Below are 57,671 nucleotides of genomic sequence, written 5' to 3' on the forward strand. Positions count from 1 at the left end.
CTTATTCATAGCGAATAGGAAACCTCCTTGCTTTGTTGGTGGGTTGCAGCTCAACTATAGCACAGGCTTTTCCTATTCGCTATCTTTTTTTATCCGCTAGTGTAACACATCTATTGTAATCCTACATTTAAATAGACGACTTTTTTGAAAAACATGTTGCTTTTTTTATTGTGAAATGTTAAAATAAGTATTACTGGTTATCTGTAGAAGGAGGTGTCACCGTGCCAAACATTAAATCTGCAAAAAAACGCGTCAAGGTTAATGCAGCCAGGGCTCTGCGTAATAAGGCTTTAAAATCAGCTCTCCACACAGCTATTAAGAAAGCTAACACCGCCATAGCAACAGGTGCAGAGAACAAGGACGAAATCGTTAAAGCCGCAATTAGGACCATAGATAAAGCTGTATCGAAGGGTATTCTCCATAAGAATGCAGCGGCGAGAAAGAAGTCCCGCCTCGTTCTCAGCAGCAAGTGATGTGAATTAAATTTAATATACGAAATATAAACCCGTTGGGTCTGAAGCTCCGTTTTACGGGGCTTTTCGTATATTTTGAATAGGAAACATATATTGACAATTTTGCATGCTTCGTTTATTATAGTGATAATGAAGTCACGCGGAGGTGGGCACTCATGAAAATAAAAAGAATAATCGGAACAATCGTCGCAGCCGCTACAATTCTACTCGCTGTATCAGGCGCAGTAGCTTATCTTTTATATAAAATTTCACGCGATAAGGCATATAATGAAAAGTGGGAAGATTACGTTGAATGCGGGATCTGAACATATTGGCTTAAAATAAAATCTCCTTATTGTATTTCAGTAAATACAATAAGGAGATTTTTGGCATATTAAGAGTTAATTAATTATTCCTTATTATCTTCAACTTCCGGTTTTGGCTCTTCAGCTTTCTTTTGCCGGACTTCTTTTAACAACGATATCAGCAAAACTAAGATGTAGGCAGAGGCTGTAATATATACTGCGTCGGAAGGGCCAAATACGCTGCCGCGCTTATTGTTAATCAGATGTGCAATAACCGGGGGAAGCGAAGAGAGCAGCCCGAATAATGTGCAGGGCAGCCCATAAGCGAATACTCCCTGAAGCTCGCGCCCGTTTGGCACACCGCCGATAAGTCTCGCATTATAATAAAGAAACAATATGGCAAAAACCATCTGCATGACCTCATACAGATATTCGGAAATATTGGCTATCTGGGTCAAACTCATGAACGTCGTGATGAGGTTGACAACGCCCCATACAACAGGAAGAAGTGCTAAAATACGCAGGTCTGCATGCTTTTTCCTAAAGATGCTGTCCGCGAGCGTGAAGAAGAATATGGCTGCAAGAAATCCCGCAAGCCCTGTAATAAAGCCGCCGGCACCGGTCTCCCTGCGAAAAGTCTGAAGTATGGAATGAGCGGAAGAAATGCAAATGGCTATGGCGAACAGGACTGAACAGACGGCAGTTGCCCAGTTTCTCGTGCACTCGTAATTCATCTTTTTCGTACGCTTTGAAAACGCTGGCAGAATTAAAAGGACAGTTGAAATGAGCAAAACGGAGTTTTGAACGTTAACAAATTTGGCATTATCATAATAGAAATGTGTCTCTGGGTCAATCTCATATAAAATGAGATAAACGGCGAGCGGTATCGTGACAAGCGCACCTATAATAAAAATCAGCGATGAAAATGTCAGCATATTCTTCAATTTTTTCGTCACATCATTCAGCCCCTTATTGTGTACGCTTTTAACTTCCGATAAAAAGTGTATAAAAAATTTAAAATTATACTTAGCGTATATAATTTTGCATATTCTATTAATTGTTCAATAAAATTAATTATATAGAATTGGAAAAGAATTTGCAAGCATATGGCAACTAAAAAGCATGGCAGGAGATTTCCTGCCATGCTTTTGCTATTTTATCTCTGATCGAGCGGAGTATACTCAAGCGGCTGAGAAATTGCCTTATATGCCGGACGCATAATACGGTTTGCGGTTGTTATTTCCTCTATGCGATGAGCGCACCAACCCGGAATTCGTGCCACTGCAAACAGTGGGGTGAAGAGCTCGGGTGGCATGCCGAGCATTTTATACACCATACCGGAATAGAGGTCCACATTAGCGCAGATATACTTGTTGTTGTTTTTAACCTTGGCAAATGCGGCAGGCGCCAGACGTTCAACAGACTCGATAAGTTTGAATTCATCAAGCATGCCTTTCTTTTCCGCCAGCTTCCGGGCATTTTCTTTAAGGATAACTGCGCGCGGATCAGAAATAGTGTAAACGGCGTGTCCCATTCCATATATGAGGCCTGAGCGGTCGCCGGCTTCTTTTTTGAGCAGTTTCTCAAGAAAGGCGCTTACCTCCTCATCATCTTCCCAGTCGCTGACGCCTTTCTTTATATATTCCATCATTTCCATGACTTTTAAGTTGGCGCCGCCGTGGCGCGGGCCTTTGAGGCTGCCGATTGCCGCGCTGATTGCGGAATATGTATCTGTTCCAGTTGAAGACAGACAACGGCAGGAGAATGTTGAGTTGTTACCACCGCCGTGTTCTGCATGGAGAATGAGGCAGATATCGAGGAGTTTAGCTTCCTCATCAGTGAATTGCTTGTCAGGCCTCATTGTGGCGAGAATACTTTCAGCGGTTGAATGTGCAGGCTCGAGAGGGTGAAAGAACATTGTATCGTGATCAAAGTTTTTGCGCTTAACCTGATATGCGTGGACCATGAGGGTCGGCATTTTGGCTATCAGTTTGATTGACTGGCTGAGAACATTTTCAATTGAGGTGTCTTCAGGGTTGTCGTCATAAGAATAGAGTGCAAGCACAGCGCGGCCCATTTTATTCATAATGTTAGGCGACGGCGCTTTCATTAAGACGTCTTCAGTAAAATACGGCGGCAGTTCGCGCAGTTCGCCTAAAATTGCGTTGAAAGCTTCTAACTGATCTTTGTTTGGGAGTCTGCCGAACAAAAGCAGCCATATTACTTCCTCAAAACCAAACCTGTTGTCCTTTTGGCATCCTTTCACGATCTCTTTTACGTTGATTCCGCGGTAAATGAGCTCACCTTCGATTGGCATTTTTTCACCCTCATTAATAAGGTAGCCATGCACGTTGCAGATTCGTGTAAGACCAGCCAAAACTCCGGTACCGTCTGAGTTTCTAAGGCCGCGCTTTACATGATAAGTATCAAAAAGCTCAGGGCTAATTTGGTTATATTTTTTAAATTCATCGCATAGCCTTTTTAACGAGCCGGCAGGTATGTTTGCATGATATCCATTCATTAAAGCTGCACTCCTTTCGTTTTAAATTTAAATGAATTTTTTAAATTTCAATAAGAAATGTAATTTTAATTTTTAGGTGTTAATAATACAATTTTAATATTTTTAGATATTATAGTCAAGCAAAAGGGAAAGAAAAATGAAAGATTTTATTATCCCGGTTGCAATTTTTCTTTTATTAATGCTTCTAATACCGATGATTTCATTAATAAATGCTAAAAAAGTGAACAACCATGTTAATACATATGCATCAGCCTCACAAACTATAAGTATAAAGTCGGACAATTTTACATTTAAAATTAAAGATGGCAAAACCGGAAATTACGAAACAGTAAAGGGCTTTGACTTTATTTGCGGTGTTGTAGCCGGTGAAATGCCTGCTTCGTATAATGTTGAAGCATTGAAGGCCCAAGCTGTTGCGGCTCTGACATACTGCCTATATCAAAATGAGAACGGCACTATTGTGACAGGGCTGAGTATTGCTTATCTTACGCCGGAGGAGCAGAAAAAACGCTGGAGCTCGAACTATGAAAACAATAAGAAAAAGATAGAGCATGCGGTAAGCGAAGTTTACGGAAAAGTTCTGACCTATGACGGGAAAATTATAGATGCCGTATTCTTTAATATGTCTTCGGGCATAACCGAAAACTGTAAAGATGTTTTCGGGAAGGAACTGCCGTACCTTGTCGAGGTTTCAAGCCCCGGTGACACGTTGCAGGAGGATTTTATATCCCACACTGCGCTTACCCTTGATGAATTTAAGGCAAAGGTGAAGGGCTTCGACAAGGACGCGGATTTCAGCGGCAACCCGGCGGATTACCTTAAGATTGAAAAACGCTCCGGCGCAGGGGGTGTTATCTCGGCACGCCTGTGCGGGAAAGAGGTTTCAGGCAGGGATATACGCTCAATTTTTGGCCTGCGCTCGGCTAATTTTACGCTGTCATATAAGGATGGCACTTTCGATTTTGAAGTCAAAGGCAATGGTCACGGTGTAGGCATGAGTCAGCGCGGCGCGCAGTATATGGCCCAGCAGGGTAAAAACTGGCGCGAGATTCTTAAGTGGTACTACAAAGGTGCCGAGATAAGCGATTATTCCGAAAATTTACTTTAAGAAGCAAAAATACAATCATATTTAAGTGATTATTGGCATCATTTGATTATATGTATATATAATTAAAGCCATAATTGCATTTTTTTTGCATAATAAGATGCATTTCCGGTCAAAATATTTTCCGGAGGTGCACAGAATGAGCAATTTTAAAGTTGGAAATTCTAAGTTCACAAGATTTGTAAATGGTAAGGGCTTTTACATAGCCCTTGCAATATGTCTGGTGGCTATTGGAACTGCAGCTTATATAGCAGTCAATAATTCAATTGGAGTTCTTGACAATGTAAAATCCGGGAATAAAGCCTCTTCGCAGAATATAACTTCAAGTATTCCGAACTGGGATGATAACAATTCAGCACAGCAAACAGAAAAGACAGTAGTCGGTGTGCCGGCTTCCACATCATCGTCCAGTTCGTCTTCCTCTTCTGCTTCTTCAGCGACAGAGCGAAGCAGCAAAACTACAAAACTTGTATATACCATGCCTGTCAATGGGTCAGTTGCAACACCATTCAGCGGCGATAAGCTGACCTATGACAAAACTATGGGTGACTGGCGCACCCATAACGGAGTTGACTTGGCGGCAGCAGAGGGCACTCCAGTAAAAGCGTGTGCCTCGGGTAAAGTTGTCGAAGTAAAAACAGATGACTTGTTCGGGCAGGAAATCGTTATCGACCATGGCAATGGCATTAAGTCGATTTATGCCAATCTGACCAGCCAAGTCAATGTCAAAAAAGGGCAGGCTGTCAATGTCGGCGATGTAATCGGCGCTGTCGGTGAAACCGCCGAGGCTGAGATAGCAATAACACCGCACCTGCACTTTGAAATACAGAAGAACGGAAAGAATGTCGATCCGCTTGCCATAATCAGTGGCCAGGCCTGATGGAGCGGCAGACTTTCTGATTTATCAATTGGACTTAATTAATGAGAGCCGTATATTGTGCGTTTATTATTCGGCGGGACTGGGGTGGGCGTCTCATGGTGCCATGCGGGTCAGCCCGCACCGTGTCAGCGGTAAAATGGCATCGGAGCGCAAAAAAAGGTTGTCTTGTTCGGGCAGCCTTTTTTTGTGCTAAAAAAGTTCATAATAAATTAACAAATTTGCTGAATTTGTTTAAAAGATTTAATTTAAGATAAACTATATACAGCAGGAATATATTGATAGTTGATGAATATTTATAATATTCTTGCATTTGCAGGATAAAAGTATTATAATTAATCTGTTATTTTGGTATACGGCTTAATAAAGACTAATTTAGTTTCAATTTCATAAAAAATCAGTAACATTTTAACGGGAGTGATGCCAAAAGTTTAATTCAAACTTGTCGGTATCAGTTAAAATGGCATTTATCTTGTACTTGTTTATCATATATAGATAATAATGAAAGAAGAGGGCTGCAGTGGAAACACAGGAGTTTTATATATCATACGATGAAGAATTACAACAAAAACAGAATCAGGCAAATGTTTCATATACATATAATGTATTGAAACGATTTTTCGATATATTGCTGTCAGTAATAGGTCTTATTATTTTATCCCCAGTATTCTTGATTATCAGTATAATAATCAAACTGACTTCACCGGGACCGGTTTTATACAAGCATAAGAGAGTCGGCTATATGGGTGAAGAGATTGAAATTTATAAATTCAGGTCAATGGTAGTTGACTCTGACAACTTTGAGAAGTACTTCACCAAGGAACAGATGAAGCACTTTAAAGAGAATTTCAAGCTTGAAAATGACCCCAGAATCACCAAAATAGGCAAATTCCTAAGAAAATCAAGCCTTGACGAACTGCCGCAGTTGATAAATATTATTAAAGGCCAGATGAGCATTGTCGGCCCGAGGCCGATTGTAAAAGACGAGGTTAAAAAATACGGAATCTATGCGGATACCTATTTTTCAGTAAAACCTGGTCTTACCGGTCTTTGGCAGGTCTGCGGCAGAAGCAACACGACATATGAAGAACGTGTGCAGCTTGATGTGAAATATGTTCAGAACCGAAGCCTTTTAAATGATTTGAAGATTATATTAAAAACATTCGGCGCCGTAGTGACAAGTAAGGGCGCCTGCTAATCACTGCTGATAAAGGCACATCCGAGGAATTCGGATGTGCCTATTTTTTTGCGAAAGAAACGGCTTTGAGAGGATAATATATCAAGATGTGGATAAAATATCCCTAAGAGCATTAGGGAGGAAATAGAATGTTCAGAATCAAACGCAGAAGAACACTGATTAGGCTGATTACATTCGGCAGCGCAGCTTTTATCGTTGCTGTCGGACTGGCGGTTACCGGACTATGGATGTCATACAAACTTAAAATGGATATTGAATATTCTTATCAAAGGTCGCTCAGCGACCTTGCAGACCAGATGAAGAACCTCGAAATGGACCTGCAGAAAGCGCAGTATGCCGGTACAACGACCCAGCTTGCCGTACTCTCCGGGAAAATACGCTCTGAGGCACTGGCGGCTAAGACCGACCTTTCACAGATTTCTATAACGGATGTAAATTTTGATAAAACGCAAAAGTTTATTGCCCAGTTAGCCGATTATGCGAACTCGCTCTCAAGGTCAATTACAGAGCAAAATAAGCTTACAGATAAAGACCGGGAAATGCTCTCAATGCTGCTCAGCACTTCCCATAAGTTGTCTGAAGAGCTTGACAACTTAGTCAGCGACGTACAATATGGCAAACTCACGTTATACAAATCAAATTATGCTATCGGGAATTTGGCAGAGACAAAAACAAAACCGGCCTCGTCGATAGAGCTTGGGTTCCAGAACATAGAGGAAAACATGTCCGGTGTGCCGGCGATGATTTATGACGGCCCTTTTTCTGACAATGTACTGAAAAAGGTGCCGGAGTTTACGAAAGGAAAACCGGCTGTTAGCCGCAAAGACGCAAAAAACGTTGCGGCGTCTTTCCTGAACCTTTCCCCAAATGCTTTAAAGGATGACGGTGAAACTGGAGGAAATCTCCCGACCTATAACTTCAAAACCTCGACCAAAAACATCTATGTATCCAAAAATGGGGGAATGGTAGTACGAGTTATTGACAGTCGTCAGCCAAAAGAATCAAAATTGAGCAATGAACAGGCTGTAAACAAAGCGAACCAGTTTGTATCAGACAAGAAACTTGGCAATTTCAAGGTGACATACAGTCTGACCGATAACAATATCTGCGTAGTCAACTTCGCTTTTTTGCAGGACAATGTCATTTGCTATCCTGACCTTATAAAAGTCGGCATTGCGCTTGATAACGGGGAAATTTTATCCTATGATGCCACAGGATTTATAATGAATCATAAAAACCGTACTTTCCCCGCAATATCCGTCTCTAAAGAACGTGCGCAGTCAATGCTCAACCCTTCCCTAAAAGTCAGCAGCGTTTCACTCGCTCTTATTCCGCGGGACGGTGTAAAAGAGGTGCTGTGTTACGAATTTAAATGCAAAGGCAAGGCGGATAACAAGGTTTCTGGCGACGTAATTGATTATTTCAACGTGACAAATGGGATTGAAGAACAGATTTTAATTCTCAAGCAAACTCCTGGAGGCGTCCTCGCCATGTAGAAAAATTACGCTATGTTCTAATAAACCACTGCGGCATTGCCGCGGTGGTTTATTTTATTTTTATTGCGCTGATATAATCCGATATGTTAATATAGCTGTAATACAAGTAAAGAAGGTATCGGTAATTTTTCGCACGTTAAATAAATTTAAAATGTGAGGTTTTGAAAATGAAAACTATAATTATTTACTCAACGAAGTATGGCTGTGCCGGAGAGTTGGCTTATCTTATTCAGAAAGAGTTGAAGGGTGAATGTAAGATTGTCAACGTTATGAAAAGCAGTGTACCGCCGCTTAATGATTACGATACGGTGATTTTGGGCGGTTCACTTTATATTGGAAGAATCCAAAAACAGCTTAAAAAGTATGTGAACGAACATCTTGACACCCTTCTCACAAAGAAAGTCGGACTGTTTTTGAGCGCGGGCGACCCTAAAGCTGCGGAAAATGAGGTTGTGAGGAAAAACGTTTTTCCAAAGGCCCATGCCTATAAGTTTGATAAAATGGGCTTTTTCGACAGGTTTATTGTGAAAAGGGTAGCGGGCCTTTCAGAAAATGTTACCGAGTATTATGAGAACAGAATAAAAGCCTTTGCAGAAGCCCTCACTCGTTGACAATAGGTAAAAAATAAATATAATAAAAAGTTAGGCTTCAGATTACTTGTGTCAGAGGAGTGGATATATGGATGAAGACTGGGAAAATTTCTGTGAAAGCGGAAAATATGCTCCCAATCATCAAAAAATGGCTTTATTCAGATAAAGATATATTTTTGAGGGAAGCGGTTTCCAATGCAAGCGACGCAATTTTTAAATTTGAGAGATTGGTCGTCTTCGGGGAAGCCCAAAAAGCAGAAAATGAAAAGATGCATATAGATGTTTCGGTTAATAAAGAAAAAGGTACTCTCAAAATCAGTGATACCGGTATCGGTATGACAGAAGATGAGGTAGTTAAATATATAGCGCAGGTTGCGTTTTCCGGCGCCGTTGACTTTATAGAGAAGTATAAGGATATAGCGGATAAAAACAATATAATCGGGCATTTCGGCCTTGGTTTCTATTCTGTATTCATGGTTTCCGACTATGTTGAATTAGACACTCTGTCTTACAAAAAGGATGCGAAACCCGTCAAGTGGATTTGCGACGGCGGGTCTGATTATCAGATAGGTGAAGGTGAACGCACTGAGCGCGGAACAACCCTCACCCTTCATATTTCAAAGGACAGCGAGGAGTTCCTTGACACGGCAAGAATAAGAGAAATACTGCGCAAATACTGCTCATTTATATCATACGAGATAACGCTTACCGACGAATGTCAAGAAAAGAAAGAGGGCGAAAAGCCCGAAATTATCAATAATATCTCTCCGCTGTGGCTAAAAAATCCGAAAGACTGCACTGATGATGAATACAAAAAATTCTACAAAGATGTTTTCCACGATTATATGGATCCGCTTTTCTGGATTCACCTCAACGTCGACTATCCATTCCAGCTCAAAGGAATAATCTATTTCCCAAGGCTGCGCGAAAATCTTGACCTTATGGAAATGGGTCAGATTAAGCTCTATTACAATCAGGTTTTCGTCGCCGACAACATCAAGGAGATACTGCCGGAATTCCTCGTGGTGCTAAAAGGTGTTATCGACTGCCCGGATATCCCGATAAACGTTTCGAGAAGCTTTCTGCAGAACGACGGCTCTGTTGCCAAGATATCGAACCTCATATCGAAGAAGGTTTCGGATAAGCTCCATTCGATTTTTAAGGAGAACAGGGAAGAGTATCAGAAATACTGGGACGATATCAACCTGCTTATCAAGTTCGGCTGCATTAAAGACAGCAAGTTCTTTGACCGCATGAAAGATACTATCCTGTTCAAGACGACTGATGGGAAATATCTGACGCTTTCTGAATACCTTGAAGGGCAGAAGGATAAAGATAAAAAGACAGTCTATTATACCGACAACAAGGCTCAGCAGTCGGTTAATATTGATATGTTCAAGAGAAACGGTATAGAAGTTGTTGAGTTTAGGGGCCCAATAGACCAGCGTTTTGCGCAGGAACTTGAAATGAGAGAGGAAGGGCTTAAATTCTCCAGCGTTGTCTCGGAACTCCCTGATGACCTTGTCAGCGGCAAAGCAGCGAACGAGGATGATGTAAAGGTTCTGTCTGAGATATTTAGAAAGGCCCTCGGCAAGGACAAGCTTGAGGTCAAAGCTGAGTATTTCAAAAACGAAAACACCCCGGCTATCCTTACATTGTCAGAGCAGTCAAAGCGTTTTGCAGATATGGTGAGGCTGTACGGGCAAGACTTCGCATACAAGCCTGATGACGAATATGTGATAACTCTGAATCCAGATCACCCGCTGATAAAAAAGGTTATGGATATGCGCTTTGACGAGAGTAAGAAGGAATGCATGAATATGCTTTGCCAGCAGATTTACGACATTGCGCTTATGTCTCACAGAGACTTCAGTAAAGAAGAAAAAGAGAAGTTTATTGAACGGAATTATAAACTTCTCGAAATGATTTAACAACTTCTAATCGGTAACGGTAATAAACAAGAATTATATGAAATAAGAGCTGCCGGACGGATGAAGTCCGGCAGCTCTTTGCACTTTAATTGGGTGTTCAATATTTAAGATTTGACAGAGTTTATTAGCATTTTGTTTTTAAACTGTTTTCTGTATTTGTCTGGAGTTATGCCTTCTTGTTTGCTGAAACAGGTAATAAATTGAGGAACCGAATTAAATCCGCAAGCCTTGGCTATTGAAGAGGTGCTGTAAGATGTTGTTTGAAGCAGCTTTTTAGCAAACCGAATTCGCCTTTTGATGATATACTGCTGTGGCGATATACCAGTAACTTCTTTAAATTTATGCCTGAACCTGTGATAGCTGAGTCCTGACATCTTCGCGGCGTCTTCTATAGAAATACCGTTTTGGCTCTGAGCATTTAGGAAATTCAAGATGAAGAAGAAGTTATCTTCTTCTATATTCTTTTTCAGGTCATGAGGCATATCCTGCCGCAAAATAAGAATAATTAATTCATTGAAAAGCAGATTCAGCATTTTTCTGCGCTGATATCTTTTGCCGTTAAGTTCGGACAAAATAATTTTCAGCAGCATTTTGACCGTATGTGTTCCGCAATTTTTAAACACAACGGGTTGGGGATATGAATGATGAATCGGATTGTTATAGCCTGCTATGAAATATTCACTGCTGCCATCGGATTCTACACGGAACTGCACGTTCGGCGGGATTATTACTATATCATTTTGCTCTATTTTTTGACATTTATCGTCAAAATAAATACGTCCGCTTCCATCAATTACATATATCAATTCGAAACTGGAACAGGTTCTAAGCACTTCTTGACGAATTTGGCCGCTGGAATACCTTGTAAAATATAACAGTTCGCAATAAGTCAATTGCAACTACCTCTTATCTTTAGATGATAGGCTTGAATAATTGGAATTTTGTTAATGAAAAATAACCAGTTGTTTTTTTATCAATGCTATTTTACTAAATTTATTGTGATTAGACAATAAATTTAATAAAAACTTTGTAATGTTATTCACAAAATAATTATTGGGCTGTCAAAAATTTGTCAATTTTAATAAAAGCCAGTGATGATTATTAAAAATAAGAATGTTTAACTTAAGATTGGATAGCATAACAAATACCGGTAGGTGATAAAAAGGTTAAAAACAATAAAGTCAGAACGTACTTAATTCATACTATTTGATAAAAACAAGGCTGGAACTAAGAAAGATGCTGCCTCTCTTCAAAAGGATGGTTAATAATATGAATATAGTTCTAATGTGCGGACATGAAACCGGAGATGAGACAATAAACACGCTTTTCAGTGCGATAAGATTTGTTCATTCCTGCGCTATTCACATTGGTGAAGAGACTTTTTCGATTATCCCGCCGAAAGCGAAGAATCCAGACTTTGTTATAATTGACAACAAAAAAATCAAAAATATCCACACTAAAAGCGGAATAGCCCTTTTCAGAAAAGAAATAGAGCCAAAACACGAGATTGTAATTCCTCCGTCTTTTTTTGCAATTATAGACTCGGACAACACAAAGGCAGCCGATTTGCTTAGTTCACAGGGCAATCAGACTATTACCTGCGGGCTTTCGCAAAAGGATACGATTACATTTTCAAGCCTTGAAAATGATAGGGCAGTGGTGAGCCTGCAAAGAGGACTTGTAGCATTGGATGGCTCAGAGATTCTGCCAGTGGAAATTCCGGTAACTTTTAATACAACTCACAGTGAATATGCCATCCTGGCGTCAACGGCGGTGCTTTTGCTGTCGGGGGCAGCGATACCGGAAAGCGGCCTTGAATTTATGTAAATTATAAACAGACATTCTAATTATTTCACTTAATAAAAGCAATAATCGTGATAAAACTATTAATGCAAACGCAGAAAAAATTAAAATTCAAGGAGAGATTTATATGGCCAACAATAATAATCAGGCACTTGTACCTCAGGCTCGTGAAGCTCTCAACCGATTTAAGATGGAAGCTGCCAACGAAGTTGGTGTTCCTCTGAAGCAGGGCTACAACGGTGATTTAACTGCTCGTCAGGCTGGTTCTATCGGTGGACAGATGGTTAAGAAGATGATTGAACAGGTTGAAAACAGCATGAAATAAAGAATTCAGGGATAAGCGGCTTCCAATATGGAAGTACCCTGTCCGTCCGGATTTTGCCGGGCGGAACGCTATATAAATGATAGGCGCTGCAAACCTTTGGCTTGCAGCGCCTATATATTTTTTAGATCCGAAAAAGATTGCGGAATGATGACAGTATAAGAAGAAGCCTGTATAATTTGTGTTTTTCAAGATATAAAAAGATGAAGAGTTTCGACAATTTAATATAGGAAAGATCCAGCTTAGCCAATGCTTCTGAAATAGTATTACAATTCAGGGTGCTGACAATCTTTTTGTATTTGTCCTTAAATGAGATTTCAGTCGACGATACATAATAATTTATGATATTTATAGACTCTATGCAGATTTTATTATCGAGCCTGTGATAAAAATTAAGGTCAAAGCCGTTATTTTTAATAAGGTCACGCAGATAATCATACTTTCTGAGCTTAGCGTTAAGAAATTCCGGGAAATACCGTTTTGTCAGCGAGCTGTCGTTGTCGCAGTAAAAATACAGGCATTTTGAAATATGAGTAATCCGTTCCGCATGGAGCAGGAAGTTTAAATTAAACAGGTTATCCTCATTATAATATAATTTCTGGTCAAGAAGACGCAGATTGTGTTCTTTGATAACGGAGGTTTTATAGATGCACAGCCAGAGATATGAGCTGTAGTCAGCGAAGGGAAACAGGTTCTTGTAGTTTTGGACTTCACTGTCGCTGTAACCGAAAAAATAGGGCAGTATCAGCCCTCTGATTTCATTTTTGCTGTAAGTCCTGTCGCCGTTCAGGTCCGACTTTATTTCCTTGTTTCCGTTTTTCGTACAAAAGATATAATCACAGAAAGCCATATCAGACCCTGTCTTTACGGCAGCATCGTAAAGGGTCGCGAGCATGCCCGGATCAAGGCGGTCGTCGGCGTCTGCAAACCCGATAAATTCTCCCCGCGCTTCGGCTATCCCCGCGTTTCTCGCCTCACTGGCCCCTGAATTTGCTTTGTGGATAACCCGAACCCTTTCGTCGGTTTTATATGAATCGCAAATTTCAGCGCTGCCGTCCGTTGAACCGTCGTCAACAAGGATAAGCTCTATTTCTCTTAACGTTTGGGATAGGATCGAACTGATACATGATTTTAACTGCTCCCCTGCATTATATACAGGAACGATAACACTGACCTTTATATTCATTTGCACAAACAACCCTTCCGCTAAGCATTGTATCCAGCTCATTCACATCTATTTGCAGACTTAAAGTAAGGGCGGGTATTGATATCACTATATGAATTATGATACAATATATCAATGTTAAATTAAAGCAGTAATTGAATAATTGACAAATAATGCCAATCATAATATACTTAATTTTTGTATTTTGCCTTTACTAAGGCTTAAAACGGAGGTTCATTTGAAACTTCTTACTATAACTGTTCCAAGCTATAATGTTGAAAAAACACTTGCTGCAACGCTTGATTCTCTTTGTGTTGAAGAAATTTTGCCGAAACTTGACATAATCGTAGTAGATGACGGTTCTTCGGACTCGACTCCCGAGATAGCACAGAAATATGCAAAAGCTTACCCTGAGAGTGTTAGGGTAATAAGCCAGCCAAACGGCGGCCATGGTTCTGCTGTCAACACCGGGATTAAGAACGCGCAGGGAAAATACTTTAAAGTAGTCGACGGCGACGACCGGCTTGACAAAGACGGTTTTATAGCACTTGTCAACTGTCTGGAAAAAACGGACGCAGACCTTGTTGCTTCAAATTACAAAAAAGTGCTGCCGGATGGTTCAGATGCCGGAACTATGGAGTTTACAGGCGTCGAGTACAATAAAATTTACAGCTTTGACGAAATTCCCGTGGACGGGACGATATATTTCGGCATTCATTCGTCTACATTCAAAACCGAGGTTCTTAAGGCGAGCGGTATAGAGCTTCAGCATCACACCTTTTATGTTGACGCGGAGTATGCCGTTTTGCCGATTCCAGCGGTCAAGACTGTCTTGTTTTTAAAAGACTGCGTTTATCTTTATACTGTTGGGGCTGCAGGCCAAAGCATTGATATGGCCAATTTTGTCAGTAGGTATGACGACCATCTGCGCGTTGTCAAAAGGGTAGCCTCCTTTGCAAATGAGTGCGACTGTTCGGACAAGCATAGGGAATATATCTACAGCGCAGCGGCCAAGCTTTGCTTCACACAGTACATGCTCGCGGCTTTCTATGATGAGAATTTGGAGAGGGGACAAGTCCGGGCAAGGAGCTTTGATACATGGCTAAAAGGTGACCCAAAGCTCTATAATGCGCTGGCAAAAAGTCTATATATACGCTTTTTACGGGCGACAGATTTCAGGTTTTTGCCAAGGAGTGTAAAATTGAAGTCAGCCGTACGTGCCGTATCAAGGGCCTTTAAGCGCTTGACAGGCCGAAAAAAGCTTACTTATTAAGCAGAAAAATTTAAATAGACAAAATTTAAATGGGCGAAGTCATCCGTTGTTTGGAGGTTTCTCATGAAAGGAATAATACTCGCCGGAGGTTCCGGCACAAGGTTATATCCGATAACGAAAGCAGTTTCTAAGCAGCTTCTTCCTGTCTACGATAAACCGCTTATCTACTATCCGCTCTCTGTTGTTATGCTCGCGGGAATCAGGGAAGTTCTTATTATCTCTACTCCCCGCGACCTGCCGATGTATAAGGATTTGCTCGGCAACGGCGAAACCTTCGGCATAAGCTTAGAATATGCCGAGCAGAAGGAACCAAAGGGGCTGGCCGAAGCATTTATAATCGGCGAGAAGTTCATAGGCAATGACGGCGTATGCCTTGCACTTGGCGATAACTTTTTCTATGGCCAGGGGCTTACGCAGATTTTGTCCCGGGCTTCAAAGCTCAAAGAGGGTGCAATCGTTTTCGGCTGTTATGTCAAAAACCCGTCTGCTTTCGGTGTCGTAGAGTTTGACCAAAACGGCAAGGTTATTTCAATAGAGGAAAAACCAAAAGAGCCTAAGTCTAATTACGCAGTGCCGGGACTTTATTTCTATGACAACAACGTCGTGGAAATCGCAAAGAACGTAAAGCCCTCAAAACGCGGAGAGCTCGAAATAACAAGTGTCAACAACGCTTATCTTAAAGCCGGCAAACTCAGCGTCGAGCTTTTCGGCCGCGGGCTCGCATGGCTTGACACAGGTACATGTCAGGGCCTGCTTCAGGCGGCGAACTTTGTCGAGGCCATTCAGACACGCCAGGGATTCTATATCGCCTGCCTTGAGGAAATCGCGTACCGCAAAGGATATATAACCCGCGAACAATTGATTAAACGTGCGCAAGAGCTGTCAAAAACCGATTACGGACACTATCTGTTAGAAATAGCAGGTGAATAACCGGTGACCGAGAGCATAATGACAGCCGCCGTCATACTTAATCACAATGACAACGAAAATACGCTCCGGCTTGCCGCCGACTTTGAAAGGTTTGCGGCGGTCGGGAAAACTGTTGTCGTTGACAATTCCGCCGGGGAGGGCATTGAATTTCTTCCCGGAAAAAAGGCACGCCTTTTAAAAGTTCCGAACTGCGGCTATTCCGCAGGCAACAACAAAGGCCTTAAACTTATTGACGATGAAGGCGGCGCGAAATTTGTCATTATCTCAAATCCCGACATATATGTTGAAGAAAATGCGATAAATGCCTGTATTGAATTTTTGAATGAAAATCCGGAGTATGCCATTGCCGCGCCCCGAATGTGCGCTGCCGACGGCACCCCTCATCATCTTGCCGCATGGCATGAGAGGACCTTTCTGTGTGATTTTGCCTACAGCTCCGGAATATTGTCAAGAATCGTCGGCATGTGTAGAGAATGTTATCCGGAAAGCTACCTGCAAAGGCCCGTTGCCGATGTGGACTGCGTTGCCGGTTCATTTTTTGTGATAAGGCGTGACGCGCTGCGCAAAATTGGGGATTTTGACGAGCATACGTTTTTGTATTATGAAGAGGATATCATAGGTTTTCTGCTAAAAAGAATGGGATATAAAACGGCGTTGCTCGGGAATTACCGCTATATACACATGGAAGGCAGTTCCGTCAAAAAGTCGATGAATTACCTAAAAAAATACCGTATATTGCAAAAAAGCAGACTGTATTTTCATAGAAAATACCTTAAAACGCCGCTGCCGCTGTATCTGCTTCTCTGCCTTGCGACAGCGCTCGGGACTGTGGAAAAAGCGCTCAAGACCCTTTACTTACGCATCAAAAGGGGATTACAAAGCGGCAATTAAGTCAACATTATATAAAAACTATTTTTTTGACGAATGAACATCAGGGAGGACTGTTTGTGAAAATTCTCGTGACAGCCTGCAACGGCCAGCTTGGCACAGACGTTACTGATTATTTCAAAAAAGACAATGAAGTAATCGCCTATAAGGATATAGAACTGGATATAACCGATGAAAAAAAGGTGATGGAGGAGGTTCTCCGCGTAAAGCCCGATGTGATTATAAACACGGCGGCTATCACCAATGTCGATGGCTGTGAAACAAACGTTGAGCTGGCGTACAAGGTCAACCGCGACGGTGCCGGAATAATGGCGAAAGCGGCAAAGGCTGTAGGTGCTCGCCTGATCCATATCTCCACCGACTATGTATTCGACGGCAATTCAAAAGAACCTTACCGTGAAACCGATACCCCCTGCCCACAGAGTGTTTACGGCTCATCAAAGCTTGCAGGTGAAAAAGAGGTTTTGAAATACGAGAAGAGTTATGTGCTCCGCACAGCATGGCTTTATGGTCCCCACGGCAACAATTTTGTTAAGACTATGCTGCGCTTAGCCGCCGAAAAAGGCGAAGTCGGCGTAGTCACCGACCAGGTAGGCAACCCTACATCTACCTTTGAACTTATCCGCATAATCGACGTGGTACTTAAAAAGGGCGAATTCGGCATATATCATGCGACCTGCAATGGAGTCTGCTCATGGAACGAGTTTGCCCGGGAGATATTCCGCTTGGCTGGCGTCAATGTCAAGGTAAATGATCTGACTACCGACCAGTTCCCGCGTCCGGCAAAACGCCCGGCATATTCCAATCTATCGAAGGAAAAGCTTTGGAAAGTATGCGGATACCGCCCAATGGATTGGCATGACGCGCTCAAGGAATATTTTGATTACGTAAAAGCGGAAAACAAATAACTTTGCTGGAGGCATTAAGATGAAGGTCACAAAGACAGAGATTGAAGGTTTGCTCATTATTGAGCCGGAGGTTTTCGGCGATCACCGCGGCTGGTTCATGGAAACATGGACAAAGAAAAAGCTGCTCGAATGCGGCATAGATATAGATTTTGTGCAGGACAACCATTCTTACAGCGCTCAGAAGGGTACCCTCCGGGGTCTGCATTTCCAAATTGACCCGAAGAGCCAGACGAAGCTTTTGCGCTGCACCCGCGGCGAGATCCTCGACGTTGCGGTCGACTTGAGGAAGGGCTCGCCGACATATAAGAAGTGGGTTTCCGTAAAGCTCAGCGCCGAAAACAAAAAGCAGTTCCTGATTCCAAAGGGATTTGCCCATGGTTTTGTCACACTGACCGATGATGTTGAGGTCCAGTACAAGGTCGACGAGTATTACGCGCCGGAATGTGACCGCAGTATCCGTTTTGACGATCCCGAAATCGGTGTAGATTGGGGTATCAAAGACCCGATCCTTTCACAGAAGGATCTTAATGCGCCGTATCTCAAAGATAGTGATGTAAATTTCACATATAACGGCTGATACTAAGCAAAAATTAATTTTGCGCCACATAAGCGCCAGAATAGAGGTTATTCATATGAACATTATAGTAACAGGCGGAGCCGGATTTATCGGTTCTAATTTCGTTTATTATATGCTGAAAAATCATCCTGACTACAGGATTATCTGCCTTGATGCACTGACTTACGCAGGCAATCTTCATACGCTTGAAGAAGCTATGAAAAACCCGAACTTCAGGTTTGTCAAGGGCGACATCGCTGACAGGGAATGTGTATATAAGCTGTTTGAGGAGGAAAAGCCGGATATCGTAGTCAACTTTGCGGCGGAGTCGCATGTTGACCGCTCGATTGAAAATCCGGAGATTTTCCTCAAAACAAACATAATTGGCACACAGGTTATGATGGACGCCTGCCGCAAATACGGCATAAAGCGTTATCATCAAGTCTCAACCGACGAGGTTTATGGCGACCTGCCGCTTGACAGGCCCGACCTTATGTTTACTGAAGAAACGCCGTTGCACACTTCTTCGCCCTATTCGGCTTCAAAAGCAAGCGCGGACCTGCTCGTTATGGCTTATCACCGCACTTACGGGCTTCCGGTTACAATTTCGCGCTGCTCGAACAACTATGGCCCTTATCATTTCCCGGAAAAACTGATCCCACTGGTTATTACAAGGGCGCTGGAAGACAAGACTATTCCTGTCTATGGCACCGGCGCAAACGTCCGGGATTGGCTGTATGTTGAAGACCATTGCAGAGCCATTGACCTTATTATCCATAAGGGCCGCGAAGGAGAAATATACAACATCGGCGGTCATAATGAACGCACAAACCTGCAGGTTGTCAAGACGGTGCTTCACGAGCTAAACAAACCTGAAAGCCTTATTACCTTCGTCACCGACCGTCCGGGGCACGACAGAAGATATGCGATAAATCCTGAGAAGATTGAAAAGGAACTCGGATGGAACCCCACATATAACTTTGAACAGGGCATCAAGGTAACCGTTAAATGGTATCTTGAGCACAGGCCTTGGTGGGAAAAGATAATCTCAGGTGAATATCAGAACTACTATAAGTCAATGTATTCAAATAGATAAATGAACAATCCAGCTGTATCTGCTCACATTAGGCAGGTACAGCTTTGGTTTAATTGACACTTTAATCCAACTATACTATAATATCTGCAAAATGGAACACCAGCCGGATTTTGAATATTTTGCCCTTCAATTATATTTAACCTGATAATATTTTTTGCTGCCCCGGCAATATACCCGCATGCACCGTATGGGGCATTGATGTTGACAATATTGGATACACGGTGAGCATTAAGGGAAAATTTTGGGAATAATGTATTTAGCAGTTGCTCCAGATTTTGGCCAGGAAGATAAATAGATTTGAGGGGATGTTTTTGAAGATTGTCAATAGTATAAAAGTGTTCAGGCACTACCAATACCTGCTTCAGCAGCTGATTGCAAGGGATTTCAAGGTCAAATATAAAAGGTCCTTTCTGGGTGTTGCGTGGAGTGTTCTGAATCCGCTTTTTACAATGATAATTCTTGATGTGGTCTTTCAGGAGCTCTTTAATCTGGGAAAGAGTTCGGTGAGAAACTACCCTGTTTATCTGCTTTCTGGTATAGTCCTTTTCAACTTTTTCAGTGAGGCAACAACCCTTTCCAACGGTGCTATTGTAGGCAATTTCAATCTGCTAACCAAAGTATATATCCCGAAATATATATTTCCCATGTCAAAGGTGCTATCGTCGGCAATCAATATGGTTTTCTCACTAATCGCCCTTTACCTTATTGTCGGCGAGGAAGCAATACGCACCCACCTGATGCACAAACCGGAGATTGAGCTTGTCAATATCACATGGACGCACCTGTTGCTTCCATACGTTCTTGTATGTATGGTCATATTCTGTATCGGCCTCGGGCTGCTGTTGTCGTCACTTACAGTATTTTTCCGGGATATGTTCTATATATGGGGCGTTGTTCTTACCGCGTGGAACTATCTGACGCCAATCATGTATGCAGAGAGTTTTGTTGAAAAATCCATCTTCTATCCGGTTATGAAGGTGATATTCCATATTAACCCGCTTTACTACTTTGTCAAATACGCACATACAGTCATCCTTTATAACACGGTGCCATCATTGAAGCTCCATCTTGAATGTCTTGCGTGCGCATTTATAATGCTTATAATCGGCGTCCTTTTCTTCCGCTCAAAACAGGATAAGTTTATTTACTACATTTAAGGGGGTATGCCTTTTGATTAAAGTCGATAATGTATCAATGAAATTCAATCTCGGCAAAGACAAGGTCAATACCCTCAAGGAATTTCTGATAAAGAAAGCAAAACATCAGATTGTGGTCAATGAATTCTGGGCACTAAAAAACATCTCGTTCGAGGTAAAACCCGGCGAAGTGCTCGGACTTGTCGGTTCCAATGGTGCCGGCAAGAGTACGCTTCTTAAGATAATCGCGGGCGTTATGAAGCCTACAAAAGGCACAGTAATAAGGCAAGGCACCCTGGCCCCTATGATTGAGCTTGGCGCAGGATTTGACATGGAGCTTACGGCAAGGGAAAATGTGTTTTTGAACGGTGCGATTCTCGGGTATTCTAAAGAATTCCTCGAGGAAAAATACGATGAGATAGTTGAGTTTTCTGAACTGTCGCAGTTTATGGATGTGCCAGTGAGGAACTTTTCATCCGGTATGATTGCGCGCCTTGCATTTTCTATTGCAACGCTTGTAGCGCCCCAGATATTGCTTGTTGATGAGATATTGTCAGTGGGCGACCCGCCGTTCCAACAGAAGAGCGAAGCAAAAATGATGTCGATGATAAACGGCGGCGCAACTGTTGTTTTTGTTTCCCACTCCATGGCTCAGATTGAAAAAATCTGCACTAAGTTGTTGTGGATTGACCATGGAGAAATGAAAATGCTCGGTGATGTAAAAGAGGTCCTTTCAGAATATGAAAAGTTCAACAACGCACGATAAAATTCATTCGGAAGCAGTGACCGGGTGACTGTTTAAGGTGGTAAGATGATGGACAATTTCCCTTCAGTTTCTATAGTAATCGTTAATTTAAACGGAAAACATCACTTGCACGATTGTTTTCAATCGATCCAGCGGCTGAACTATCCGAAAGACAAAATTGAGGTAATTTTGGTTGACAACGGTTCGACGGACGGCTCGGTCGAATATGTAAGCAAGAAGTTCAGTTGGGTAAAGCTTATCTGCAACAGCAAGAATGAAGGCTTTGCAAAGCCCAGCAATGACGGCGCGCGCGCGGCAAAGGGCGAATATGTCGCTTTTCTCAACAACGATATGCGCGTTCAGCGGAACTGGCTTATTGAGCTTATTAAGTCGCTGCGTGAAAACAACGCACAATGTGCCGGTTCAGTAATACTCAACTGGAACGGCAAGCTTTTGGATTTTGCTGGCGGTGGGATAAACTTTCAGGGATTCGGCTTTCAGCACGATTTCCAGCGCCCGATGTCGGAGATGGGGCCGAAGCTGACAAAAGACAGGGAGCTGTTTTTTGCGTGCGGCGGCGCGATGATTGTTGAGCGCAAGATGTTTTTATTTGCCGGCGGCTTTGACGAGGACTACTTTGCTTATTATGAAGACGTCGACCTCGGCTGGCGCCTTAGGGTGCTGGGCTGCAAAATCGTGCTGTCAGTAAAATCCCGCGTCTACCACAAGCACAACAGCACCTCAAATACGCTGCCTCGCGAGCGTATTCAGTATCTATTTGAGCGCAACAAATTATATACCTGCTATAAGAACTACGGCGACGAGCTGTTCTATAAAGTGTTTTTTCCGTCCCTTTTGCTCGAGATACGTGAAATCTATCTTGGCAGCAAAATAGACGGATTCAATTACAATATCAAAAACCCGATGCCCTTTGAGAAAGAACCGGTTAAGATTGGCCATTATTCTGCCATGAAGCTGAGCGCTCTCAATGAATTTATCCAGAACATCAGAAAGGTGGATAAAAAGCGCGCGTTCATTCAGGCCAACCGGAAAGTACAGGACGAAGAAATAATTAAGCTGATGGGCGACCCGTTCCTTGTCTTCCCGAAGGATACGGCGGGATTCTTAAGCTCTGAATATGAGATAATCAAGACATTCGGCATTGATAAGCTGCTCAAAAAGGATTACAAGTGCAAGATACTGCTGATTTCCAATGATACTATCGGCGAGAAGATGGCCGGCACTGGTATCAGGTATTGGGAGATTGCAAAGGCGCTGTCAAAGAATGAGAATTTTGAGGTCTCTCTCGGCTGCCCGAACGAATGTGACATAGAGCATGACGGCATCAATATAGTCACATACAGCCAGCAGGAACCTGAAAGGCTGCTTCAGACCGCAAAAGAAGCCACGATTGTCATGTTTATGGGATTTGTACTTGAAGCGATACCTGATTTAAGGCCAATCGTCGATAAGAAATATGTAATAATAGATATTTACGACCCATTTGTAATAGAGGGCCTTGAAGTCTTCAGAAATGAGGATTATTATACAAAAAATCTGCGCCACAGAGAAGCGTCGGCCTCACTCGAATATCAGTTGAAACTCGGGGATTTCTTCGTCTGTGCCAACGAAAAGCAAAAGGATTACTGGCTGGGCATGCTCTCACAGCTGGGCAGGGTAAACCCGGAACTGTATGCGGCTGACCGCAGCTGCAATAAACTTATCGACATAGTCCCCTTTGGAATTCCCGACGAGCCTCCAAAGCACACGAAAAACGTCCTAAAGGGCGTATGGCCCGGAATCAATAAGGACGACAAGGTGCTGATCTGGGGCGGCGGCGTCTGGAACTGGTTTGACCCACTGACGCTTATAAAAGCGGTGAGCCTGATTTCAAAAGAGCGCAGCGATATTAAACTGTTCTTCATGGGCGTAAAGCACCCCAACCCCGCCGTTGACCAGATGGAAATGCTCAATAAGGCGGTTGAGCTTGCCCATAAGTTAGATGTATACGACAAATATGTATTTTTCAATTTCAACTGGGTTGACTATAACGACAGGCAAAACTACCTGCTCGAAGCGGACATAGGCGTGTCCAATCACTTTAACACCCTCGAAACAAGGTTCTCGTTCAGGACACGGATACTTGATTACTTGTGGGCAAATCTCCCGATAATATGCACAGAGGGCGACCATTTCGCAGAGCTTGTGGAGGAAGAGAGGCTCGGCGCAGTTGTCCCCTATGAGGACGAAGAAGCGCTCGCCCGCGCAATCATTGATCTTATCGACAATAAGGAAAAATACAACAAAAGCAAAGAAAATGCGGCCCGCATCGCCGAAAAATTCAAGTGGAGCAAGGTTACCGAGCCTATCGTTTCATTCTGCCGTGAACCTGTGCACTTCTCTTCCCGCGAGGGATTATATGCCAAGGCCCATGAGGGTGAAGAAGAGCCCAGAGCCATCGAACGTCCGGTGCGCAAAGGCTCGGTTCAGGACAAGCTCAATATAATCGAAAGCCAGCAGCGGGAGATTTTGAGGATGCTGAGAACCGATTCGCGCCGCATCAAGGAGATTCATGACAATACCGATGAAATCAAGGATTGGACATATCTCATGAATGAAAGGTTTATTAAACTAAAGACGAAAATAGGGCGTTTCAGGTTGCTGCGCAGGTTTATAAAGTGAGTATTTATTTAGAATGAAGGCTTTGTTTTTGTGATATAATCGGGGTATATTATGAGGATAGTCAGAAAGTTTGTGACAGCCCAAAGGGTTTTGAGGAAACAAGGCTTTGGCGAGGTATTAGGGCTTGCAAAAGATAATATTGCCAATCTGTATAACAGGGCAAGCTATCTGTTTATCAGTTTTGCTGAGCGTTCCAACGCCAAGCTGGCAGTTAGGGTGCACCGTAAGCCGGCAAAACCCCGAATCCTCTATATAACGTCGGAATTTGAAGCCTTCCATTCCCAGACAGCGAGATATCGGATAGATAATTTTAAAAAGGCTCTTCGGGGAAAAGCCGAGACCGTATCAGTGCTTATAGATTATAAGACATCTTTTGATAATCTGATAAAATGGGCCGATATCGTGGTGCTCATGCGGGTAACATGGGTGCCTAAGGTCGATGAGATCATAGAGGCTGCAAAAAGGTATGGCACGCCCGTTGTCTTTGATATCGACGACCTTATTTTTCTGCCTCGGTATGTTGAAAATTATTGCCGCGTTCTCGGTGATATGTCCGAAGAAAATATAAAACTGCGCGCAAAGGAATTTGCCGGGTTTGAAAAGACGTTCAAACTGTGCGATTACGCTACCGCCAGCACACCGTATATTGCGGAGCTGATGAAAAAAGAGGGCAAAAAAGCGTTTGTAATTCACAACGCGCTGAATCGGCGCCAGCTCAAGATTGCCGAACGGGCTAAAAGGGCAGCGGACGGCGTCAGGGCAATAGGATATCTGAGCGGTACCAAAACCCACGACAAGGATTTTGAGATAGTTCTTCCCGCAATAACGAGGATAATGGACGAATATCCTGACGTCAGACTAAATGTCGCGGGCTACCTTGATTTTGACATGCTGCCTGAGCAGGTAAGGGAGAAAACGCGTATAGCGCCGTATATGCGGTGGACAAGGCTGATGAAATTCGGCGCCCAAAACTATATAAATATAGCGCCGCTCGATGTCGAGAACTCGTTTTGCCACGCTAAAAGCGAACTGAAATACTTTGAAGCGGCGGCGGTTTTTGTGCCGACAGTCGCTTCCGCAGTGGATACTTATAAGCGTTGTATTGAGAACGGCGTCAACGGGATACTTGCCACAACGACCGATGAGTGGTATACTGCTTTGAAAAAGCTGTTGGACGATAAAGATTTTTATAATACCGTATCGAAAAACGCCCATGACAGCGCGCTTGAACATTATTCGCCGGACGCGAATGCCGCAGAGGCGCTTGCCGCCTATAATGCGATAATCATGGACTTTCGGGGGGCGTAACCTCTTGAAATTTTCAAACAACGATTACGCGGTTTTATTTTTGCTCTGCGGTATTTTTGTGCTCATATTGATCTGCGCAAAAACCGGCGAAACGAAGGCTATTGCAGGGCTTTCTTTCGGCGCTTTAGGGTGCGGTATAATGCTTTATGCGTCACATCACAATAAAAAAAGTTGAGTAAGGTTATCTAAAGGAAGTGCTTTTTTATGGCTCTGAGTCATCTAATTGATCTTAACGATTGTACAACTTCGGAATGGGACGAGCTTATACGGCTTGCCGCAGATATAAGAATGAATCCAGAGGATTATCTTTCACGTTGCAGGGGAAAGATAATGGCAACTTTATTCTATGAGCCGAGTACGAGGACTCAGATGTCATTTCAGGCCGCCATGCTGCGTCTGGGCGGCCAGATTATCGGTTTTGACAATCCGATAAACTCATCGGTAGCAAAGGGAGAAAGCCTTAAAGATACCATTAAGATTGTCAGCGGCTATTCAGATATTCTGGTAATGCGCCACCCGATAGAAGGTGCCGCAAAAGCCGCGTCCCTTTACTCAAATTGCCCGATAATCAACGCGGGCGACGGGGGACACCTTCACCCGACCCAAACATTGACCGACCTTGTGACGCTTTCCATTGAAAAAGACGGCCTTACGGGACATACCATCGGCCTGTGCGGCGACCTGCGATACGGCAGGACTGTGCATTCGCTTATCAAGGCGATGTGCAAGATAGGCGGCAACAGGTTTATACTTATTTCTACCCCGGAGCTCACCGTACCCCAGTATATCAAGGATGTCATGGACAGGAGCGGCTGCGAGTATACCGAGGTTAATACACTTGAAGAGTGTATTGGCGACCTTGATGTTCTCTATATGACGAGAATTCAGCGCGAGCGTTTTGCGACGCCTGAAGAATACGAGCAGCAGCGCGGCATATACATACTTGACCGCGAGAAGATGAAAAAGGCGAAAAAAGACCTTGTCGTCATGCACCCGCTTCCGCGCGTCGATGAGATAGAGAATGAGATAGACAACGACCGCCGCGCGGCATATTTCAGACAGGCGGTAAACGGCATGTATGTCCGCATGGCGCTTATTCTAAAGATGATAGAAAATAATCTTAAAATAGAGGACACGCCCAAGATACTTGATAATAATCATACCTGTCACAATCCTCGCTGTATCACCCAGCAGGAACACTATCTGCCGCACTATTTCAAAAAGGACGCGGCGGGGAACCTTGCCTGCATTTATTGCGACGATAAGCAGCGTTAAAATTTTATTGGAGGTTTCTATGGCTGACTCAACTTGCGTAATTTTAAAGCGCGGGGAAGAAAAAGATATCTTTTCCGGCCATTTATGGATATATGACAACGAGGTTGAGCGAATTGACGGGGAGGTTGTTCCGGGTCAGATTGTTGATGTAAAGGCAAATAACGGCGCCCATCTCGGCCGAGGGTATATAAATCCTAAATCAAAGATTCTGGTAAGGCTCATGACCCGCGGGCGGGAAGAAATAGACCACGAGTTTATAAAGGCGAGGCTTGTAAGCGCTTTCAAATACCGCGAAAGGCTTGGCCTTTATAAAAACGAACGCTCGGCGTTCAGGGCTGTTTTCGGTGACGCAGATTTTCTTCCGGCGCTTGTGGTGGACAAATTTGCCGACTGCGTGGTTATCCAGACGCTGTCGCTCGGCATGGAGCGGTTCAAGCCGGATATCGTTGATGTGATACGGGAGTACTACTCGCCCCGCTGCATTTACGAAAGAAACGATGTGGCTCTGCGCGAAAAGGAGGGCCTTGAACAGCAAAAGGGCGTCCTGTACGGCGAAGAACCCGGAATCGTTGAGATAGAGGAAAACGGCATAAGGATGTTGGTAGACATAGCCAACGGGCAGAAGACTGGCTATTTCCTCGACCAGAGGGAGAACCGCGCCGCAATAGGGCCCTATTGCAAAGACGCAGAGGTTCTCGACTGCTTCTGCCATACGGGCGGATTTGCCCTCCACGCCGCCAAATTCGGAGCAAAATCAGTTGAAGCGGTTGACATCTCCGATACGGCTCTTAAAATGGTTGAACAGAACGCCGCTCTCAATGGTTTTAAAACTATAACGGCAAAAGAAGCAAATGTATTCGACCTTTTGAACGAATACCAGATGCAGGGGCGTATGTTTGATACGATAATACTCGACCCGCCGGCGTTCTGCAAAACAAAGTCGGCGCTCAAAGGCGCCTACCGCGGGTATAAAGAGATCAACCTGCGCGCCATGAAACTGATACGCTCGGGCGGATTTTTGGTTACATGCTCGTGTTCACACTATATGACGCCGGACTTGTTTATGAAGATGCTTCAAGACGCGGCGTCCGATTCAAGAAGAAGTGTCCGTATCTGCGAAATCCGTTATCAGGCAAAAGACCATCCCATTTCAATCAGCGCTGACGAATCGCTATACCTAAAATATGTAGCGTTACAGATAATATAAAAAATCCCCCGCGCAAAACACGGGGGACAATAATCTTTTTTATTATTTCTTGGAGGCAAACTTGCTTTTAAGGAAAGCAACAACTGCCGGGATCAAAGATATAACGATAATAGCAAGGACTATAATGCTGAAGTGGTTTTTCACGAAAGGCATATTGCCGAACAGAACACCGATTATGAAGAATACGGCTGCCCAAGATATTCCGCCGATTGCGTTATAGAGTAAAAAGCGCTTGTACGGCATATAGCCGACGCCTGCTACAAACGGAGAAAAAGTTCTCAGGATTGGCAGGAAACGTGTTATAATAATAGTCGCACCGCCGTGCTTATCAAAAAACTCCTGTGTTCTGTCGAGGTATTCCTGCTTTATGAACTTGATTTTTTGTTTTCTTCTTACCTTGTCGCTTAAATATCGGCCTATCTGATAGTTTAACATGTTGCCGGTTATCGCGGCGACTATGAACATAGGGAGCGCGCCCCAGCTCATTATCCCGGTGGCGGCAAGTGCACCTGAAGCGAATATGAGCGAATCGCCTGGCAAAAATGGCGTAACGACGAGTCCTGTTTCGCAGAAGATGATAAGGAATAAGAGGATGTAGACGGGCGTTCCGTATTGGGTCATGAACGCACTCAGGTGCTTGTCCAAATGCAGAAATACGTCAATAAAAAATTGAATGCCGGACATTACTTCACTCCTAATTTGTATTTTCGAAGACACCGAATATGTTTATTATACAAGCAATTAATTAATAATACAATGATATTGTATTAAATTAAGCTGTCAGGTATGATTTAAACGAACCGGCGTTTAATTGGTACTTATCATTTTAAAATCAAAGCGGAGATTTTTTATGAAAAAACAGTCGACGACAAAGAATTTTGCAATTCTCGGAACAGCGAGTATCCTTGTCAAGGTGCTTGCAATTGTATATCTGCCTTTCCAGACGATGATACTCAAAGAAGATGGCAACAGTATCGTTGCGAAGGGATACAGTATATTTACGTTTTTGTTTTCTCTTTCTAATGCCGGGCTTCCCAACGCCATCTCAAAACTTGTTGCCGAGCAGACGGCTCACAAAAACTTTAAGGCTGCCCAGAAGATTCTCAAATGCGCTTTCACAGTCTTAATACTACTCGGCATTGCCGTCGCGCTTTTTATGGTGATTGCGGCAAAGCCTTTGGCAGACTGGATGGATGAACCCCGTTCATACCTCATGCTGTTGTTTCTTGCGCCGACGCTCATTTTTACGTCCGTTTCATGCGCGCTGCGCGGTTATTTTCAAGGCCGGCAGAATATGATTCCAGTTGCCGTATCAAATGTCTTAGAGCAGATTTTAAATTCCGTATTCACGGTTGTTTTTGCTTACCTGTTGATAAGATACGGCATTGAATACGGTGCGGCCGGCACAACTGTGGGCACAATTATTGGCGCGATAGGTGCCGCTGCTTTTCTCTGCTATCTTTTCTTCCCGGTTATGGGAAAGCAGCGCAGACGCGAGATAAGGAATACAGACAGCAGCCTGCCAATCCCCAAAAGCCGCGACATTTACAAGGAAATTGCGCACTACAGCTTTCCTGCAATACTCAACACAGTGGCGACCTGTGCGGCGAGCCTGATTGATTCTTTTGTCGGGACTCAGAGACTAAAAGCAATCGGATATACTGGCAAAGAGGCGGATACACTTTTTGGCATCTATTCTTATCAGTACAACCGGCTTTTTACACTGGCAATAGCCTTTTCAACAGCCCTTGTGACGACGATGATACCGGCAATAGCCGAGGCATTGGCGCTTAAAAATAACAAACTTACAAAGCACAGGATAAGTGAAAGCTATAAGTCCATCTACCTTATAACGCTGCCCAGCATAGCGGGCATTACATTTTTGGCGCACCCGATGATAAGGCTTGTTTTTATGCACCATGATGCCGGCAGCGACCTTGTAGTATTCGGCACATGGACCGCCATTTTTATGACGATTCAGTATGTCCAATCCGGCGTGCTGATTGCCGCAGGGCACCCAACAGCGCCGTCGGTGAACCTTATAATCGGCATGTCTATAAAAATACTGTGCAACTACTTCTTAATTTCTATTCCGGCGCTCAATATAAAGGGAGCGATTATCGGCACGGCAATCGGCTGGATAGTTGCAATTCTCCTCAATCAGATGGTAATCAACAGGCGGTTTAAATTTAAGGTGCATTTCATACGCATGCTTATCAAACCGACATTTGCGTCGCTCATTATGGGCGGGGCCTGTTATCTGATATTTAACCTGCTCAATTTGATAGTCAGCCTCTTTATCAAGAATGTAATAGTCGCAAACGATATTTGTGTTTTAATTACTATCTTGGCTGGCGTCTTTATCTATTTCGCAATAATGGTTGTCATCCGCGGGGTAAAGAAAAACGATATTGTAAGACTGCCTTTTGGCGGGAAAATATATAGAATGGTTACAAGAGTAGGATTCTTGCGTGCGAAACTTGAAAAGTCATAATCGCCAATAATACCGGCTTAACGAACGCATGCGCGGCGTCGTATATTGACGCCGCGTATTTTTTATGTCTCAATTTACCTCCAGTATACTGCCGGAGCTTCATAGAAGCGGAATTAATCTGCCGCGTTGCGTCAATAATAGGGTCAGGATAAATTTGGAGGTTACTATGCAAAAGAGAGTAATCGTTCTGTTCTTTTGTGTCCTGCTCCTGTTTTTTGCCGTAGACGCGCGGATTTTATGGATATCGCTTAGTGAAAAAAGCGTTCAGACGGCAGCCAGTCACGGAAGATATACAATAAAGGTCGATACAGGCAGAGGAACCATCTATGACAGGAACCTTTCCGCGATTGTAAACCTCGGAGTAAAATATGTGGCTATAGTGGCCCCGGGGATAAACTCCGAGGAACAAATAGATGCCCTGTCGAGCCATGTCTTTGACGTTTCTGTTTTAAAAACCAACATTGAAAAAGGGCTGCCGTTTACTATCACTGTTGACAGCCCTAATATAAATGTTTCCGGGGTAACGGTGGTGAATACGCGCGTCCGCTATTCGGAAGAGGCGATAGCGCCGCACATTGTAGGTTATATCGACAGTGCCGGGAGCGGCGTTACGGGGATTGAGAAGTCATTCGACAAGGTTCTGAAGGATTATTCAGGAAGCGTCACTGTCACCTACGCCGTTGATGCGAAGAGAAGAGCGCTGCCCGGCGTTACGCCGACGATTACGAAAACCGGCAGCACTAACGGCGGCGTTGTTCTGACAATCGACAGGAAGATTCAGCAGGCGGCCCAGGCGGGGGCAGATAAATATTTGAAATCCGGCTCTGTAATAGTAATGGACATAAGAAACGGCGATATTCTGGCCTGCGTAAGTGAACCGGAGTTTTCCCCGCTGAATGTAAAGGCCGCCCTCAATATGAGCGAATCGCCTTTTGTCAACAAGGCTTTTTCAGCCTATAACTTAGGGTCTGTATTTAAAATCGCCGTTTCCTGTGCAGCGCTTGAATCAGGAATATCTAATGGCTATAAATACACCTGTTCCGGGGTAGTTGACGTGTCAGGGCGTGACTTCCACTGCCACAAACTCGAGGGCCATGGCCTTGAAGACATGTCCCTTGCATTTGCAAATAGCTGCAACCCCTATTTTATAACCATCGGGTTAAAGACCGGAGCGGATAAACTGCTTGAGGTGTCTAAAAAATTCGGTTTAGGCCGGCAGACGGTATTTGCCCCGGGCATATCGACCGATTCAGGCTCTTTGCCGACTTCTGATGAACTAAAAGCGCCTGCTGCGGCCGCTAATTTTTCAATGGGCGAGGGAAACCTGATGGTGACGCCCGTTCAGGTAGCGTGCATGGTCTCGGCTGTCGCCAACGGAGGGCTATTGCCGACACCGCGGCTTGTAAAGGGTATCTATGACGGCAATAAGATGGTTACAGATTATCCGGGCGCTGTCCCCGACAGGGTGATTTCCACGGAAATTGCGGAGCAGGTAAAATCCTTCATGATACGGACAGTCAACGAGGGTACAGGGCTGCCGGCAAAACCTACTTACGGCGGTGCGGGAGGCAAAACGGCGACAGCCGAAACAGGCTGGCTCAAGGACGGCAAGACTATCAATCATGCGTGGTTTGCTGGATTTTACCCTGCCGATTCGCCGAGATACGCGATAGTCGTAATGTGCGAGAACGGAAGTGCCGGCGGTACTGACGCAGGACCTATTTTCAAATATATAGCGGATGCCCTTGCGCCTACATGCGGGTATCCGGCGGTTGACCAGAGCGATTCTTCTACAGACAATAAATAAGAGTTTTCCGTTAAAGTAGCTTTGAAAGTAAATTTATTTTTTGATATGCGGTTATCCTGTCAGCTGCCGCGCGAAGGCCACGGCAGCCTTTACTTTTCTTATAGAATTAAGATAAATTATGCAATCATTTTCGAGCATATTCACTCCATATAATGCTTTTGCCCTTGAATTAGACGATTTTGCTGTGCTATAATTCTATTGTTGTGTAAAAACTTTGAATTTCAGTGTGAAACCTTTGGCCGTTTTGGCTGGAGGTTTTTCGTGCTGTTTCAAACATATAAAGAACCTACAACTAAACCTAAAAAGTTTCAAGGAGGATTCCGTTATAATGGAATGGACGGGCCTTAACGAGTTAAGGGAAAAATATTTAGCCTTTTTTGAGAGCAAAGGCCATAAAAGACTTCCGAGCTTTCCGCTTGTACCACAGGGCGATAAAACGCTTCTGCTGATAAATGCTGGCATGGCTCCGATGAAAAAGTATTTTCTGGGTCAGGAAAAGCCCCCGGCAAAACGTGTCTGCACCTGCCAGAAATGTATCCGCACGCCGGATATAGACAGAGTCGGCAAAACCGCACGTCACGGCACATTTTTTGAGATGCTGGGAAATTTCTCATTTGGGGACTATTTCAAGCATGAAGCAATCGCCTGGGCGTGGGAGTTTGTAACAAAGGTTTTGGAAATGCCAGTCGACCGCCTTTGGGTCTCAATTTTCGAGAGCGATGACGAGGCGTATGATATTTGGACAAAGGAAGTCGGCGTTGACCCGTCTCATGTAGTCCGTTTCGGAAAAGAGGACAACTTCTGGGAGCATGGCTCACTGCCCTGCGGCCCATGTTCAGAAATATATTTTGACAGAGGCGAAAAATACGGCTGCGGCAAACCGGACTGCAAAGTCGGCTGTGACTGCGACCGCTATGTTGAGTTTTGGAATATCGTTTTCCAGCAGTTTGATACCGATGGAAAAGGCAACTACACACCCCTTAAAAAGCCCAACATAGACACCGGTATGGGACTTGAGCGCCTTGCTGTTATCCTTCAGGACGTCAACAACCTTTTTGAGGTTGATACCATTCAAAATATAATGAAGCACATAAGCAGGATTGCCGGCGTAAAATACGGCGAAAGCGAAGAAAACGACGTGTCACTGCGCGTAATTACGGACCACATCCGCTCCACAACCTTTATGGCTGCCGACGGAATCCTTCCTTCAAACGAGGGCAGAGGCTATGTTATGCGCAGGCTGCTCCGCCGTGCTGCGCGTCATGGCAGGCTGCTCGGTATCAAAGGCGCATTCCTCGCCGATGTCGTGGATACTGTTATAAAAGAAAATGAACAGCATTACCCCGAACTTGTCGAGAAGCGGGATTATATAAAGCGCGTTATCTCCATGGAAGAGGAGCGCTTCTCCGCGACTATTGACCAGGGCCTTACGCTCCTTTCGGCTATGACCGAAAAGATGGCCGCAAACAACGAGAAGGTATTGAGCGGCGAAGACGCGTTTAAACTTTATGATACCTATGGTTTCCCGCTTGACCTGACAAGCGAGATTTTGTCAGAAAAAAATATCACTGTCGATACTGAAGGCTTTGACAAGCTGATGAATGAACAGCGCGAGCGCGCCCGTGCGGCAAGAGCTGCCATGGGCGGCCTTGACGCGGCTGACTTCAAAGACGATGATACCCCAGAGACCGATTTTGTCGGCTATGAAAAGCTTGAATGTGAGTGCACTATCGCTGCTATCATCGCGAACGGCGAGCGCATAGGATTTGCCGGCAGCGGTGAGAAAGTCTCTATTATTCTTGACAGAACTCCGTTTTATGCTGAAAGCGGCGGACAGGTCGGCGATATTGGTGTCATAACAACTGATAACGCGGTTGTAAAGGTCAGTGACTGCAAGAAGTCGCCGTCGGGACGTTTTGTCCATTTCGGTGAAGTGATTTCCGGCAATATTGAGGTCGGCGATAAAGCTACCGCTAAGGTTGATATCACAGCAAGGCACAACACCATGCGCAATCACAGCGCCGCCCATCTGCTTCAGGCGTCCTTGCGCAAGGTTCTCGGCACGCATGTCCAGCAGGCAGGACAGCTTGTGGATTCGCACCGCGTCAGATTTGACTTTACCCATTTTGCCGCGATGACCAAAGAAGAGATAAGCCTTGTAGAGCAGGGCGTTAATGACGCTATACTTGCCGGACTTGATGTCGTGACTGAGGTTATGCCTATTGAAGAAGCGCGCAAGACCGGCGCTATGGCTTTGTTCGGTGAAAAATACGGTAACACTGTCCGCGTTGTCCGCATGGGAGAGAAGAACGCGCCTGCGTCGCTCGAATTCTGCGGCGGAACTCATGTAAAGAATACGGCTCGGATTGGGCTTTTCCATATCGTTTCCGAGTCATCTGTTGCGGCCGGAGTGCGCCGTATTGAAGGCGTGACGGGCCTCAATCTCCTCGAGCTGTTAAACAATGACGACAATGTTATCAAGGAGACTGCAAGGGTATTGAAAGCAAATCCTGCCGAGCTTGTTGAGCGCTCAGAGGCCGTTATGTCCGAGATAAAGGCTAAAAACCATGAGATAGAGGCATTGAAGGGTAGAATTGCCGGAATGCAGCTTTCGGGCCTTTTGAACGGAGCGCAGACTATCGGCAAATTCAAGGTTATGACCGAGACCGTCAAGGGCGAGGGCGGCGACGCTCTGCGGCTTTTGACCGACCGGGTCAAGGAAGCGGAGCCGAACGCGATTATTGTCATCGCGTCAATTACAGGTGAAAAACTCACATTCGCTGCGGCCTGCGGAAAAGAAGCGGTCAAGAACGGCGCTCATGCCGGCAATATCGTCCGTGAGGTAGCTAAAATTGCCGGAGGTTCAGGCGGCGGCCGTCCTGACAGCGCAATGGCTGGCGGCAAGAATCCTAATAAAGTACAAGAAGCGCTGGACGCTGTGGCGGGTATTGTTTCATCAATAACTGCTTAAAAATTCGGTAAAACAGGTATATAATTAAGTTTAGCGATAAAACTATTATAGTGGAATTAGGAGGAGAAAAATGGACGATTGCCTTTTTTGTAAGATAGTCGCGGGTGAGATACCGTCAAGGACCGTTTATGAAGACGATCTCGTCAAGGCATTTTATGATATAAACCCTTGCGCGCCCGTTCATTTTCTTGTTATTCCAAAAACGCATATACCGTCAGTAAACGGAATCAACGCAGAGAACAGTGCGGTTGTTTCGCATATATTTGAAGTTATTGCCCGTCTTGCGAAAGAGATGAAACTCGACGCAGGCTACCGCGTTGTGACCAACTGCGGCAAAGCGGCAGGTCAGACAGTTCAACATCTTCATTTTCATGTGATAGCTGGGCGAGACCTTACCCTTACTATGGGTTGATTAATCTTTAGGAGGACGTATTATGAATACATATACACTTAATGTCGCGGGACTTAAAAGGGAACTTCCGATATGCCCGGTTGATGATAAGCTCGATATAGCTGCTTTTATCATGTTCGGCGATGTTGAATTGACGGTAAACTGTGCGCGTGAGCTTATAAAATTGGCACCAGAGCATGATGTCATCATAACCGCTGAGGCCAAAGGTATTCCGCTGGCCTATGAAATGGCCCGTCAGTTGGGCGTCAACCGTTATCTTATCGCCCGCAAAAGCCCAAAACTCTATATGAAGAATCCAATTTCGGTGGAGGTCAAGTCGATAACAACTGCAAAGATTCAAAGGCTTTATATCGATAAAGACGATGCAGATTACATGAAAGGCAAGCGTGTGCTCATAGTCGACGATGTTATCTCAACGGGAGAATCGCTGTCGGCTGTTGAAACACTTGTTAAGCAGTCGGGCGGCGAGATTGTCGGACGCATGGCAGTTCTTGCCGAGGGCGACGCAAAGGATAGGGATGATATCATTTATCTGGCTCCTCTACCGCTGTTTGTAAAATAATACACAGCCAATCGGTATCTACTGGCACGTAACAGTATCATCATTTTATCTTGTCAGGCGGTGCTTTCAATATGCGAAGGCCTTTTGCTGTTATTGGGTTCACATGGTTAGGTGTACTAATTGCGGCGTCATATGCCGGATTTGCACTGTCTATAGCCCTTGCCATCTTTTGTTCGGTTTGTGCTGTTGTTGTCCTGTTTTGTATAAAACCTGAAAAGCGGCGGCTTCCTGCGGCGGTCTTTTTCGCCGCGGCCGCCGCTTTTGCCGCATTTTCCTTCGCCGAATATTTTTTATACAGGCCTGTGACGGAATTTGCAGGGAAAACGGCCCAGATTTCAGGTGTTATAGCGGAGGAACCCACTGAAAGCTACGGAAACTATTATTACACCATAAAGACAAACAGTATCACAGTTGACGGAAAACAGTATAATATCAAAACCAAAATACGGCTGCTGTCAAACGATGAACTTGACGCAGAGCCGTTTGATAGCATATCGGCCTCGGTTACGCTGTCGCTTCCGAAAACGAAGAACGCCAACGGTTATGACAGCCGTTCATACTATAAATCAAAGGGAGTTTACCTATTTGCGTCAAAAGCAGAGGATATTAAAACTGCCCACGCGAATTCAAAACCCCCTTACTACTATGCAATAAAGTTAAGGCAGTATATCTCTGGCGCGATTGAGAAATTTGTAGGCGGTCAGCGCGGCAGCCTTGCCGCCGGAATCCTTATAGGCGATACGTCCGGCCTTTCCGAAGATATAAAAAACGATTTCTCGGACTGCGGCATATCCCACCTTTTGGCTGTTTCGGGCACTCAGACCTCTCTTATTATGGAGTATCTGATGTTGCTGCTCTGCGCACTGAAACTGCCGAGGAGGGTGTCTGCCGCCGTCACAGCAGCGGCAGTAGCGGTTTTTATGGCGGTAACCGGTTTTTCGCCGTCGGTTATGCGCGCCGGCATAATGTCAATACTGACGCTTTGCGCTATAATTATAAAAAGGGACGCCGACGTGCTCAATTCACTTGGCCTGTCTGCTTTTGCTCTGTGTTTTATAAACCCATATGCTGCCACTGATATTGGCTTGCTGCTTTCGTTCTTTGCAACATTGGGCATGGTGACGGTATCAAAGCGGCTCTATGCGCTTACTAACAGCGGCATTGAAAAGCTGCCGGCTCAGATTGCAAGGCCTGTAAAAGCACTTTCCGGCGTCCTTTGCGAGACAATCGGCGCATCAGCATTGACCTATCCAATAATCATTCTCGCGTTTGGGCGCGTATCCCTTATCTCATTAGTGGCGAATATGATTGAGGTGCCGGTATCCTTGTTCGTCACCCTTGCCACTGCCGTTCTTGCCATCCTTTCGCCTGTCTGGTTCCTTGTTTTTCTGATAAAGCCCATTGCCGTACTGATACGGCTCGGGTGCGATATAATGATTTATACCGCGCGGGGGCTTGCAGATGTTCCCTTTGCCACAATCTCGGCCGAATACGGCTATGTCAATATTCTGATTGTTTTTGCGGCTGTTGTTTTTATCCTATACTTTGCCTTCAGGGGCAAGGGAGCGCGGGTAGCCGTCTGCGTGACGTGCATATGTTTTGCAATCTCCGTCGGAATCTTTTCATATACGGTAGCGGCGCATGGCGTCATGGAGATATTGCCTATTGAAAACACCGGCGCGGCGATAATAACAAGCAACGGCCACGCGGTTGTCATTGACCTGCCGACGTCGGTATACAATGTGCAAAACACGATAGTAAAAAGCCTCAAAAGGCGGAACATAAATTATATAGACGCAGTAATCCTTACTTCGGTGGACAGCAAAAAGGTGCAGGTACTGTCCGACCTCAAAAGAGATATGGGGATAGGCAAGGTTTACGCGCCCCAGAACGACGAAGGGATTGAAGATACGATATCCGTACCGTCAAAACTCAACGCGCCATATGGCGTTACGGTCATAATGCTGCCCGACAGGGACAACGCTAACCTGTTGACACTTGTTTACTGCGCGTCGAGCAAGGCAATGATAACTGGCAGCGGGAAATTCGGGGACTTTTCGGAATACGATAAGAGTGCGTTCAAATCGGACCTGCTTGTTTGCAGCAATAATGTTGATCCGGAATTTGCCTCGGCCGTTTCACCCAAAAACGTATCTTGCCCCAATGATTGCCCAAAAGAGCTGGCCGCCGGATTCCTGTCAAACGAGGCGTCAATCAGTACGGAAAACTGTTTATATTTGACGCGGGGCGGCGGAAGTTATAAAATTATCTCTGTCGGTTGAATACAAGTTTCAAAGAAAACGTAAACACTATGGAATGAAGATTAGGAGGGTTGCCTGTGAGTATAGCGATGTTAGAAAAACAGATAAAGACAGGTGACTTTGCCAATCTTTATATCATCTACGGCGACGAGGATTATTTAAAGTCATATTATTGCAAAAAAATCACTGATAAAGCGGTTACGAATTTTGAAAGCTTTAATCTGCAAAGATTTGACGGGATACCAGATATGGCGCAGCTTGCCGCGGCTGTAAACAACCTGCCGCTGATGAGCGCTAAAAAATGCGTAGTCTTGAGGGACACTGACCTAAAAGGCATGAAAGCCGGGGACTGGAAAGAGCTTCAGAATATAATAACATCACTGCCCCCGGAATGTATACTTATATTCCATTTTGATTCCGTCAAAGTCAATGCCAAGAAAGACGAAAGGTTCAAAAAGCTGCTGAGCCTCGCCAAAGGCAATGGGCTTGCCGTACAGATTGATTCACCTTCAAAAGACGATATCATTAAATTCTTGGCGAAAAGGGCCCAAAAAAACTCGTGCAGCATTGATAGACCCACGGCTGAATATGTCTTTGAAACTTGCGGGGAAGGCTTGAATAATCTTGCCTGCGAGATGGACAAGATCTGCGCCTTTGCGGGTGGGGGCAAGATTACAAAGGAGCATGTCGACGCCGTTGCGATAAAGCCGATGACCTCTTCAATCTATGACCTCGCGAGGGCTGTTTCAAGCGGCAAACTCGGCGTTGCTATGGGTATCATAGACGAACTGTTCTACAGAAAAGAGGAGCCGGTGATTATCCTTTCGGCCCTTTCCGGCGCATTCTGCGACCTCTATAGGGCAAAAGCGGCCGCTGTTTCGGGGCAGGGTCAGACAAGCATTGTAAATGATTTTAATTACCGCGGGCGTGAGTTCCGCGTCAAGAATGCCATGAGGGATGCGGCGAGACTTGACTTAGGCTTCCTCGAACAATGCCTGAAACTTTTAATGCAGGCGGACTTAAAAATCAAATCTGCCAGAGCAGATAAGCGCACCGTCTTAGAAGAGCTGGTTGTGGAGATAAGCAAAGCGGGTGCCGGGAGGAAAAATGCTTCATATTAAAGAGACTGTAATTGTTGAAGGCAAGTATGATAAGATAAAGCTGTCGTCGCTCATTGACGCAGTAATAATAGAAACCAATGGATTTTCCATTTTCAATGACAAAGAAAAGCTTGAATTAATACGGAGGCTCGCCGATAAAAACGGAGTGCTGATTATTACGGACAGCGACGCGGCGGGCTTTAAGATAAGGCACTATCTGGGAGGCGCGTTGCCGAAAGACAAGGTGAAACATGCCTATATCCCCGATATCTTGGGCAAAGAGCCGAGAAAAAGCGCCCCATCAAAAGAGGGCAAACTCGGCGTCGAGGGCATACCTGCCGACGTGATTGTAAAATGCCTTGAGCGGGCAGGTGTATGCTGTGAGAAGTCCCCGGACGTCAAAAGAAGGCTTGTTACAAAGGCAGACCTGTATGAGGACGGGCTTGCCGGCGGAGAATGCAGTGCTCAGCGCCGCAGAAAACTACTGGCCCGGCTCAATCTGCCGCAAAGATTATCTTCAAACGCGCTTATTGATGTTATAAATGCCATCTATACTTATGAAGAATATAAAGAGGCTGTCAAGAGCCTTTAGGACATAAGTGTAATATAAAAATACGGCAAAAGCGAGTCTGTTTGACAACCGTTGTCTGCATTTTTACAGAATCGCTTTTTTTGCAGCCGGAAAGTATTTTTGCTGTTGAGATGGTCAAAATGCACAAAATAGTAACGAAAAAGCCCGGAGCATATTGACGTTTGCAAAAATTCGTGCTATCCTATACTCGTCAGACGTCTGATGTGGTAGGAGGAAATTTTTATGACAAAAGAAAAATCTGATACTCCGTCGATTTTTGAAAATGTTGGCGCCAAGCAAAAAACGGACTATCCCCAAATGATTGCTCAGCAAATTAAGCAGATGATTATTTCAAAAACGCTGTCGCCGGGCGATTTGCTTCCAAGCGAACCAAAGCTGTGCAAAGCTTTCGGAACGGGACGCTCGACAGTTCGCGAAGCGATAAAAATACTGAAAGCGGAAAATATCGTAGAGATTAAAAAAGGAATAGGCACTTTTATTGTCAATATGCCTGGGGTATCAAAGGACCCATTAGGCGTCACATTTATGGACAAAAGGCTCGCGCTGCTCAATCTTATGGAAACACGTCTTCTTATTGAGCCAAATATTGCGGCTCTTGCTGCGAAGCGCGCTGACAGCAATAACATAGAAAAGATAGAAAAAATAGTATTTGAGACTGATGAAATACTCAAACTAAATCAGAGCCATATGGAAGTTGATATATCGTTTCACAATGCGATTGCCGAAGCTACCCATAACGATGTACTCAGCCGCATAATCCCTATAATCAACGAATCCATAAAATTAGGCTATGAAGAAACACGCGATATACTCGGCAGTTTTGAAAAAGCCACGATGTTTCACCACGAGGTTTTTGAAGCAATAAAACAAGGTGATTCCGAAGCAGCGAGAAGGGCAATGAAAAAACATATAATGCAAAGCATGCGGGATATCGTACAAAAATCCAAAAAACAGGCCTCTAAACTTGATCTAACATACAACTATATAACCGGGGGTAATAGCATTGAAAAACATTAAGGAAACCGTTACAAAAAAGGATTTGCCGGAAAAGGTTCTGCAAATTGGTGAAGGAAATTTTCTCCGTGCATTTGCTGATTGGATGATTAACACGATGAACAATGCCGGTGTATTCAACGGCAGTGTTGTCATTTCACAGCCGATTGCACGCGGCATGTCAGAAATGCTTAATGCGCAGGACTGTGTCTATACCGTACTTATGCGCGGTATAGAAGACGGCAAGGTGGTTGAAAAAGCAGAAGTCATCACCTCTGTTTCGCGCTGCATTAATCCTTATGAAGACTTTAACACACTTTTAGACGTCGCGAGAAACCCTGAAATCAAGGTTATAATTTCTAACACGACTGAAGCCGGAATCGCTTATCATGAAGGCGATAAGCCGACGGATATGCCGCCGCAAAGTTATCCTGCAAAGATGACTGTAATGCTCCATGAGCGCTATCTTGCGCTCGGCGCAGGCAGTGATTCCTCCATTCTAATTCTCCCGGTTGAGCTTATTGAACGCAACGGAGACAACCTCAAAAAGATTGTTCTGCAATACGCAACTGAGTGGGGCTTTGAACCCGAGTTTATTGACTGGCTAAAGACCGAGGTTTGTTTTGCTAATACGCTGGTTGACCGCATAGTTTCCGGTTTCCCGCGTGATGAAATAAATGAAATCTGCGAAAAGCTCGGATATGAAGATAATATGCTTGTCACCTGCGAGCCGTTTCATTCATGGGTTATTGAGGCTCCGAAGAAATGGGCAGAAGTCATACCGTTTGATAAGGTCGGCCTGCATGTAACATGGACTGATGACATGACCCCCTACAGAACACGCAAGGTCCGCATCCTCAACGGCGCACATACTGTCAGCGTTTTGGCGGCCTATCTCTCCGGGTATAATATCGTGCGGGAGATGCTCGAGGACAAGACGTTCAACCGTTATCTGAAGTCTGTTCTTAACAACGAGATTATTCCTAATATAAAGCTCCCGCGGGAGGAACTGGACAGCTTTGCAGCCGCTGTTCTGGAGCGATTTTCAAATCCGTTTATCAAGCATAAGCTCCTTGACATTTCACTTAACTCCGTCTCAAAATTTAAGGCTCGGTGCCTTGATTCGCTGCTGGAATACACCGAAAGCCGCAAAGAGCTCCCGGATATCCTTTGCTTCGGTTTCGCCGCATTGATGGAATTCTACAAAGGCGAGATGAGAGACGGCAGATACTACGGCAAGAGAAACGGCGAGGAATATGAAATTCGCGATAACGCGGACGTGCTTGCTTTCTTCAATGACGCATGGAAGCAGGGCGGTGTGGTAAAGAAGGTTTTGTCGAACACTGCTTTCTGGGGCAGAAATCTTCTTGAAGTGCCCGGTCTTGAAGAAAAGATCGAAGGTTACCTCAGCAAAATTGAGAAGAATGGCATGCGCAATGCCGTCGAAGAGCTTATGGAGGCAATCTAAGTGGAAAAACTAATAAGAATAACGCCAAAAGACGACGTAGCTGTCTGCACGCAGGAGCTGGAAGCCGGTGAAAAGGTTACTATCGGCGGCACTACCGTAACGGCGCTCGAAAAGATTCCTTTTGGTCATAAAATAGCCCTCCGTGGTATAAAAAAAGGCGAAAACGTCATAAAGTATGGCTTCCCGATAGGGCATGCGACCGAAGATATAAAGGCAGGCAGCCATATACATTCTCATAATCTGCAAACCAATCTTGAAGGAACGCTTGAATACACATACAAGCCGCGGGCGGCGGCCGAAGAGCCAACTAAGTGCGAACTTGCAGGAAAAACATTCCTTGGCTACAGACGCAAAAACGGCAAAGTCGGTATCCGCAACGAAATTTGGATAATCCCCACCGTTGGCTGCGTCAATAAAAGTGCCGAACTGATTGCAAAGGCGGCAAATGAGCGGTTTGCCGGCATGTGCAACGGCATATTTGCGTATACCCATCCTTACGGATGCTCACAGCTCGGCGACGACCAGCTTTATACCCAGCACATTCTCGCCGGGCTTGTTGAGCACCCCAATGCCACAGGCGTCTTAGTTTTGGGACTCGGCTGTGAAAACAACAATATTGATGTTTTCAAAAAGTTTATTCACAATATTGATGAGGACAGGATTAAATTTTTATCTACGCAGGATGTAGAAGACGAGGTAGAAGCGGCACTCAAATTGATACGCCCTCTCGCAGAGCGGGCTTCGGCGGAAAAACGTGTCGAGATCCCGGTTGAGGAATTAGTTATCGGGTTTAAGTGCGGCGGTTCGGACGCATTTTCCGGCATAACTGCAAACCCGCTTTGCGGCCGCATTACTGACCGCATCACAGGCTGCGGCGGCCGCGCAATCTTAACCGAAGTACCGGAAATGTTCGGCGCTGAGACTATTCTCATGGGCCGCAGCCTTGATGAAAAGGTATTTAACCGTGTAGTTTCCATGGTCAACGGCTTTAAGGAGTATTACCAGCGTCACAATCAAGTGGTTTATGAGAACCCGTCGCCCGGAAACAAAGCGGGCGGTATAACTACGCTTGAGGAAAAATCCCTCGGATGTATTCAAAAGGGCGGCTCTGCCGTCGTTACCGACGTGCTGGAGTATGGCGAACGCTGTGTTACAAAAGGGCTCAACCTGCTGACAGGCCCCGGCAACGACATGGTTTCGTGCACCAATATGGCCGCCGCTGGCGCACATATGATACTGTTCACCACAGGGCGTGGCACTCCCTTCGGGCCTCCGGTTCCGACAATAAAAATATCAACAAACACTGGGCTGTTCGAAAAGAAACCACAGTGGATTGATTATAATGCGGGGAAAATCTTAACCGGCACATCATTTGAAGAAGCTGCTGACGAATTGTTCTCTCTCATACTGGACACCGCTTCTGGCAAATACAAGACAAAAAACGAGAAAAACGGCTACCGAGAAATCGCTATATTTAAGGATGGTGTTACGCTTTGAAAAAATTTATGGATGAAGATTTCCTCCTCGAAACAGAAACCGCCAAAAAACTCTTTAAAATTGCCTCCAAAGAGCCGATATTCGATTACCACTGCCATCTTTCCCCGAAAGAAATATATGAGAACAAGCAGTTTGACAACATCGCTGAAATATGGCTCGGCGGCGACCATTACAAATGGCGTGCTATGCGCAGCTATGGCATTGATGAGAAGTATATCACCGGCGACAGCACATGGTATGAGAAATTTGAAGCCTATGCAGAAACGCTCGAGTACTGCATCGGCAATCCGCTTTATCACTGGACTCACCTCGAGCTCCAGCGCTTTTTCGGAATAGATACGCCTTTAAGCAAAAAGACCGCGAAAGAGATATGGGACAAGGCCAACGCAAAAATAAAAGCCGAAGGCTTTACACCCCGCGAGCTGATTAAGAATTCAAATGTCATAGCTCTCTGCACAACAGACGACCCTGCCGACAGCCTTGAGTACCACAAGCTCCTTGCCGAGGACAAGAGCTTTGACGTAAAGGTCATCCCGGCTTTCCGCCCCGACAAAGCCCTTAATATTGAAGCGAACGGTTTTGCGGCATATATAAAGCGGCTTGCCGACGCTGCAGGCAAGGAAATCAACAGCTTTGACGATTTGAAAACCGTTCTTTCCGAGCGTATAGACTTCTTTGCCTCAATGGGCTGTGTTGCAAGCGACCATGCGTTTGTTTATGTCCCGTACCGCGAAGCAACTGAGTCCGAGGTAGAGGCTATCTTTAAGAAAGCGCTTTCGGGCATAGCACTTGACACTTGTGAGATTGAAAAATATAAGACTGCCCTTATGACACATCTCAGCGCTGAGTATGTAAAGCACAACATAGCAATGGAACTCCACATCGGCGCTATGAGGAACAATAATACGAAGATGTTCAAAAAACTGGGCCCGGATACCGGTTTTGACTCAGTCGACGACAAAGAAATAGCGGAACCGCTTTCGCGCTTCCTCGACAGCCTTAATACAAAGGATATTCTGCCGAAGACTATCCTGTTCACGCTGAACCCGAAGGACAATTACGTTTTGGGCACAATGCTTGGAAACTTCCAGTCCAGCGAAGTGTCGAGCAAGATTCAGTTCGGCTCTGCATGGTGGGTAAACGACCACATTGAGGGCATGGAAAGGCAGATGAAGGACCTGGCGGCTCTCGGCGTTCTCGGCAAGTTCTGCGGTATGGTAACGGACAGCCGCAGCTTTCTTTCGTATCCGCGCCACGAGTATTTCAGGCGCATCGTCTGCAACCTCATCGGCAATTGGGTGGAAAGCGGGCAATACCCGAATGACGAGGAGATTCTGACAAAACTCGTTAAAGGAATCGCTTTTGAAAACGCTAAGAAATATTTTAACATTTAAATGGGGGTAAACGACATGGATCGCGCCGTAGTATTCAGCAAGATAAAAAAAGTCGGTGTAGTCGCCGTTATCCGTGCCGGCAGTGCGGCGGAGGCCGGAAAACTTATTGACGCCGCAGTTGCCGGCGGAATTGGAGCTATTGAAATCACAATGACGGTTCCGGGTGCTGTTGATATAATCAAAGAAGTGGCTGCCAAATATGCCGACAATGACGACGTATTAATTGGGGCTGGAACAGTGCTCGACCCTGAAACCGCCCGTATCTGTATTCTGGCGGGAGCGCAGTTTATCGTCAGCCCTTCGCTAAATGTGGAGACAATAAAGCTGTGCAACCGTTATGCCATAGCGGTTGTGCCGGGGGTTATGACGGTGACTGAGGCAGTCACTGCCCTTGAATATGGCTGTCAGATAATCAAGCTGTTTCCGGGAAATGCTTACGGCCCGTCTATCATCAAAGCGTTCAAGGGGCCGCTGCCGCAGGCTGACTTTATGCCGACCGGCGGTGTAAGTATCGACAACGCGGGTGAATGGATAAAGGCCGGCGCTGTTGCTGTCGGTTCGGGCAGCGACCTGACCAAATGCGGCGGGGATTACAGTATCGTCACAGAGAAGGCTGCGCGTTTTGTAGAAGCTGTCGCTAAAGCACGTATGAAATAACGTTATAAGTAGGTGAACGGTATGGGTAAAATAGTAACATTCGGCGAAATAATGATGAGACTCCAGGCTCCGTCATATCAGAGAATAATGCAGGCGTCCAGCTTTACGGCATATTTTGGCGGAAGCGAGGCCAATACGGCCGCCGCTTTGGCACAGTGGGGCAAAGATTCAGTTTATGTCACAAAGCTGCCTAAAAATCCGCTGGGTGAATCCTGCATTAGAAACCTTAAATACTGGGGTATAGATACATCAAAAATCGTACGCGGTAACGGGCGCCTCGGCGTATATTACACAGAAAAAGGCGCTTCACAGCGCCCGCCTCAAGTCGTATATGACCGCAAATACTCTGATTTTTCCCTCTCTGGGCTTGATGATTACGATTTTGAAGATATTTTCAAGGGAGCGGAATGGTTCCATTTTTCAGGGATTACCCCGGCGCTCGGCGGGAATTTGCCCGAGATTACAAAGCGCGCCGTTGAGGCCGCGAAAAAAGCTGGGGTCCGTATTTCCTGCGACTTCAATTATCGTTCAAAACTGTGGTCAGTTGAAGAGGCATGCAAGGTAATGACTGACCTCATCACAGGAATTGATGTGCTGATTATAAACGAGAATCAGGCAAAAGAGATTTTTGGCATAGAAAGCGACGAGCTTGATGAGATTGCTTCAGTGCTTGCGAATAAGTTTAATGTTGGCTCTGTTGCTATAACAAAGCGCAGAACTATTTCCGGAGAGGTAAATGAGTTTTCTGCGATGCTGTTCAAAGACGGAAAAGGTTATTATTCACGCACCTATTCCATTTTTATGATAGATAAAATAGGCGGCGGTGACGCTTTCAGCGCCGGGCTTATTTACGGTCTGACAAGCGGCAAGAGCTGTCAGGAAACAATAGACTTTGCGGCGGCCTCGGCCTGCTGCAAACACACTATCGAGGGCGATATGCTGGCGGCAAGCGTAGAGGATATTGAGTGGATTGCGCGTTCCGACGGCAGAGGCCGTATGGTCAGATAAGCTTTCCTATATATAGACGTTAAGGCGGGCGGCAATAAGCCGCCCGCCTTATTATTTTGCTAAGGCCTTATATAGTTTTTCTCTTTTTGCGCGTGAGGAAATAGACAAGGCTTGAGGAAATCACTGCGGCAGTTGCAAAACCAAATGGGGCGCCGTTATCGCTGCCGGTTTTCGGATTTGGAACACCATTGTCTCCCTTTTCAGACGAACCCGGCGCAGTGGGGCTATTGCCGCTGCCGTTATCCGTACTTGGGACACTGCTATCTACCTTTTCAAATTCTGCGGTCACTATGACATCTGAATCCGGCATGACAAAACTGTTGCCCTCGATAGCCTTGACAGTGCCATTGAAGCTGTATTTTAGCGAACCGGCTTTGAGCCGATAACCGCTGTTGGGTTTCACCGTTACAGTGATTGTTGTACCCGGCGCTGCTTTGCTTGGGCTTACTGAAATAGTGCCGCCGGCAGTTGTCCCCGTCGTGACATTGTAAGTTACGGGCGTTGGTTCCGGGACATTGTTCGTAAATGTGACGTTGTCGAGATACATTGTTCCGGAAAAATCGCTCATGTCGTCTGCCGCGACGATTATAATATCACGCAGCAGCGTATCCGGGTCAATGACTTTGTCAGTTTTTGAAAGGTCGAACACGCAGTGGGCTTTATAAAGGCCGTCAGGTGTTTTTTCCAAAGTATCGAGTTTGTTGAGCGGTATAGCCACAGTTTCTGTGACTTGGGCCCAATAGCCGAGGGACGGCGGCGCAAACGCGAGGTTTATAATGATATTGCCTGTCGTTGCGCGGTCAGGCTTTATATAGAAATCAAAGGCCAAATACTTATTCTCGCCGCGTGTCGTATTGATGTTTGACAGGATAAGGCGCGGTGCCGACGCCCAACCGTCGGTAGGTTTCGTGTCAGGATATGTGCACTCCCATGACAAGGCCTTTGAGCCGTTTGCGTCTTTAATGGTCAGCGAACCTTTGACGCCGGAACTGGAATCCCAGGTCCAGCCCTGCCTTGTCGAATCCTCGAATGTTGAAGGAAGTGTCGCAGTGCCCAACGGGTCATGGTTTACCGTCGGTATCTCAACCTCTCTGCTGCCTGAGAATGTGATATTGTCAAGTGATATCGTATCTGAATCAGACCCTATGAAAAGGATCAGGTTGGTCAATGTATTGTCTGACGCGTCTTCGGCGATATTTTTAAGGTTTGGCGCGTCCGTATAGGAAATTTTAAGCGTAGCCTTGTATTTGCCGTCTGCCTGTATTGCAAAGTCAGCGGGTGTAACCGAGACAGCGCGTGTCGGGTTTGCCCAGCCTGCAGATTTGCTTTGAGGGACAGCGGCGATAGCTACAGTCGCCGGAGCGTCCGCGATAACGTCAATTGAGATGGAATTAGCACCTTTTATATCCGCGGATTTTGTTGTCGTGTCGGCTGAAATGCGAACATTGCCCCAAAATCCGCTTTCGGATGTATCGCTGCTGGCGCTGAGTCCGGTGAGCTGCAAAGCACCCGAAACGTTTGACAGAGCTACAGACTTTACAGGGCTGTCGCCGTTAATATTAAAGCCCTGCAGCGTCCCGTCGTCAAAGTCCCATACGTTTTCGGAAAAACTCTTTTTGGTGCGGTCAATCGGTTGATATTCAATGCCTTTAATCCTTGCCCGGACATATTCGCCGGAAACAGTCAGTTCCTCTACTGTCCAAAGCTTATCGTCTCCTGGGTCAAGGGATGTCCCGTTGCTGACGCCTGCAATATAAGGCAAAAACGCCGCGGAAGTTTCACCTTTGTTTGACAGCGACCAGTTGACCCAACTGATGTTGTTCTCGTTCAAAAAGTCGAGCCAAGCATCGGCCTTGTCAAGGTAAGGGCCGTTGTCGCCCGAAGCTTCGCTTGTGCCGAATTCTGAGCAAAAGACGCCGACACCGTGTTTCAAAGCGTACCTGACATTACTCATAATGTTTGAACGGTCGGTATCATTTGTGGACACATCATGTGTACCCGTGTAGAAGTGGAACGAATACAGGGTATTGGCGTCATTAATCGGGTTGTCTGCCGCAAGGTCTGGGCGCTGACTCCAGTTCGGGCTGCCGACAATAACGATATTGTTGTTTCCGCTGTCACGCAGCATCTTTATAATAGGTTCAGCATAGGATTTAACCGCCTGCCAGCCAGCGGCGTCGTTTGTGACACCAGGTAAGGTTGGCGAGGGTTCATTGCATAGTTCATATAAGATATATTTATTATTCGGGAATTGTTGGGAGATGGATTTAAAGAAGTCTTTAGCGCCGGAATAAACGGCGGCATTGGGGTCGCCCGGATTCAAGACGTGCCAGTCGACGATAACATACATATCGTTCTTAATGGCTAGATTAATGCCGTCGATCACCTTTTGTTTCAAATTAGGATTAGTGGCGTAACCGTTTTCGCCGACATAAAGGGCAAGACGTATGACGTTGCAGCCCCAGTCGTTTGATAAGGCCGCGAATGCGTTGTCATTGAGAATTTCGGGATACCACTGCAGGCCATGTGTGCTCATGCCGCGCAGTTGAATAGGATTTCCATTTTGGTCGCAAAGCATTTTCTGGCCGTTTTTCTCAAGAACCTGAAGCATACCGCCGACTGAAGGCTTTTCTACATTCGCCGCACCTATCAGGTGAGTATATGTACTTCCGGAATCAGCCCTGACAGACGCGGGAATCAGGCAAAAGACAAGTGCCAGAGACAAAATTACAGGTAAAATGCGCCTTTTAAAATGTCCTATCATGAGCTCCCTCCTAAAATCTTGAAATCTTCCCTTTAAAAAATCCATAGCCTCCTTTTAAATAATTTCCATAAAATTGAAAACAATTATATTATAGAATTATAAGACAAAAATTTCAATAGATAAATATGGCGAATTATGCAAATTTACTATACATGAAGATAAATAGCAAAAGCCGCACGACGACATCAACAGTCATCGTGCGGCTAAAAGACAAAGTTTAATTTTAATCAATAACGTGGTGCTTATACCACTTTTTGCCGCGAAAACGCGACATAAAAATGATACCGCGCACAGCCCATTCAAGGTCCATGGCAAGCCATACGCCGTTGACACCTAAGTGAAGAATAATGCCCAATACATAGCCCATTACAACCCTGAAGAACCACATCGAGAGCATCGCCATTATGGAGGTGAATCTTGAATCGCCGGCGGCTCTGAGAGCCGAAGGGGTGATAAAGGCGGCCGACCATAGAAGTGTCTGCGCGATTGCATTGATTATAAGGATACTTAAAATATCTGGCACAATCTCGGCCGGCGGGTGGAAGAGGGATACTATTGGATAATACAGCGGGAAGATTATCATAGACATAAGGATAAATGAAATTGAAGAGGCAGTTACAAAGGATTTGACAAATTTGCGCGCGTCTTTTACATCGCGTCTGCCCATACATTGCCCGACGACAGTAACGATAGTCAGCGACATCGCGTTTGCCGGAATCTGAGACAGTGCGGCCATCGAGCCTGCGATAGCATTTGTATCAATGGCATATGTACCAAGGCTGACGATGAAGGTCTGTGTTAATATCTTACCGCCGTTAAAGAACATTTGTTCCGCTGCAAAAGGCAGTCCGATGAAAAATATCCTTTTCAGCATGGAAAAATCAAATTTGATAATATCTATGAACTGAACGCGAAGGTTATTTCCTAACCGGACGACATATAGGATTGCAAGCGCGGCAGCGAGATAACGCGCAATATTAATCGAAATTACCATTCCGTAAATACCCATATGTAAGGTATTTATGAAAATAAAATTGAAGAACACATACGACAGATTCATTGTCAGCGACATGATAAGCGAGGAACGCGTTTCACCTATACCTCTCAAAGCACCGCAGACTGATTCCACAGTACCAATTCCGCAGTATGAGGCGCAGCTGCCAATTATGTAAATCTTCGCGTTGGCAAAAACATCGGGGGCGGCTTTGCCGAACAGCAGCCCGAGGATTTGGTCGTGAAATATAATGATGGTAACGCCTATCGCCAGTGCCAGCAGAAACACTGAACCGATAGTGCCGGCAGCGGATTTTGAGACCATTTTTTCGTTGCCGCTGCCCTTATATTGAGCAACAACAACGGTACCCCCGGTGGCGAGCGCAACAAAAACATTTATAAGGAATATGTTTAAGGAGTCAACCATATTTACGGCGCTTACTGCTGCTACACCGGAGGTGCTTATCATTGCCGTATTAAGAAGGTTTAAGCAGATGACAAAGGCCTGATCAATCAAAACAGGCAAGAAAATAGCTATAACCTGTTTGTAATCTATAGATTCGCCTGAAAACCAGCGTGTTAATATTTTAAAAGTAAAGTTTTTAAGTTTATTGACCAATGGAACTCACTTTCGATACTCACTTTTTGAAAAGCGTTTAGTAAACTAATTAGCTATTTTATCACTTATTTACGTTTATTACAAGTAAATCAAAACTTCGACATAATAGGTTAAGATATCCGCTTGTCAACATAACCTATTAATTAATCCAATCATGCCGCGGAAATTATGGGACATTTCCGTACTTCAGTATCGAGCGGCACATACTGCGCAGGACTTTATTAAGCGTAGTACATTTCCGATGTTCTATACCATACAAACTGCTTCCGTTATGTAATCAATAGTTTTGCCCACTGTTTGAATGAACAGTGGGCATCGGCTGCGATATTCACTTTAAAACCTTGAACTTTTTAAGAACAAAATAGCATAATATGAGGATCGACAGCAGCACTATTCCCCCGACAAGGCCGGAAACTTGTCCCGGATAAAGGGGAGAAGTCAGGAAAATCGCGAGTATCAGGGTGATGAGGGCAAATGAGCTGTATGGATAACCGGGAGCCTTGTACTTTACCCTTTCAGGATCCTTGGAAAGCCACTTTTTCCTGTAGAAATAATGGGTTATCGAGATCGTAAGCCAGTTGAACATCGCGAGAAAACCGCTTGATGACGCCAAAATGACGAATACCTTTGACGGCAGTACATATGAAAGAATCGCGGTTAACAGCAGCACTGTGCTGCTCAATCCCAGTGCAAATACGGGAACGCCGTTTTTATTCGTCTTTAAAAACAGTTTTGGGGCCTGCCCGTCGCGTGCCAGCGAATTGAGCATGCGCGATGAGCTATACATTGATGAGTTAAGTCCGGACAGCGCCGCCGACAGGACAATAAAGTTGAGAATGCTGTCCGAGAATGGGATTTTTAAGCGGTTCATAATCTGGACATATGGGCTTTCTAAAGATGAAAATGTATTCCAAGGGGTCAGAATGAGCAGAAAGAAAATTGAGAGTACATAAAGCGCCAGAACGGTAGAGGATATGATGGTTATTGCCGCCGGCGCATTTTTTTCGGGGTTTTCCGTGTCGGCAATGGCAAGGCCAATGATACCGGTACCAGTATAGGAGAACATGACCATAATCATAGAGGCAAATATGCCCTTAAGGCCATTCGGCATAAAACTTTTATAAGACGAGAACGGGTTGTAGATTTTGAAGGAACCGGCATTGATTACTCCAATCAGTGTCAAAAAACCGAAAATTATAAACAGAATAAGGGCGATTACTTTGACGGACGCAAGAACCATTTCAATACTGCTGAGCCCTTTTAAATCATTCAGGTTGATAACTGCCATGACAGCAGCGTAGATAATGCAGAATACCCACAGCGGGATTTTAGGGAACCAGAACTGCGTAAAGATGGCCGCAGCGGCCACTTCGCTTGCCATGCCCAATATACCGCTGCACCAGAACATCCAGCCGTTTACGAATCCAATCCAAGAACCGAAGATTTCAGAAGCGTGAACCCTGAAAGCGCCTGGGGCAGGGTTGATAACGCACATTTCTGTTATGAACATTACTTCAAACGCCATTATAATACCGCCCGCTAAATAGGAGAGCAGAGCGGCAGGTCCGGCGACTGAGATTACTGTTGAACTCCCGAGAAAAATGCCGGAGCCTATAATATTCCCCAGGGACATTATAATAAGCCTGTTTCTATTAAATCCTTTGCCCAATAAAATACACTCCGTTAGCCAGTATTACATATATTATCTGCAGAAAGCTTTTAATTATAGTGTTTGAAAACGTATTTGTTAAATTTGAGCGCGTGATATGAAGCAGAAAAAATTTAGAGCAAGGTTTACATTTTGTCCCTGCCATGCTATAATTCAGACAATTTGAGTATTATGTTCACCGATTTAATAGCAATAAAAAGAAAGAGGCAATAGTTATGAGTAAGAATCCGATTGTAACAATTACGATGGAAGACGGAAACCAGATAAAGATTGAATTGCTGCCCGAATACGCAGAAAACACCGTCAATAACTTTATTTCGCTTGTCAATAAAAAATTCTATGACGGGCTGATTTTTCACAGGGTAATCAAAGGCTTTATGATACAGGGCGGCTGCCCGTATGGAACAGGGACAGGCGGGGCAGGCTATAACATCCGCGGAGAGTTTGCTTTAAATGGCTATGATAATAAACTAAAGCATAAGCGCGGAGTCATATCCATGGCAAGGGCCGCAAATCCTGACTCGGCGAGTTCCCAGTTTTTCATTATGCATCAGGACGCACCCCACCTTGACGGAAGCTATGCCGCCTTTGGCAGGGTCATTGAAGGCATGGACGAAGTGGACAAAATAGCCGAAACACAGGTCGACTACCGCGACAGGCCCATAAAGGAGCAGAAGATAGCCTCCGCAACTGTCGAGCTGTTCGATTATGAGTTCAAGGAGCCGGAGAAAATTTAATTAAATCAAACTGCGTGGCTTTTCTGTCAAACGCCGCACTGATGAATAATGCTTTCAAACCGCCGGTATAATTTTGTTCTAATGAGAAAATATATAAATCGAGATATAGTAAAGGCTGGTGGTTTGTTGCAGTATTATTTAATCAAAGGAGATAATATCGTCGGCAAAATAGACCGCGGCAAAGCCTATTTGTATGATAAGAGGAGACATGTTTGGCAGGAGGACATCAACAACTTTTTAAGAAGCCGCGTATCCGAATATCAAGGCAAGGTTGGCAATCAGCCAAGCGACGGCGATACGCCGATTCCTGCCCTGGCTCAGAAAATTACTGAAGAGCAGGCCAATGAAATCATAAATTCTCAGCAGTAAGATGTCTATATCCTCACTGTGCAAGTTGAGGTTGCGACTAAAAAGAAAAGCCCTTGCAGGTTTGGAAAACGAATCTGCAAGGGCTTTTTGCTTTAATATACCATTCCTTGATTGGCTCAAATTACTCCTGAATCAATAAATCTCTTTGCTTCCTCCTCGCTGATTTCCTGTATCAGTGTGAGAACCGGCGGCGCGCTCATGATATATTCCTTCCGTTCGTTCGGCGCCTCTTTATATCCGATAAGCCTGTTTTCGCTGTCCGGCACCCACCCGTTTTGCTTATCATATATAAATGCACGGCCGTTTTCAATCTTGCCGATGGTGTTCAAATCCTTTATATGATAATATTGCTTCAAAAAATCACCCTGTGTTATTGTTCCCGATTTTCATAGGGAGAACCATAGAACTTTGCGAATCAGCAAACAAGCAAAATGCCGCCGGTCAAACCGGCGGCATAATTTATCTTAAGTCATGTTTCTTGGATGGGGTCTACCGACGGCAATACATAATTCTCAACTATGTATAGCGTGTCCTTGCCGTTTTTAGAAGAGACTTGGACATCAGCGGTAACAACTACAACCATATCCAGCTCAGGGATTTGAACAATCAGCTGGCCGCCTGCGCCGTCAGCCCTGTAACTGAAATAATCCTTGTTATTGGCGGAATTATGCAGTGTTTTCAGCCAAAACAGATATCCGTAATCGTTACTCTCGTTTGCGGTAATATGCTTTTTCGTTGATTCTTCCACCCATTCCTGAGGGATAACCTGTTCACCGTCCCATTTTCCGTTGTTCAGGTACAGGTATCCGAATTTAGCCATATCCCGCGGGGTGAGGGACAATCCATATCCGCCGCCATAGTATCCTTTCGGGTCAGTTACCCAGTGCTCGGCGTTTATACCTATCTTTGAAAATAGGTATTTCTCGGCAAATTCTTTTGTGTTCATGCCGGAAACCTTCGTGATGATATTGGATAAAAACTGCGTAAGACCGGTGTTGTATACAAATTTTGTTCCGGGCTTGTCGGTCATCGGCTTTTTCAGCGTATAGGCAAGCCAATCATCGCTCGTAAAAAAGCTTGCATAGTTATTATCAACGGTTTCAAGTCCGCCGGACATTGTAAGCGCATTTTTCAGCGTGATTTCCTTTTTGCGCGGGTTGTCAATTTTCTTAAAATATTCTGGCAGCAATTCGCCGACAGGCTGGTCCACATTTTTTATTAGCTTTTGCTCGATTGCTATTCCAGTCAGAGCTGACATAATACTCTTTGTGACCGAATAAACTGGATTTGCCTTGTCTCTGTCTGCCCCATTATAATATTTTTCGTATATAAGAAATCCGTGCCTTACGACAAGCAGACTGCGGACATTCGGGTAGTTTTCCTTTATGAGTTTATCCGCTTCCTCAAGACCGGCTGAGCTGACACCCTGTTTTTCCGGTGTGCTGATACTCCACGTCTTTGTAGGCCAGTTTGCATTAGACACATCGTTAGTGCCGGAATTGTTCTGGTTTGCTGCTGAAACGCTTTTCTCCTGTTTTGTCCTGCCGGAACAGCCGCATGTCAACAACATGACTGCGGCGATAAAGATGGCAAATATCTTTTTCAAAATTGTCTTCCCCCTTTTTTTGCGTAGGTACAGTTTTTGCTGCAAGATTTATACAGAGATTATCTGCCCGTAATCTGCAATCAGGCCGTTTGAATATGTGTATTAAACCGCGAATCGTGGCCATATATCATTGAATATAGAGTAGGCAGCACCCATGAGTATCAATGTAACATTGAGGATAATAAATCAATAATTTGGGCAACAGAACAACATCCAATATGCGGCCGGCATAAGAAATTGGGGGCTGAGTAAACATAAGCTCCCCGCCGGATATACACAAAAATAAGGGCTGTATCAACGCTGTAATACAGCCCTTATTTTTGTTACCTAATGTTGGGGAAAACCCATGATGATGAAAATTATGAAAAAGACAAATGTTCCAATATCAAACACTGTCGCGATAATACACATATACAGCGCTGTGTCAATTTTGTCAAACCCGCTGTCCAGATCTTTTTCAGTGTCGGCAATAAGACATAGTAACGAGGCAATCGCGCCGAGTACTGTCCCTATTGGATTAAAAATCGGTATGAGGATAAGGCTCCAGATTAAAATTGGCAACTGGCCTTTGATTCTGGGCGGAGCAGTGGGTTTGGATTGGGCTTGAGGTGCAACAGGAGCTATTTCTAACGCTCCAGATGCGGCTGGCCTGCAGCAGGTTTCCATTAAAGGCTGTTTTAAACCGCAATTTGAGCAAAAACGGCTGCTGTCGTCGAGTGCCGTGCCGCATCTTATACAGTATTTCATCAAATATGAACCTCCGGCCAGCGTGAAATGTTAAGTATTAATAGAGAAACGCCATTAAGATAATGATAATACCGGAAGCCCAAAACGTCAACCTGCCGACTGAGCAGATCTTGCGGCGGCAACTGCCTGCGCTACCTGCGGGGGAGCTTCCTCGTAGCGCAAGAATTCAAAGGTGAAGCTGCCTCTGCCTTGAGTAATTGCACGAAGGGAAACGCTGAAATCATGCATTTCCGCGATAGGAGCTTCTGCCTGTATGATTTCCCGTCCTCCCTCAATGTGGTCCATGCCAAGTACCCGTCCGCGTCTCTTGTTTATTTCTCCGATAACGTCACCCAACGCGCTTTCCTGGACATTGACCTTGAGCAGCCCATATGGCTCAAGCAAAACAGGTGAGGCCTGCGGGAGAGCTGCTTTTAAAGCGAGAGCCGCCGCTGTCTTAAAGGCCATTTCAGAGGAATCGACGGGATGGTATGACCCATCGAGCAAAGTCGCTTTGATATTGACGACCGGATAACCGGCTATGACGCCGTGGCTGACAGCTTCGCGAAGCCCCTTTTCAACGGCTGGGAAATAGTTTTTAGGCACAGAGCCGCCGAACACCTTTTCTTCAAACACCAGTTCCTCGCTGTCGGAAGGCTCAAACTCAATGATAACATGCCCATACTGGCCATGACCGCCGGTCTGCTTTTTATGTTTGCCCTCGCATTTAACCTTTTTACGGATTGTTTCGCGATAGGCTACTTCGGGAGTGGAAAGCGTTACGTCAGCACCGAATTTCGATTTCAGTTTTGATACAGTGATATCTATATGTAGTTCACCGAGCCCAGACAGAATCTGTTCCCTTGTTTCAGGATTGGTTTCATAAGTGATGGTTTGGTCCTCTTCCATAATGCGGTGAAGCCCGAGTGAAATCTTTTCTTCGTCGCCCTTTTTCACTGGCTTGATGGCCATGGAAAGGCATGGGCGCGGGAATCTGATTTCCGGCAGTGACACGACTTTTGTCGGTTCGCAGAGCGTGTCACCGGTCTTAGGTGTATTCATTTTAGCAATAGCGCCGATGTCGCCGGGGCCTATTACAGCAGTTTCAATCTGCTTTTTGCCGCGCAGCAAGCAGAGTTTGCCAACTCTTTCAGGTTTACCTGTTCTTGAATTGACAACGATGGTTTCAGGCTTGAGTTGGCC

Annotated in this window: 51 protein-coding genes (1 of these 51 running past the window's edge); 39 read left to right on the forward strand and 12 right to left on the reverse strand. The window is 45.0% G+C overall.

The window, feature by feature from the left end:
• The first annotated feature begins 221 nt into the window (after window positions 1-221).
• On the forward strand, window positions 222-473 hold the full coding sequence (gene rpsT, locus V6C21_RS04610; protein WP_034838607.1) for a 30S ribosomal protein S20: 252 nt from the start codon (window positions 222-224) through the stop codon (window positions 471-473).
• Between the two features lie 155 nt (window positions 474-628).
• Window positions 629-778: a hypothetical protein gene (locus V6C21_RS04615; RefSeq protein ID WP_479268455.1), complete on the forward strand. Its 150-nt coding sequence runs from the start codon at window positions 629-631 to the stop codon at window positions 776-778.
• Between the two features lie 83 nt (window positions 779-861).
• On the opposite strand, the gene V6C21_RS04620 is transcribed toward V6C21_RS04615, so the two are convergent.
• Complete coding sequence (locus tag V6C21_RS04620; RefSeq protein WP_479268456.1) at window positions 862-1,713, reverse strand: hypothetical protein; 852 nt, start codon at window positions 1,711-1,713, stop codon at window positions 862-864.
• A 200-nt stretch (window positions 1,714-1,913) separates the two neighbouring features.
• A complete protein-coding gene (locus V6C21_RS04625) occupies window positions 1,914-3,278 on the reverse strand; it encodes a citrate/2-methylcitrate synthase (protein WP_034838611.1) in 1,365 nt (454 codons plus the stop codon).
• A gap of 136 nt (window positions 3,279-3,414) precedes the next feature.
• Between V6C21_RS04625 and spoIID the strand changes: the two genes are divergently transcribed.
• The 6 genes from spoIID (at window position 3,415) to htpG (ending at window position 10,475) form a co-directional block, all read left to right on the forward strand.
• The gene (gene spoIID, locus V6C21_RS04630; RefSeq protein ID WP_052659827.1) at window positions 3,415-4,386 is read left to right on the forward strand and encodes a stage II sporulation protein D; all 972 of its coding nucleotides are present in this window, start codon (window positions 3,415-3,417) and stop codon (window positions 4,384-4,386) included.
• 136 nt (window positions 4,387-4,522) lie between these two features.
• Window positions 4,523-5,263, forward strand: coding sequence for a M23 family metallopeptidase (locus V6C21_RS04635; protein ID WP_034838612.1), 741 nt, complete (start codon window positions 4,523-4,525; stop codon window positions 5,261-5,263).
• A 517-nt stretch (window positions 5,264-5,780) separates the two neighbouring features.
• A complete protein-coding gene (locus V6C21_RS04640) occupies window positions 5,781-6,458 on the forward strand; it encodes a sugar transferase (RefSeq protein WP_479268457.1) in 678 nt (225 codons plus the stop codon).
• Between the two features lie 128 nt (window positions 6,459-6,586).
• Window positions 6,587-7,954 (forward strand): germination protein YpeB, encoded by a 1,368-nt coding sequence (gene ypeB / locus V6C21_RS04645; RefSeq protein ID WP_479268458.1) that lies wholly within the window; start codon window positions 6,587-6,589, stop codon window positions 7,952-7,954.
• A gap of 167 nt (window positions 7,955-8,121) precedes the next feature.
• A complete protein-coding gene (locus tag V6C21_RS04650; RefSeq protein WP_479268459.1) occupies window positions 8,122-8,565 on the forward strand; it encodes a flavodoxin domain-containing protein in 444 nt (147 codons plus the stop codon).
• Between the two features lie 71 nt (window positions 8,566-8,636).
• On the forward strand, window positions 8,637-10,475 hold the full coding sequence (htpG, locus tag V6C21_RS04655) for a molecular chaperone HtpG (protein WP_034838617.1): 1,839 nt from the start codon (window positions 8,637-8,639) through the stop codon (window positions 10,473-10,475).
• A gap of 104 nt (window positions 10,476-10,579) precedes the next feature.
• On the opposite strand, the gene V6C21_RS04660 is transcribed toward htpG, so the two are convergent.
• Window positions 10,580-11,308 carry a helix-turn-helix domain-containing protein gene (locus V6C21_RS04660; RefSeq protein WP_479268460.1) on the reverse strand — a complete coding sequence of 243 codons (729 nt, stop codon included), beginning with the start codon at window positions 11,306-11,308 and terminating at the stop codon, window positions 10,580-10,582.
• Between the two features lie 436 nt (window positions 11,309-11,744).
• Between V6C21_RS04660 and V6C21_RS04665 the strand changes: the two genes are divergently transcribed.
• Together V6C21_RS04665 and V6C21_RS04670 are read left to right on the forward strand one after the other, a co-directional pair.
• The gene (locus V6C21_RS04665; protein ID WP_051492412.1) at window positions 11,745-12,302 is read left to right on the forward strand and encodes a hypothetical protein; all 558 of its coding nucleotides are present in this window, start codon (window positions 11,745-11,747) and stop codon (window positions 12,300-12,302) included.
• Window positions 12,303-12,405: 103 nt separating this feature from the next.
• A complete protein-coding gene (locus tag V6C21_RS04670) occupies window positions 12,406-12,603 on the forward strand; it encodes an alpha/beta-type small acid-soluble spore protein (RefSeq protein WP_034838620.1) in 198 nt (65 codons plus the stop codon).
• 121 nt (window positions 12,604-12,724) lie between these two features.
• Here V6C21_RS04670 and V6C21_RS04675 read toward each other — a convergent pair whose 3' ends face one another.
• Window positions 12,725-13,786, reverse strand: coding sequence for a glycosyltransferase (locus tag V6C21_RS04675; protein WP_479268461.1), 1,062 nt, complete (start codon window positions 13,784-13,786; stop codon window positions 12,725-12,727).
• A gap of 217 nt (window positions 13,787-14,003) precedes the next feature.
• Between V6C21_RS04675 and V6C21_RS04680 the strand changes: the two genes are divergently transcribed.
• The 13 genes from V6C21_RS04680 (at window position 14,004) to V6C21_RS04740 (ending at window position 27,769) form a co-directional block, all read left to right on the forward strand.
• Complete coding sequence (locus V6C21_RS04680) at window positions 14,004-15,038, forward strand: glycosyltransferase family 2 protein (protein ID WP_479268462.1); 1,035 nt, start codon at window positions 14,004-14,006, stop codon at window positions 15,036-15,038.
• A gap of 63 nt (window positions 15,039-15,101) precedes the next feature.
• Window positions 15,102-15,968 (forward strand): glucose-1-phosphate thymidylyltransferase RfbA, encoded by an 867-nt coding sequence (gene rfbA / locus V6C21_RS04685; RefSeq protein WP_034838624.1) that lies wholly within the window; start codon window positions 15,102-15,104, stop codon window positions 15,966-15,968.
• A gap of 3 nt (window positions 15,969-15,971) precedes the next feature.
• The gene (locus tag V6C21_RS04690; RefSeq protein ID WP_034838625.1) at window positions 15,972-16,859 is read left to right on the forward strand and encodes a glycosyltransferase family 2 protein; all 888 of its coding nucleotides are present in this window, start codon (window positions 15,972-15,974) and stop codon (window positions 16,857-16,859) included.
• 56 nt (window positions 16,860-16,915) lie between these two features.
• The gene (gene rfbD / locus V6C21_RS04695) at window positions 16,916-17,764 is read left to right on the forward strand and encodes a dTDP-4-dehydrorhamnose reductase (RefSeq protein WP_045085286.1); all 849 of its coding nucleotides are present in this window, start codon (window positions 16,916-16,918) and stop codon (window positions 17,762-17,764) included.
• Window positions 17,765-17,783: 19 nt separating this feature from the next.
• Window positions 17,784-18,341 carry a dTDP-4-dehydrorhamnose 3,5-epimerase gene (gene rfbC, locus V6C21_RS04700; RefSeq protein ID WP_034838627.1) on the forward strand — a complete coding sequence of 186 codons (558 nt, stop codon included), beginning with the start codon at window positions 17,784-17,786 and terminating at the stop codon, window positions 18,339-18,341.
• A gap of 55 nt (window positions 18,342-18,396) precedes the next feature.
• On the forward strand, window positions 18,397-19,416 hold the full coding sequence (gene rfbB / locus V6C21_RS04705) for a dTDP-glucose 4,6-dehydratase (RefSeq protein ID WP_034838629.1): 1,020 nt from the start codon (window positions 18,397-18,399) through the stop codon (window positions 19,414-19,416).
• Window positions 19,417-19,727: 311 nt separating this feature from the next.
• Window positions 19,728-20,573 carry an ABC transporter permease gene (locus V6C21_RS04710; protein WP_052659829.1) on the forward strand — a complete coding sequence of 282 codons (846 nt, stop codon included), beginning with the start codon at window positions 19,728-19,730 and terminating at the stop codon, window positions 20,571-20,573.
• 37 nt (window positions 20,574-20,610) lie between these two features.
• Complete coding sequence (locus V6C21_RS04715; protein WP_479268487.1) at window positions 20,611-21,318, forward strand: ABC transporter ATP-binding protein; 708 nt, start codon at window positions 20,611-20,613, stop codon at window positions 21,316-21,318.
• Between the two features lie 48 nt (window positions 21,319-21,366).
• Window positions 21,367-23,979, forward strand: coding sequence for a glycosyltransferase (locus V6C21_RS04720; RefSeq protein ID WP_479268463.1), 2,613 nt, complete (start codon window positions 21,367-21,369; stop codon window positions 23,977-23,979).
• A gap of 51 nt (window positions 23,980-24,030) precedes the next feature.
• The gene (locus V6C21_RS04725) at window positions 24,031-25,287 is read left to right on the forward strand and encodes a glycosyltransferase (RefSeq protein ID WP_479268464.1); all 1,257 of its coding nucleotides are present in this window, start codon (window positions 24,031-24,033) and stop codon (window positions 25,285-25,287) included.
• 4 nt (window positions 25,288-25,291) lie between these two features.
• The gene (locus V6C21_RS04730; RefSeq protein ID WP_479268465.1) at window positions 25,292-25,462 is read left to right on the forward strand and encodes a hypothetical protein; all 171 of its coding nucleotides are present in this window, start codon (window positions 25,292-25,294) and stop codon (window positions 25,460-25,462) included.
• 29 nt (window positions 25,463-25,491) lie between these two features.
• Window positions 25,492-26,562: an aspartate carbamoyltransferase gene (pyrB, locus tag V6C21_RS04735; RefSeq protein ID WP_034838642.1), complete on the forward strand. Its 1,071-nt coding sequence runs from the start codon at window positions 25,492-25,494 to the stop codon at window positions 26,560-26,562.
• 19 nt (window positions 26,563-26,581) lie between these two features.
• Window positions 26,582-27,769, forward strand: coding sequence for a class I SAM-dependent rRNA methyltransferase (locus V6C21_RS04740; protein ID WP_479268466.1), 1,188 nt, complete (start codon window positions 26,582-26,584; stop codon window positions 27,767-27,769).
• Between the two features lie 42 nt (window positions 27,770-27,811).
• On the opposite strand, the gene V6C21_RS04745 is transcribed toward V6C21_RS04740, so the two are convergent.
• Window positions 27,812-28,453 (reverse strand): VTT domain-containing protein, encoded by a 642-nt coding sequence (locus tag V6C21_RS04745; protein WP_479268467.1) that lies wholly within the window; start codon window positions 28,451-28,453, stop codon window positions 27,812-27,814.
• Between the two features lie 166 nt (window positions 28,454-28,619).
• Here V6C21_RS04745 and V6C21_RS04750 point away from each other — a divergent pair, with 166 nt between their 5' ends.
• The 14 genes from V6C21_RS04750 (at window position 28,620) to V6C21_RS04815 (ending at window position 46,985) form a co-directional block, all read left to right on the forward strand.
• Window positions 28,620-30,263, forward strand: coding sequence for a putative polysaccharide biosynthesis protein (locus V6C21_RS04750; protein ID WP_479268468.1), 1,644 nt, complete (start codon window positions 28,620-28,622; stop codon window positions 30,261-30,263).
• A 166-nt stretch (window positions 30,264-30,429) separates the two neighbouring features.
• Window positions 30,430-32,070, forward strand: coding sequence for a peptidoglycan D,D-transpeptidase FtsI family protein (locus V6C21_RS04755; RefSeq protein WP_479268469.1), 1,641 nt, complete (start codon window positions 30,430-30,432; stop codon window positions 32,068-32,070).
• A 328-nt stretch (window positions 32,071-32,398) separates the two neighbouring features.
• The gene (gene alaS, locus V6C21_RS04760; RefSeq protein ID WP_479268470.1) at window positions 32,399-35,041 is read left to right on the forward strand and encodes an alanine--tRNA ligase; all 2,643 of its coding nucleotides are present in this window, start codon (window positions 32,399-32,401) and stop codon (window positions 35,039-35,041) included.
• 70 nt (window positions 35,042-35,111) lie between these two features.
• The gene (locus tag V6C21_RS04765) at window positions 35,112-35,453 is read left to right on the forward strand and encodes a histidine triad nucleotide-binding protein (RefSeq protein WP_479268471.1); all 342 of its coding nucleotides are present in this window, start codon (window positions 35,112-35,114) and stop codon (window positions 35,451-35,453) included.
• A 22-nt stretch (window positions 35,454-35,475) separates the two neighbouring features.
• The gene (locus tag V6C21_RS04770) at window positions 35,476-36,015 is read left to right on the forward strand and encodes a phosphoribosyltransferase family protein (RefSeq protein ID WP_045085294.1); all 540 of its coding nucleotides are present in this window, start codon (window positions 35,476-35,478) and stop codon (window positions 36,013-36,015) included.
• 71 nt (window positions 36,016-36,086) lie between these two features.
• The gene (locus V6C21_RS04775) at window positions 36,087-38,297 is read left to right on the forward strand and encodes a ComEC/Rec2 family competence protein (protein WP_479268472.1); all 2,211 of its coding nucleotides are present in this window, start codon (window positions 36,087-36,089) and stop codon (window positions 38,295-38,297) included.
• A 56-nt stretch (window positions 38,298-38,353) separates the two neighbouring features.
• Window positions 38,354-39,397: a DNA polymerase III subunit delta gene (gene holA, locus V6C21_RS04780; RefSeq protein WP_479268473.1), complete on the forward strand. Its 1,044-nt coding sequence runs from the start codon at window positions 38,354-38,356 to the stop codon at window positions 39,395-39,397.
• Window positions 39,384-39,968, forward strand: a complete 585-nt coding sequence (locus V6C21_RS04785) for a ribonuclease M5 (protein WP_045085297.1) — start codon at window positions 39,384-39,386, stop codon at window positions 39,966-39,968. Before holA ends, V6C21_RS04785 begins: the two co-directional genes overlap by 14 nt.
• 222 nt (window positions 39,969-40,190) lie before the next feature.
• Window positions 40,191-40,985, forward strand: coding sequence for a FadR/GntR family transcriptional regulator (locus V6C21_RS04790; protein ID WP_479268474.1), 795 nt, complete (start codon window positions 40,191-40,193; stop codon window positions 40,983-40,985).
• A complete protein-coding gene (locus V6C21_RS04795; RefSeq protein WP_479268475.1) occupies window positions 40,972-42,429 on the forward strand; it encodes a tagaturonate reductase in 1,458 nt (485 codons plus the stop codon). The genes V6C21_RS04790 and V6C21_RS04795 overlap by 14 nt, the downstream gene beginning before the upstream one ends.
• The gene (locus tag V6C21_RS04800; protein ID WP_479268476.1) at window positions 42,430-43,926 is read left to right on the forward strand and encodes a UxaA family hydrolase; all 1,497 of its coding nucleotides are present in this window, start codon (window positions 42,430-42,432) and stop codon (window positions 43,924-43,926) included.
• A complete protein-coding gene (uxaC, locus tag V6C21_RS04805) occupies window positions 43,923-45,320 on the forward strand; it encodes a glucuronate isomerase (protein WP_479268477.1) in 1,398 nt (465 codons plus the stop codon). Before V6C21_RS04800 ends, uxaC begins: the two co-directional genes overlap by 4 nt.
• 15 nt (window positions 45,321-45,335) lie before the next feature.
• A complete protein-coding gene (locus V6C21_RS04810; RefSeq protein WP_479268478.1) occupies window positions 45,336-45,977 on the forward strand; it encodes a bifunctional 2-keto-4-hydroxyglutarate aldolase/2-keto-3-deoxy-6-phosphogluconate aldolase in 642 nt (213 codons plus the stop codon).
• A gap of 21 nt (window positions 45,978-45,998) precedes the next feature.
• Window positions 45,999-46,985 carry a PfkB family carbohydrate kinase gene (locus V6C21_RS04815; RefSeq protein ID WP_479268479.1) on the forward strand — a complete coding sequence of 329 codons (987 nt, stop codon included), beginning with the start codon at window positions 45,999-46,001 and terminating at the stop codon, window positions 46,983-46,985.
• A 67-nt stretch (window positions 46,986-47,052) separates the two neighbouring features.
• Here V6C21_RS04815 and V6C21_RS04820 read toward each other — a convergent pair whose 3' ends face one another.
• From V6C21_RS04820 to V6C21_RS04830, 3 genes are all read right to left on the reverse strand, one after another.
• On the reverse strand, window positions 47,053-49,749 hold the full coding sequence (locus V6C21_RS04820) for a carbohydrate-binding domain-containing protein (protein ID WP_479268480.1): 2,697 nt from the start codon (window positions 49,747-49,749) through the stop codon (window positions 47,053-47,055).
• A 223-nt stretch (window positions 49,750-49,972) separates the two neighbouring features.
• Window positions 49,973-51,361 carry an MATE family efflux transporter gene (locus V6C21_RS04825; RefSeq protein ID WP_045085303.1) on the reverse strand — a complete coding sequence of 463 codons (1,389 nt, stop codon included), beginning with the start codon at window positions 51,359-51,361 and terminating at the stop codon, window positions 49,973-49,975.
• A gap of 328 nt (window positions 51,362-51,689) precedes the next feature.
• On the reverse strand, window positions 51,690-53,030 hold the full coding sequence (locus V6C21_RS04830) for an amino acid permease (RefSeq protein ID WP_479268481.1): 1,341 nt from the start codon (window positions 53,028-53,030) through the stop codon (window positions 51,690-51,692).
• A 215-nt stretch (window positions 53,031-53,245) separates the two neighbouring features.
• On the opposite strand from V6C21_RS04830, the gene V6C21_RS04835 reads away from it, so the two are divergent.
• On the forward strand, window positions 53,246-53,767 hold the full coding sequence (locus V6C21_RS04835) for a peptidylprolyl isomerase (RefSeq protein ID WP_034838687.1): 522 nt from the start codon (window positions 53,246-53,248) through the stop codon (window positions 53,765-53,767).
• An 81-nt stretch (window positions 53,768-53,848) separates the two neighbouring features.
• Entirely contained in the window at window positions 53,849-54,136 is a 288-nt protein-coding gene (locus V6C21_RS04840; protein ID WP_479268482.1) for a hypothetical protein, read from the forward strand.
• Between the two features lie 116 nt (window positions 54,137-54,252).
• On the opposite strand, the gene V6C21_RS04845 is transcribed toward V6C21_RS04840, so the two are convergent.
• The 4 genes from V6C21_RS04845 to V6C21_RS04860 all read right to left on the reverse strand — a co-directional run.
• Window positions 54,253-54,492, reverse strand: a complete 240-nt coding sequence (locus V6C21_RS04845; protein WP_034838692.1) for a hypothetical protein — start codon at window positions 54,490-54,492, stop codon at window positions 54,253-54,255.
• A 113-nt stretch (window positions 54,493-54,605) separates the two neighbouring features.
• The gene (locus tag V6C21_RS04850; RefSeq protein ID WP_479268483.1) at window positions 54,606-55,742 is read right to left on the reverse strand and encodes a serine hydrolase domain-containing protein; all 1,137 of its coding nucleotides are present in this window, start codon (window positions 55,740-55,742) and stop codon (window positions 54,606-54,608) included.
• Between the two features lie 327 nt (window positions 55,743-56,069).
• Window positions 56,070-56,489, reverse strand: coding sequence for a zinc ribbon domain-containing protein (locus V6C21_RS04855; protein ID WP_034838695.1), 420 nt, complete (start codon window positions 56,487-56,489; stop codon window positions 56,070-56,072).
• Window positions 56,490-56,576: 87 nt separating this feature from the next.
• Window positions 56,577-57,671, reverse strand: the 3' portion of a protein-coding gene (locus tag V6C21_RS04860; protein ID WP_479268484.1) for an elongation factor G. The gene runs 966 nt beyond the window's last position; the window shows 1,095 of its 2,061 coding nt (coding positions 967-2,061); its start codon lies off the right edge, out of view; its stop codon occupies window positions 56,577-56,579.

Source organism: [Clostridium] cellulosi (genome assembly GCF_036762875.1).
Classification (GTDB): domain Bacteria; phylum Bacillota; class Clostridia; order Oscillospirales; family Ethanoligenentaceae; genus Ruminiclostridium_D; species Ruminiclostridium_D cellulosi.

Coding starts and splice junctions, on each gene's coding strand:
- V6C21_RS04720 (WP_479268463.1), top strand. CDS start 21,367: ATGGACAATTTCCCTTCAGTTTCTATAGTAATCGTTAATTTAAACGGA.
- V6C21_RS04835 (WP_034838687.1), top strand. CDS start 53,246: ATGAGTAAGAATCCGATTGTAACAATTACGATGGAAGACGGAAACCAG.
- V6C21_RS04670 (WP_034838620.1), top strand. CDS start 12,406: ATGGCCAACAATAATAATCAGGCACTTGTACCTCAGGCTCGTGAAGCT.
- V6C21_RS04725 (WP_479268464.1), top strand. CDS start 24,031: ATGAGGATAGTCAGAAAGTTTGTGACAGCCCAAAGGGTTTTGAGGAAA.
- V6C21_RS04775 (WP_479268472.1), top strand. CDS start 36,087: ATGCGAAGGCCTTTTGCTGTTATTGGGTTCACATGGTTAGGTGTACTA.
- ypeB (WP_479268458.1), top strand. CDS start 6,587: ATGTTCAGAATCAAACGCAGAAGAACACTGATTAGGCTGATTACATTC.
- V6C21_RS04740 (WP_479268466.1), top strand. CDS start 26,582: ATGGCTGACTCAACTTGCGTAATTTTAAAGCGCGGGGAAGAAAAAGAT.
- rfbA (WP_034838624.1), top strand. CDS start 15,102: ATGAAAGGAATAATACTCGCCGGAGGTTCCGGCACAAGGTTATATCCG.
- V6C21_RS04840 (WP_479268482.1), top strand. CDS start 53,849: ATGAGAAAATATATAAATCGAGATATAGTAAAGGCTGGTGGTTTGTTG.
- V6C21_RS04745 (WP_479268467.1), bottom strand. CDS start 28,453: ATGTCCGGCATTCAATTTTTTATTGACGTATTTCTGCATTTGGACAAG.
- V6C21_RS04765 (WP_479268471.1), top strand. CDS start 35,112: ATGGACGATTGCCTTTTTTGTAAGATAGTCGCGGGTGAGATACCGTCA.
- V6C21_RS04790 (WP_479268474.1), top strand. CDS start 40,191: ATGACAAAAGAAAAATCTGATACTCCGTCGATTTTTGAAAATGTTGGC.
- V6C21_RS04810 (WP_479268478.1), top strand. CDS start 45,336: ATGGATCGCGCCGTAGTATTCAGCAAGATAAAAAAAGTCGGTGTAGTC.
- htpG (WP_034838617.1), top strand. CDS start 8,637: ATGAAGACTGGGAAAATTTCTGTGAAAGCGGAAAATATGCTCCCAATC.
- V6C21_RS04770 (WP_045085294.1), top strand. CDS start 35,476: ATGAATACATATACACTTAATGTCGCGGGACTTAAAAGGGAACTTCCG.
- V6C21_RS04785 (WP_045085297.1), top strand. CDS start 39,384: ATGCTTCATATTAAAGAGACTGTAATTGTTGAAGGCAAGTATGATAAG.
- pyrB (WP_034838642.1), top strand. CDS start 25,492: ATGGCTCTGAGTCATCTAATTGATCTTAACGATTGTACAACTTCGGAA.
- alaS (WP_479268470.1), top strand. CDS start 32,399: ATGGAATGGACGGGCCTTAACGAGTTAAGGGAAAAATATTTAGCCTTT.
- V6C21_RS04665 (WP_051492412.1), top strand. CDS start 11,745: ATGAATATAGTTCTAATGTGCGGACATGAAACCGGAGATGAGACAATA.
- V6C21_RS04820 (WP_479268480.1), bottom strand. CDS start 49,749: ATGATAGGACATTTTAAAAGGCGCATTTTACCTGTAATTTTGTCTCTG.
- rfbB (WP_034838629.1), top strand. CDS start 18,397: ATGAACATTATAGTAACAGGCGGAGCCGGATTTATCGGTTCTAATTTC.
- V6C21_RS04635 (WP_034838612.1), top strand. CDS start 4,523: ATGAGCAATTTTAAAGTTGGAAATTCTAAGTTCACAAGATTTGTAAAT.
- V6C21_RS04755 (WP_479268469.1), top strand. CDS start 30,430: ATGCAAAAGAGAGTAATCGTTCTGTTCTTTTGTGTCCTGCTCCTGTTT.
- V6C21_RS04855 (WP_034838695.1), bottom strand. CDS start 56,489: ATGAAATACTGTATAAGATGCGGCACGGCACTCGACGACAGCAGCCGT.
- V6C21_RS04650 (WP_479268459.1), top strand. CDS start 8,122: ATGAAAACTATAATTATTTACTCAACGAAGTATGGCTGTGCCGGAGAG.
- V6C21_RS04675 (WP_479268461.1), bottom strand. CDS start 13,786: ATGAATATAAAGGTCAGTGTTATCGTTCCTGTATATAATGCAGGGGAG.
- rfbC (WP_034838627.1), top strand. CDS start 17,784: ATGAAGGTCACAAAGACAGAGATTGAAGGTTTGCTCATTATTGAGCCG.
- V6C21_RS04615 (WP_479268455.1), top strand. CDS start 629: ATGAAAATAAAAAGAATAATCGGAACAATCGTCGCAGCCGCTACAATT.
- V6C21_RS04750 (WP_479268468.1), top strand. CDS start 28,620: ATGAAAAAACAGTCGACGACAAAGAATTTTGCAATTCTCGGAACAGCG.
- V6C21_RS04625 (WP_034838611.1), bottom strand. CDS start 3,278: ATGAATGGATATCATGCAAACATACCTGCCGGCTCGTTAAAAAGGCTA.
- V6C21_RS04715 (WP_479268487.1), top strand. CDS start 20,611: ATGAAATTCAATCTCGGCAAAGACAAGGTCAATACCCTCAAGGAATTT.
- V6C21_RS04815 (WP_479268479.1), top strand. CDS start 45,999: ATGGGTAAAATAGTAACATTCGGCGAAATAATGATGAGACTCCAGGCT.
- spoIID (WP_052659827.1), top strand. CDS start 3,415: ATGAAAGATTTTATTATCCCGGTTGCAATTTTTCTTTTATTAATGCTT.